The organism is Rhizobium sp. P28RR-XV (genome assembly GCF_012641385.1).
Lineage (GTDB): Bacteria > Pseudomonadota > Alphaproteobacteria > Rhizobiales > Rhizobiaceae > Rhizobium.
Genome location: NZ_JABAIG010000007.1, coordinates 115,343 through 171,244 on the forward strand (window position 1 = coordinate 115,343; position 55,902 = coordinate 171,244).

Below are 55,902 nucleotides of genomic sequence, written 5' to 3' on the forward strand. Positions count from 1 at the left end.
CATTGCATCAGAATCCGGCTTCAACATTCCGGTCGAGATGATCCACTACGGCGTCAGCAAGACGGCTGATATCGCAGTCGCCCGTGGTCTTGCGAAACGGATGGCGGGCACTGGCGTCACCGTGAACTCAGTACTGCCCGGTCCAACGCTCACCGAAGGCGTCGAAGCGATGCTGGCAGAAGAGCGCGCGAAGACCGGTAAACCCTTCGAGGAACTTGCTACCGCCTTCGTCAAGCAGCATCGCGGCAGCTCGATAATTCAGCGCGCGGCGAGCGTAGAGGAAATTGCCAACCTTGTTACCTATCTGGCGTCGCCACAGGCGTCTGCAACCACCGGCGCATCCGTTCGCGTCGACGGTGGCGTCCTCGACACGCTTTAACCGGCGAGCCAATCTGACAACATCTACGCAGGCGAGTTTTCGCGCCTGCGATTGAGGTGCTACCTAACAGGGCTTAGTGACCCAGCCACCGGTATTCGGCAATGGACGCCTTGCCGGATTTCTTGTCGTACAAGCAAATCAGATTGACCATCTTCTTCGACTTGCCGCTCTTCTCACGAAGAAGGATCGCAATCTTGCCCGTGGCGTCGTCGAAAACAACAGGGGCGCTCGCTTCCGGAGAAACCATCCGTGACTGACCGATGCAGGTACCGTTGGCCTTTGCGAAGAGCGCGTTCCAAGCGGCGTCGCTCGAAGCACTGGCGAGCTGGGTCAGGGATAGCAGACCCGCTGCGGCGGCAAAGGTGAATTTCAGCATCGATTTTCCTCGTGTACATTTCGAATCGCGCCGGACATCGGCCGCCCGTCATTTGCCGTAAACGATGGCGGTATCAGGGCTGGTGGGGACAAGAGCCGCTGCTCGCCTTCCAGTCCAAGGTGGCCCAGCGTAAATATCGCTGGGCGCTGTACCAGCTTGACCTCAATCCCCGCCACTATGACCCGCAGTTGGTTCAAAATAGCGAACCATTTCGCAGGTCTGTCTCCACCCGGCTGAGTGACCGCCGGGCGGAATGAAGGCCAAAACGGGGCGGAACTCAACAACCCACAGCCAGCGATGATAAGGCAACCATTGCTACAGACTAAGTCACTCGACCGGCTTGATCGAGGTGACGATTGCCTTGACTTCAGCGTCGTGCTTGTCTTCTTCGCCTTTGTCTCCCCAGTACGTCACGACGAGAGCGTTGTCAGCATTCACCTGTACGATTAGCAAGCCTATGCTAACGGGACCATCTTCGTCTTTACCATCCCACTCCAAAGTGGCCATCTGCAAACCATTGACGTCGGTGGTGGGCGTCTCCTTTTGAGTCGAAGTGTCGATCGTTATTTTGTTTTTTGCCAGAAAGTCGATCGCACTGCTGACAACTTTGTCGATGGATTTATCGCTGGCGACTTCGGCTGAAAGATAGACCGCAGAATCGTCCGAGGTACCCTGGACGCCGCCGCCCTCGGTTTCCTCCGGCTTCCAGCTATCCGGGATGGTGATACTTGCAACCGGCTTGTCACCAGGAAATGTCAAGGTCGCGGCGTGCGCCGCGATGGGAGACGTTAATGCAAGCAAGGCAAATGCGATAATTTTCTTCATGATAGAATCCTTAGAGCTTAAAACCGATATGCGGCATAAGCTTCTAAACACAACATATTAAAATCGTGACTACTCTGGCGACAACGCAGCAATCTTTAAGAAATAAGTCCAACCAACACATTCTGTTATTACTTGCGCATCCACTCAGACGTTAATCTGCAGTTGCAGATCACCTCTTCATCCTCGATCACGGCGCAAGGATAGTTTGGTCGCGGGTGTTAAACGCCACCGTGAATGGCCGATAGATATCTTAGTTGCATTTGCCGCGTCATAGGCCGCCGACGGCATCGCACGATTGCAGAGATACTTATGTGGCGAGACGTGACGTGCTCTTGAATGAAGCAGATCAGCAACCCTGTAGATAGACATTCATTCCGCAGAAAACGCGTCCCAGGATCTTGGCTCTCGGCCGATCCCAGGGCGACATCGCGCTAGGCACGGCCATCGGCGATATGATGTCGGAAGCCTCGGATAGCCTCACTATCCGGTGGTGGTGTGGATGGGAGACGAATGGAGGGGTAGCTGACTAAAATTTTTAATATAGTCTTTTCGGTTAGAACGTGCGGGGTCATGCCTGACCTCACTCCAGATTCAGTTGAGCGAAGCAACGTCGCACCATAAAGGCCGCCCTAGCGGCTGTCTGATCGACTGCCGATCCGCAACGTGTGAATATAACACGGGTATCAGCCGAGACCACGCTTAGGCATCTTGACCCAACACGAATTCATTCGAGATAGACCGTTAATGAGTAGGGATTCCTTTCGGATGGATCGGAATGACGCTGGAGGCAAGCCGCTTGGGCAAGCACCGGTTCTCGTCGGCTTGCCTTCTAACGCTGCCAACACGCCAATCTGCGTTTTTGCGTATGTCAAACCATAGCGCGTTAATCTCGGTGTTCGGGCATCGCCTTCAGCTGATCCTTGGTCCAAGACGTCACGCCGTGAATCTCGCCGCTTTCGTCGCGCATAAAATCGAGATCGGTCACGCGAACCGAGACCGGCTTTGCACCTATGCCAAGAAAGCCGCCGACGTCGATCACGATACTACTAGCACTACCAACTCCATGGACGTGATCGACTGTTCCGATCTTATCGTCATCAGCTCCGTAGATGGACGCGCCTTCCAGATTAGCTTGTGTTAGTTCATCCTCGGTCAGTCGAATGTGATTGCTATGGTCCATGATCATTCCTCCATTTGGTTGTGCATTGATGTCAATGGTCTATAATTATTTCCATTCGGCGAATGCAGGCTGTGACGGGTTTTCTTGTTCCGCGATGCCGCTGTCGAACATGGTCGGGCAGGACGTTCGATCGTGTCGTCGTTGATCATCGTCACAATTCTGGCTGAGTGAAGATGGGATCGCGGGTAAAAAACCCTCCAAGCGAACGTCTTCTGCTAGCGCGACGGCCAGATCGCGCCAAATTGATAACTATCCAAGTCATTTCGAGATCGGATCGCCTGGAGTGATACGTATCTCATCTTTCATGATCGATCGTCATTGTGATATACCCGACTTGATCCTCTGTTGTCGCTAGTCACACCGTCGCATGGTCTTTGTGACACGATCACCATTTTCATCGGTGCGAGTTATACTTTTCGTCATGCATCGGCCGCGATCGTTGTAGCGCTCGTAGCGATCCCGGTCACGGACGGATCCGACCGTAATCCCTTCTTCGCCAATAGTTACACTTGGGTGATGGCGATGATGACGATAGACTGACTCATCTGAAGGTCGACCGATAATTACCTCGTCGGCAAATACAGGCACAGCGGTCATCCCGATTGTAAGGGCAGCTGCACACGCAACAACTATCTTTCGCATTTGCATATCCTCCTTGATTCTCATCTAGGTCAACGGACAGATTAGAATAATGTTCCCACTTTCGAGAGTGTCGGTCGCTTCGACATAGGATTGCGTTTTGATCCGGTTTGCTCTTGATGGGATCCAGAGTGATGGCCCATTAAGCCAATGGACGCCAAAAGGCCTGACTGTATGTAATACTGTGTTTCATCACACTTGAGCTGGAGCGATGTATCGCCTTTGGCGCTGCTCCTAGGCCTAACGCGGCTTATCCGCAAATTGGGAGTGCGCTTGGATGTAGTCCCAAAGCCGGTTGGCGACCGGCCCATGCGGGCGATCACGGCGCCGCGCTGCCACAAGCTCGATATCCATGCCCGGGAAATGCCGTCCCGTGATGGGCAACAGGCGCCCGTCACGCAATTCTGCCTCGACCATGAAGTGTGGCAAATGTCCCCACGCCATGCCGCGAAGGACGACCTCCTTCTTCATCGCGTGATCGGCGACTGTACATTGCGGCGCACCCTCAACCACGTAGAAACTGGGTTTTGCAATATTCCGCGCCGTGTCTCGGATAACGCATTGGGTCAACCCACGCATTTGTTCGGGAGTGATTAGTCGCGAGGATGTGAATGGCAGGAAGCCCGGGGCAACTAACGGCACGAAGGAAATCGTGCCGAGATCGATCCATTCGAGGCGCGGATCGGATTTGTCGATCCAATGAAGGATCAGGTCGGCTTCGTTTTCGAAAAGCCGCTCGGACGGTCCCCCGATCGTCTCGAAATGTAGATCAAGCCGCGTATTCGGAAAGCCGGCGAAAAATCCGTCAAGCAATTGCAGGCCATTGTGCAATGGGCAGGTGTCGCCGAGGACCACGTGCAGATGTGTCTCCTCTCCCATTGTGAGCTGACGGGCATGCACCCGTAGCGCTTCCATTTCACCGAGCAGGGCCTGCGCCTTACGATGAAAGGATCGGCCGGCCTCGGTGAGGCCGACGCGATAGCCGCTGCGATCGAGCAGGGTGACGCCGAGGTTAGTCTCGAGCTTGGCGATGGCTGCAAACACGGCCGTATGCGACCTATTCAATGCGGACGCTGCGGCTTGAAAGCCGCCTTCGCGGACGACCGCGTCGAAACACTGGATTTCCTGGAGCGTGAACGGATGCATTGTATATTATTATTACAATGTTTTTTCGATCTTTTCAATTTTTTCTGAACGAGGCGAGAATTAGCGTCGAATTGTTCTAGGCAACGTCCGCTACGTCCCGAGCCATGTTTCGCAGTAGCGCGGAAGGCGCCAACATCAAAAGAAGGACCAAATCGATGACGATTAATTCCGCAGCGTCCGCCACGCTCAATCCCGAGGTGCCGGCAGCCTTGTCATTCTTCACCACCGGCGACGGCGTCCAGATCGCCTATAGGATCGATGGGCGGGACGACCGTCCGGCGCTTATCCTTGCCAACTCCATTGCGACCACCCTGCATATGTGGGATCTCCAGATTCCCAAATTTGCCGAGCATTTCCGGGTCATCCGCTATGATTATCGCGGCCATGGCGGCTCGGACGTGCCGGCTGGCGCGTACTCCGACGGGCGGCTCGGACGCGATGTGCTGGAGTTGATGGGTTGGCTCGGGATCAAGAGGGCGCATTTTCTCGGCCTGTCCCTCGGCGGCTGGGTCGGGCAATGGCTCGCCATCCATTCACCGGAACGTATCGAGCGTCTGGTCCTCAGCAATACATCTTCCTACCTCGGGCCGGCCGAAACCTTCGACAAATCGATAGCCGCAACGCTCGCAGCGCCCGACATGAAGGAAGCAGCCGAGACCTTCCTCGGCAATTGGTTTCCGAGCGCGATGATTGCGGCGAACGGACCCGTCGTTCGCCAGTTCCGGGAGATGTTGCTAAACACACCGCGCCAGGGCCTTGCCGGCCTGTTTGCCGCCGTGCGGGACGCCGACATGCGTCGCACCGCTGCCCTCATTCAGAGCCCGACGCTCGTGATCGCCGGCGAATTTGACACCGTGACGTCGCTTTCTATGGGCGAAGCAATCGCCAGTACGATCCCCGGCGCGAGGCTGAAAACCTTTCCTGCGGTACACTTCTCCAATATCGAGTACTCGCAAGTCTTCAGCGAAGAGGTTGTGGCTTTTCTCAACCAGACATCCGCCTGAGGTTCTTGCCCAGATCCTGCTCGAGCCCAGAAAGCGCCGCCTGCTATGCAGGCGGCGTATGTGGAGGTTCCAAACCGACGTATATCTCGCTTGAACCGGTTCGGAGAAGGCTTCGCGGTTGCCTGAACCGCGTCAGCCAATGCCGTCGTACGTGACGTAGGCCATCATCCCCGTCGCCATGTGATACAGGTGATGGCAATGAAGCGGCCAGTGGCCGGGATTGTCGGCGTCGAAGGCCAGGATGACGCTCGCCATTGCCGGCAGAAGGACCGTGTCCCTGACTGCGCCCGCGACCGGTATTCCGTTGATACCGATCACCTGGAAATGGTGCCCGTGCAGGTGCATCGGATGCGCCATCATCGACGTGTTGGTGATGGCGACCTCGACCCTTTCACCGCGCTTGACGACGAGACCGTCCGCGCCGTCAATCGCCCAGTTATAGGCGGCCATGTCGCCGGTCAGCGAAAGTTCGAAGCGGCGGTCCGCCGGGCGTGCCGCCAGCGGGCTGATTGGACGCAGCCGCTGTTCCAGATCGAGGCCGAGAACCGGTCCCTTCGCATCGCCTTCGACCGCAATCTTGCGGATGGCCGCGCCCGCGCTGGCAAGGATGATACCGGTACGCTCCACGGCTCCCTCGCGCAGGCCGAGGATGGGAAACGCACCGCCGTCCTTTGGAAGGCTAAGAAGGATGTCGAGGCGCTGGCCCATCGAGACCGGAAAGGACGTGCCGGCGACTGGCTGCACGCCCTGGCCGTCGACAGCGATCAGTTCCCCGGAGAGGCGACCGGTGTCGATGGTGAAGGCGGTCGCAGTAGCGCCGTTGATGATGCGGAGACGGACCCGACCGCCCTTCTCGACTCTTACGACCTCGGGATCGTCGAACGTCCGGTCATTGGCGAGGTAAGCGTCGTAGTCGATGTCATTGAGGTCCATGGCCGCCATTCCCGGCATCGCCATGCCTGACATGCCGTTGCCGGCGGACATCATGTGCTGCATGCCGGCCATGCCCTGCATCGAACCGTGGTTCATCGGCATGGCGCCCAGCACGGCGTTTCCCTTCAGCTTCGCTAGCAGCTCCTCCGCCGGTAAGAAGGAAAAATCGTGGAGCAGAACGACGACCTCCTGCTCGTCCCGCCTTTTATCGTCCGCAGTCCGTACGATCAGCGGAGCGGCGAGCAGGTTCTGCTCCTGCAGCGTATGCGCATGCATCCAGTGCGTGCCACCCGTGCCGACCGGAAAGGCGTAACGACGGGTTTCCGACGGCGTCAACAATGCGGCCGGATTGTCCGGCACGCCGTCGGTCGCCCAGGGCGGCGTCAGCCCGTGCCAGTGGATCAGGGTCGGTTCATCGATGGCGTTCACTAGCCCGACGTCGAATTCGGTTCCGGCGTCCAGTGTCAGTCCTGGCGTTCCGTCGGGCTGGAGAACACCGAAGACACGAGCGGACCTGCCTTTTACATCGATCGTCCTATATCCGATGGAGAGAATACTGGACGCTTCCTGTGCGGATGAGGTTTGGGCGTCCTGCGCAAAGGTGCGGATGGGACGGAGAGCGGCCGATGTGACGAGCGCTGCCGCGCCGACCATCAGGCCGTTGAGAAAATCACGGCGGTTCATTGTATTGATCCTTGGGTCGAGGTCGGGCAATGCCGACCATTGGTCTTGGGCGTCCGAAGGGAGGCCCATGGAATCGACCGGGCGCCGCTATGGTGCGGCCCGCGGCACCTTCAGACCGAAAGACGAGGAGGACCAAGCATGGGCGGAAGCGCCAGACCGCTGCCAGTCTGGTCAGCCCATGCAAAACGGAGGAAGGAACTCATGGCAGCGGGAGCATCCTCCCTATCGACGACCGCCAGGACGACGCAGAAGGCACACCGAACGGCACAGCAGCCTTTATGGTCGGGTGTATGGAAGCCGCTATCGGACGAAGCCTGCGTGTTCCTCAAGACGGGAGAATGCACGAAGCTGGACTGTTGTGCATGATCCAGACGGTCATGACATGCCATCGCCTGCACACTTGCCACCGGCGCGAAGAGAAGCGCAAGCGCGACCAGCAAGGTCAGCATCGCGTCCATCCATGCGAACCTGCGGCGGTCGGCGGCCATGTGTGCGGGTCCTTTTCCCTGATCAGCCGAAGTGTCGGCTGATTGAATCCCACCGCCACGTTGCGAAGATTAAATGAGGACAGACCGAGGCAGATTTGCGGCCATGGCCTGTGTAGATCCCATTCCGGAGCGACGAAGCCGAGCGGCATCCACAGCAGGAATAAGATGGCGCGAAAACGGCAAGCGTCGCGCCACGGGAGACATGCGGGGCGCAACCGAAGAACTCTCGGAATATGAATGTTCGCCGACCCGTCGCGTCGGCCGCCATTCCTACGCTTCGGAGCGTGTCTTGAGCTTCACACCGCGCCGACCTAGAAAAACGATTCCCAGCGCGGCCGCGAGCACGTAAACAGCCACCGCCAAGACCGTCACACTGCATAAGGCGTTCGACCAGTTCGCAGTGAGAGCTACGGCCGCACTCGCCGCGGCGACGCCCAAAAGGCTGCCGAGTTGACGCAAGGCGTTCAACAGGCCGGACGCAACACCGGATGCCGTTTCAGGAACCTGTTCCAGCACAACCGCGATCATCGGTGGCACGGAAGCGGAGGTGCCCATTCCGAACACGGCAAGCGTCGCGATGATCCCAAGCCAAGACGCGTGAACGACAAGCATCTCTGCGGCCAGAGGAGCTGAAAGGGCGGAGAGGATGAGACTGCCCGCCATGAGGCAGTGCTTCGGCATTCTCCCCTGAAGCCTGCCGGCGATCACATTACCGGCCGACAGGCTTGCCGCCACGGGCAGCATGGCGAACCCGGTTTGGCGCGCGTCCAGCCCGTATGCGCCATGCAGGTAGAGACTTAGGACAAACAGCATTCCGAAATAGCCGACATAGACGAGACACCCCACCAGATTAGCGGCAACGAAGACGGGATTGCGGAACCACATGAGCGGGACCATGGGATCGGGAACCCGGCTCTCGATCAGGGACCAACCGATTGCCGCGCTGGCAGCAATGATGCTGGCAAGCCAGACTACCGGCGACCCGATGCCCCATGTAGGATATTCGATCGCGGCGAAGCAGAGGGCACCTAACGTGACGATACTGAGGAACTGTCCGGCCCAATCAAACCGCCGCGCCCGCTGCGCGGATCGGTCCGGCACGATCCACGCCGTCAGGGCGAACACCAACATGCCGGTGGGCAGGTTGACGAGGAAAACGCTCCGCCAGCCGAAGCTGCCAACCAGCACTCCACCAGCGACCGGGCCGATCGCGGCCGCGACCGAGGCGATTCCGGCCCAAGTCGCGATCGCCTTTGCCCGCTGTTCCGGATCATTAAAAACGCCACGCACAATGGACAGCGAGGCGGGTAGGAACAGGGCTGCTCCCGCGCCCTGTGCAAAGCGTGCCGCGACGAGCCACGCGACTATGCTGGCTCCGCCGCATATCGCGGAGGCGGCTGCAAATAGCGCGAGGCCGAGAAGGTAGACGCGTTTTGCGCCCCAGCGATCGGCGAGGATGCCTCCGGCAAGGATCAGCGCCGCCATGCTGAGTGTATAAGCGTCGACAATCCAGGCGAGACCGCTGACCGTCGCATTGAGATCGGCGCGCATCGCCGGCAAGGCGACATTGACAATGGTGGCGTCGAGCACCGCCATGAACATGCCGCCGGCTACGAGCCAAAGAACCAGTCGGCGCCGCTCAAGTGAAATAACCTCGTTTTCGATACCAGAAGCATCGGCTTGATTGCTCTTCAATATGTTGCATTCCATCATCGGACACCTCCTGTCCGATTCAATTTTAAGGTTGATGATGATGCGATAAAGCAGAGTATATGCTTTGCTATGATGCACAAATGCATCGATCGTTTTGGAGGAGGTTGCCTATGCCGAACTGGGATCATGCCCGCTTCTTCTTGGCTCTGGTGCGCAGCGGCACGCTTCGCAGCGCCGCACGCCAGCTGAATGTTGATCAGGCGACGGTGGGACGACGATTGGTAGCGTTAGAAGATGAACTCGGCGCGCGGCTGTTTCTGCGAACGCCGTCGCTTTATGTGCTGACGCCCGCAGGCGAGGCATTGGTCGAGCCCGCGGAAGTAATCGAGCGATCCATCGTGCAGATGGAGCGGCGTGTTTTGGGGCTAGACGAGCGACTGACCGGATCTGTGCGGCTTGCGACCACCGACTCGCTCGCAAAGCGCTATGTCCTTCCGGCCATCGCCAGCATACGAAAACAGCATCCTGGTATAGAGGTCGATTGCCTGACCTCACAGGACATTGCCAACCTGACCCGGCGCGAGGCCGATATCGCCATTCGCACGTTGCGCCCAGAAGCGCCCGACCTGATCGTGCGCCGTCTTGCCACGCTGGAAACGGGTATATACGCCTCGCGAGCTTATCTAACGTCGCGCGGCACCCCGGTTTCCGGCAGTGATTTCACGGGCCATGATCTCGTCGTCTACCGGCAGAAGGCTGCTCCGACGGGTTGCTCCGCGCTTTGCGGGGAACCGGCCGCGAGTGGTAGGGTTGTATTGCGGGCTTCGTCGTCCGTCACACTCGTCGATGCGGCGGTTGCCGGTATCGGAGTGGCAGAACTACCCTGTTACCGCGCCGATGCCGAGGCTGAATTGGTAAGGATCTTCCCCGATCGTTCTGCTGATTTCGATGTCTGGCTCGTCGCCCATGCCGATCTTTACAAGACCGCGCGAATTCAGGTCGTGATTGATGCTCTTGTCCAGCAGTTCGATCCGAAGATCTCTTAGGTGCGGTAGCGGACGTACCAACGCGCTTCTCGCGTATTTTACCCTTAGCGTCGGCCGCGATGACCGACCGTGGGGTGGCGGCGCGTCACCTGGCCTCGCCTTCACCTATGCTCCCGGGTCACGGCGGGTAACATGCCGAACGGATATTGGGACTTGAAGCAGCGCCCTGCAGATCGCTGCGCGGGATACAACTGACTTATCGCACTGGCCGCTCAATCCTGACATCATGCTCGCTACGGCACCGGCGCAAAAATAGAACTCTGGTCGCGGCTCCGGTTTCAAATCAGGTAAGTTTCGAAAGTGCGACAGCCACGGCCGCGAAATCGGAAAGCTTGGAGAGTAGCGGCCGGTCGGAAAACCGGGGCGGCAGGTCCTCCACGGTGAAGCAGGTCAAGAAAAGAAACGGTATCTTGGAAGCAGCAAGTTTGTCCGCGATCGGATAACTCTGTTCCTCGTTGAGCTGTATGTCGAGGACTGCGGCAATCGGTCGGACAGATTCCATCAGTTCTAAAGCACGGTCAACGGAAGGGGCCGGCCCGACGATATCGTAACCCTCTTGCCGAAGGACATCGGCGAGATCAGCGGCGATGAAATATTCATCCTCGACAATCAAGACAGCATTGTTATCGGTCACCTTCACTCCTTACTTTCCAGTGGCAATTCAATGTGAACGTCCAAGCCCTCAGGGTGAAAGATGGTTTCCAACTTGCCCCTCAATCGAAATTCGATTTCTCCGTGAATAAGCTCGAAGCCGAATCCGTTGCTCCCCCGGTCCTTACACGGAGGACCGCCTACCTCGCGCCAATCCAAGGTGAACGTCTGTCCATTGCCCTCCCAGAACACGTCGACGCGACCGTCCTCTTTGGAAAAGGCACCATATTTCGACGCGTTCGTCGAAAGCTCGTGTGCCACCATTGCAAGTGACAGCCCAATTTGTGGCCGCAGCCGCAATTCCGGGCCTGTGAGGGTGAAGTTGCTTTCGCCAAAGGGTCTCAACTCTTCTTCGAAGATGGCCTTCACTGAGGCGTCTTTCCATTTGTCTTTGGACAAGGTGCCATAAGCGCGGCCCATCGCCTCCAACCTGCCAAGAAACGCAGTGCGGAAGGATTCGATAGAAGAGGAATTCGCCAGTGTTTTCTTCGCGATTGCGCCCACGACCGCCAACATGTTTTTTACGCGGTGGTTCAACTCACGGATGAGGACCTGCTGGTGTTGCTCTGCCTCGGCAAGGTCGGTAACGTCGACCAGCGTAACAACCACCCCGTCGATCCGATGTCCCTCTGTGCGGTAGGGAATCAACCGAACCTGATAGTGTTTTCCTTTCGCATCCTTCGCGAGATGATGATCCAGCATCTCGCCGCTATCGAAGACACCCTGGATATCGTTCTTCAGATTTGGATAGTCGAGCTGGCTGGCGAGGTCGGTGAGCGGTCGTCCGACATCGGAAGGCCGCAAATTGAAAAACGATGCGGCAGCAGGGGTGAAGGTCCGGATTACCAAGCCTCGGTCCAGGAAGATCGTGGCGATTTGCGTGCTCTCGAAAAGATTGCGTAAGTCACTATTAACGCGATCCAGTTCCTCGATCTTGGCGTTGAGTTCGGAATTGATGGTGTTCAGCTCCTCGTTCAGCGACTGGGTTTCTTCCTTGGAGGCTTCCAGCTCCTCGTTGCTTGATTGCGCCTCTTCATTGACGGAGACGAGCTCTTCGTTAGAGGACTTCAGTTCCTCAAGGGCTGTCTCATATTCTTCGATAGTGGATTGAAGCCGCTCCTTGGCGTCGCGCAATTCCGTTTCCAATTCGCCATTGCTGTCATCGGAACTGGTGCGATGCGTGCTCGGTTCCTTGTCCTCCGCCGAACCTTTTTCTTGGAAAACGATGAGATAGAGAGGCTCGACACCATCGCGTTCTTTCATCGGCTCGATAGTGAAGTCGACGAGCGAGCCCCGTGCGTCCTCAGTTTCGACGACCAAGTTGTGTCGGCTGGTCGGCTGCTGCCTGGCAACGCAGTCCCGAAGGGCCGCACGAAGATCGAGGCGCAGACCTTTCCGGGCAAGCGTCAGCAACTGACGGCTTGGAACGCCCTGGGGCGTCTCCAAAAAGCGAGCCGTGCCCGAAGAGTAATAGACTATGTCCGCTTCACCGTTGACAACGATATGAACCGGCGCGAAGCGCTCCAGAACTCGCTTCTCGACTTTGGCGCGCAGAGAAGCACCGTTCTCCCGCGACTGGAAGGAAGCGCCTTCGGGAAACATCAGGGACCGGTTCTGTCCCAACAGCGACGGAATGCGCGGCATCTTGGTGGAGTGCTCCCGCGCCTGGTAGATGCGATGCTTCTTGTCGATCACATTGAAAAGTTCTGTATGCTGACCAATGCTTTCCGAGCTTCCGAGAAATAGGTACCCGCCAGGCTTCAACGAATAGTGAAAGGTCGGGATGACCTGCCGCTGGATGTCTGGACCGAAATAGATCAGGAGGTTGCGGCACGACACCATGTCCATGCGAGAAAACGGCGGGTCCTTGATCACGCTGTGCGGCGAAAATATGCAAAATTCCCTGATCTCGTTCGTGATCACATAGCTTGCGCCGTCAAGCTTGAAGAAGCGGCGCAGCCGCTCCTGGGACATGCCCCCAAGGAGCGCCTCCGGGTAACGGGCGGTTCTGGCTACCGCAAGCGCTACCTCGTCGATATCGGTTGCGAAAATATGGATTTTAGGCGCGGCCGTTACCATGTCGAGATGTTCGCGAAAGAGAATGGCCAGGGAATACACCTCCTCGCCAGTCGCGCAGCCAGGCACCCATATGCGAATTGTGTCTCCGGCTCCCTTGCCCTTGAACAGATCGGGCATGACCCTCTGCTGCAGCACGCGGAAGGCGTCCTCGTCCCGGAAGAAGTCCGTCACGTTGATCAGAAGATCGCGAAAGAGGTGATTTACCTCCGATGGCTCAGTTCGAAGCAACTCGACGTAATCCGCCAGAGATTGCAATTGCGTGACCTGCATACGCCGTCGAACGCGTCTGAAGAACGTGTTTGTTTTATAGCCGGAAAAGTCGTGACCGGAATGTGTCGTCAAAATCGCGCAGATGTCCTGATGCGCGCCGCGGAGCGTCGCACCGCCCTGATCGTCGCTTACGTTGCTGACGTCCCCAAGGGTTGCAAAACTTTTTGCGAACGCTACCAAACGCGTTGCCATTTCCTCAACGGGGATCGCAAGATCGATGACACCGCTGGAGATCGCCGACTGCGGCATGCTGGGCTGGCGCGGCGCCGAGCCGTCTGGTGCCTGGGCAAGCGTAAGCCCACCTGCCTCGCGTATCGCCTTCGCGCCAAGCGTACCGTCGCCATCGCCTCCCGATAGAATGACGGCGGCAGAATGCTCGCCCTGATCCTGAGCAAGCGACGCAAGGAACACGTCGACGGGCTTGCGTTCGGGGCGAGCGCGGTCGACCGGGATCATCTTCAAACGGCCGTCCTTAATTGTCAGGACGGCATCATTTGGCATGACATACACATGATTTCGCTCGACCGGCATGTCATCGTCGGCGACGACAATGGGCATCGGCGTGAACCGAGCGACGACTTCGTGAAGAAGGCTGACCCGATCCGGATTGAGGTGCGTGACGACAACGAGAGAAAGGCCCGCATCGGCTGGCATGCTCTTGAAGAAGGCCTGTAGAGCCGGAACCCCACCCGCAGATGCGCCGATGCCTATAATCGGGAACTTGGCAGCAGACATCTGATCTCTCCTCTGGACACTTTCGCATAGCACCTCAGAGACCGGGCGGGGAGGTGGGGGAAGCTCTTCCCATCTTACCACTGTTTGTTTCTAATGCTTGTGCCTAGTGTATGCGCTGGGCTCGCGCCCCTGCCAAGTAGTTCAATCGCCTCTTGCACGACCTTGAGTGCCGCCTGCGATCTATCCTCGGCAATCTCGTGCTTGTGGGTTCTTAGCTTGTTCCGAAAGCTCAGCAAGTGGTTGCCAGAGGGGGTTACCCTCGTGCCTTGCCTTTCGCGATGACAAACGCAGCGACTTCGCCAGGAGATTAAGGGCGTCGAGACGTTCGGCAAACGTCATCGCTGATAACATCTTGGGATCGGGCATGGTGTCTCCATCGGGTGGAGCTGATCCGAAGGATGACCGGAAGAGTTGACTTGGAACCATTCGCCGAAACAGCCGGCGTCTGAGAAATAGGACACGAGAGCAGAATGCAATTGGTTGGCCCTGACGCAACTCGGTTTCGATGAAGGGCACCTTTTTATTCGTGCAGAAGCGTCAGCGCGGACGAGATCTTCGACTGAGCGCGGTAGTGTGATCCAACCGGTAATGCAGTCTGCCGGACTTTTTCCAGCGCATCCGAGCCAAACAACGGACCTGAACGATGGCACATTGCTGACCGGCCGCTCGTTCCCAGATCGGCCCGCTGATTACGATACCGCTTTCGGAGCGGCACAAATCGCCGTCCCAACGATATTCGCTCTTCGGCCAAACCAAAATTTGGCAAAGCGCAATGATCGCGACGCCGCTTCTTGAAGGGGTTCAACGTGGTCCTAATTTGGGCCAGAAACCGCCAATGGCGACTTGCCGATCTCGGAAAAGATCCAGTCGCGAAACGCCTTGACTTTTCGCTGCCGGATGGCTTCCGGAGGGTAGACGAGATAAAAGCTGGACCGTGCCTTGAGTGCGTGCTCAAAGGGCCGGATCAGGCGCCCGGCCACAAGATCGCCTTCGATTAGCGTAGTTCGACCGAGCGCGACACCTTCTCCCTGTACGGCAGCTTCGATTGCGAAGGTGTAGGAATCGAAAGCTAGGCCACCGTTTGAGCCGATGCCCATCACTCCGGCGCTATCGAGCCACGCCGCCCAATCGATCGGATAGTCGTCGCGAATGAGGGTGTGGTATTTGAGGTCTTCAGGCGACCGCAACGGGTGTTCTCCCTCCATAAGGCGCGGACTGCAAACCGGCGAAACATCTTCACCCGCCAGGAATTCGCTTGTTAGCCCTGGATAGTCCCCTCCACCATAGCGGATGGCGACATCGATGCCATCACCCGAAAAAGTGGTGAGCGTGCCCGTGGTCGAGACGCGAACGTCGATCTCGCTATGAGCCCGATGGAAGCGGTAGAGCCGCGGCACGAGCCATTTGCCGGCGAAGCCGCCAGAGGTGCTGACGGTCAGGGTCGTGTCGGAACGGCGCGTCGTCGCAACGGTCGTGGCCACGGCCAGTTGGTCGAGCGCTTCGCGAACCGCGCGGGCGTAGGGCTCCCCGACCGCAGTCAGGCGGACGGACCGCGTCCCGCGCTCGAACAGCGTAATCCCGAGCTGCTGTTCCAGATTCTTGATCGCCCGGCTGATGGCGCCATGCGTGACGAACAATTCCTCTGCCGCCTTGGTGAAATTCAAATGACGTGCTGCCGCCTCGAAAGCCGGCAGTGTCGTCAGGGGTGGGAGCTTACGTGACATGCTTTCCCTGTGAGCGTTGATCACAAATCGTGGACTATTACTCGTTTGTCATCCAGCCGGGAAAGAAGCAAATTTCTCTCCATCAGCAGGCAAGTGCATCAGCAATCAAGTTCGACTGCACTACGAACAGGGAGTTGGAACCATGAGCCTCACTCACATGTCAACCGATAATCTTGACGAACTGGCGATATGGGAACGTACGTATCGGCCGGTCGGCGCGACGATCGCCTTGGTCGGTGCAGGGCGCAAACGGATCAGCCGCCTCATTGCGGCTATCCGCTATCATGCGGACATGCGGCGCCTCGCCCGCGTTTCCGATCATATCCTGCAAGACATCGGCTTTGAACGAGACTGGAACGGTGCCGTCATCCCACGCTAGGAGTGGCCGCGCCGTCGGTATCGCGAGCCAACAGACAAAGGAGAATGATTATGCACATCTACCCCCACCTCTGGTTCAATGGCCAGGCGGAAGAGGCGATGGAATTCTATCGGTCGGTGTTTAAGACTTCGAAAGTCCTTCAGCGCACAGAGCTGCCAGACCCGGAATTGTCGGTCGTGCGGTTCGAACTCAGCGGCCTGCAAATCGCCGCGCTGAATGCCAATTCCAAGGTGCCATACAACGAGGCGTTCTCGTTGCTCGTCGAAACGGGCGATCAGGAAGAGACCGACTATTACTGGAATGCGCTGATTGCCGACGGCGGCAAGGAGCAACCCTGCGGCTGGCTGACCGACAAATTCGGCGTCTACTGGCAGGTTACGCCGACGATCCTGCTCAAGATGATCGCCGATCCGGACAAGGTAAAGGCGAGCCGCGTGATGCAGGCGATGTATAAGATGAAGAAGATCGTCATCGCTGACCTCGAGCACGCCTATCAGGGCTAGCGGCGAATTCGCCACTCACCCCAAGGCCCTCGCGGCAACACGATACGCAGGAACCTACGACAACGCTAATCAGGAAAAAGGTTCTCGTCATCAGCGGCAGCTCCGGTGTTGGTCTCGGTGTGCGACCGCCGCGCTCAAAAAGGCGGCGAGGTCGTCATCCTCGGACCATCAGAGGACAAACTGCAGGCAGCCGAACGGTTGGTTGAGCCGATCGGCACTGTCGCAGCAGCATTGACCAAAGAAACCGACATCGGTTCGCAGCGATCGGCGCCTAGCTGCGGCAGGCGACCTCTTCTCACCGTGTCGGGAAATCAGGACCGATTTTATTTTGGTACCGGCAGGATCCAGTTCGTTGCCCTGACTGAAGTGCGGATATGAGCCTCACCGCCGGCGTCAAAAAACCGCTCTTTGCCGATGACTGCACAATGCGCAAAATGTCGCCTTGGGCAGGCGTGCGTCGCCCCATTGCGGGTCACACGGTCATGTGCGAGATGCCAATGAAAATCAGGTAGATGCCTAATGTCGCTTCTAGCGGACGTCGCGCCAGCGAAAACAGCCTCTGGATCGGTCCAAGGCGAAACATCAGAGCTAGAAAGCCAAACCAGCTAAGGGCGATAGCAAATACGACCAGGGCCACCAGCGCCGGTTTCGTTTGAAGATCGGTCAAGCCCAGTCCGAGTGACGATGTTGCAAAGAAAACTGCGGTGAGCGGATTTGTAACAGCTGTCATAAGTGCCACCAGGAAACTTCGCGATGCACGGCCTGGCCTGGACGAACGTGGGACAGCGCCTTTGCGAACGGAGCGAAGCAGCGCTCTTGCGCCGATGACGCCCAGCGTCAAGGTGAAACTGGTTTGGGCAAGACTATGCCAGACCTCATTGCGGACAATCGATAGGAAACCAGAGCTCGCAATCAATGCAAGCATAGCTGCTCCACTAGCAATGCCAGCCGCAACCGACAAAGCTCCTCTTCGAGATTCGTGGAGGCTAGAGTCAACCACCATCGCGAAGTTGGGACCCGGCACGGCTATTATGGCCAGGTAGGAAGTTGCAAAATAGGTGAGCTCCCGAATGAACAAGGTTGAATTGTGCACGCTCAGGTCCGTTTTCCCGCACCAGCGGTCTTCCGCCAGCTTCAACGCCGCGAAACACTACATGTGCGAGAACATGGTCAAAACCGGCATATGCCGGTGGATCTTGCCTTTTCGATAACGGATCGCCGCACGCCCTGCATGTGCCGGCGCGGCCTGTCCGACGCATTCCGAGCACGATGATCTGGAGGAACCTTTTGCGCGGTCATACTCACCGCTCCTGTTCGCGGCAAGAAAACCGACAGCTTGTTTTTGGTCTCGTTTCGGATATCAAATGGCAACCTGTCCAACGGTCACTTTAACCTTGTCGGAGCCACGACCGTGGTTTTCAATTCGGAAGTACTTTCGTCGGTCATCGGATCAATCTATGAGGCGGCCTACAGCCCGGAGCACTGGCGGACTGTTGTCGAAGAAATGCGGGTTGCTTTCAACGGGTCTAAAGCCTGCCTCACCAAAATGGGACCGGCGGTAACGGCCAACGACGCCATCACGACCGGCCCGAACGCGGAATATCTGGAAAAATACCTCAGCGAGCATGCACCCTACGAGAACGCCTTGGAGCTGGCGGTCGCAGCGGCACCCGAAGGTCTGATCTATAATGACCACGCGCTTGTCGGAAAAGACAAGCTCCGTCGGAGCCGACTCTGGAACGAATGGATGGCTCCGCAGGACATGTATGAAGGTCTTGCCAGCAAGCTGCTCACGGAAGGCCGCTCGTTCTGGTTTTTTGATATCCAGCGCGGCAAAAGTCAGCGGTCCTTTGATGGTGAGGACATTAAATGGTTCAAGCAAGTCGCGCCGCACCTTCGGCGAGCCAACCAGATTTCGCGAAAATTTGGCGGGATGAAGCTGATGTCGCTTGCGTTCGAGCATTTGCCCTTTGGCGCTGTCATTGTTGACGGACAGCGGCGGGTCCTGGCGACCAACAGTCAGGCGGAAGCGATCCTCTCGTTGCCGTCGGGAGGGATCGCTGTCCGGGGAGGACTGCTCGACGCGCGGCATTCGCGCAACGCCGAAAAGTTGCTGCATCTGATTGCCGACGCCGGCTGCAGGCGGGACAGCACCGTGCCTGGTACAGGAGGCGACATGCTAATGTCCTCTGACGTCGAGCAAAATGAAATTCCCGACCTCGCGGTGTCGGTTGGGCCCCTGCTAGAGGGCATCCACTCGGACACCTTTGGGGGCCATGCGGTCGTGTTCATACGGAAATTGTCATTCGATTTGCCGGAGAGCTTTGTGGATTATATGAGAAGCGTGTTCGGCATGACGCCGAAGGAAGCCATGCTCTCTGCGTCTCTTGCCGAAGGTCTATCCTTGAAGGACGCCGCCCAGCGCCATGGCATTCGCTTCACGACGGCGCGATCTTATCTGGAAAGCATCTTCCAGAAGACCGGCGTACGTCAGCAAAGCCAGCTCGTCGCCGTGCTCAAGACGATCCAGCCGATCACTTGGCGCGGCGCTTAAACGCTTCGAGTGGAATAGAACCGACGCGAGACATCCGATCGCCGGCCCCGCCGCTACGGATCAATCCCACCAGCGATGGGAGACTTGCGATGGATACATTCAGCCGAGCAAATCAGGATATCGCGTTTTCGTCGGTCGACCCCTGCTAAAAGAGATCGCTACCGAACTGGTGCCCCGAACAGCCATAATCGGATCAAATGCGTATGCCACGGACGCCCCCGAAAAACGCGAGGCGGAGACCGAGCAGGATCATGACGATGCCGACGAACCGCTCCTGCCACAGTACAAGAAGCGGTCGCTGCGAAAGCCAACCGCCGAACGTCCCCGACCCGATAGCGACGACGCTCAAGATCATGAAATTGGAAAGCTTGGTTACTGATCCAAGGAGAACGAGCTGCGCGGCGGCCGACCAAAGGCTCGTCGGGTCGACGAATTGGGGGAGGAACGCGAAGAGGAATGCAAGCGCTTTCGGGTTGGTCAAATTGTTGATCGTGCCCTCGCGGAGCGCTTTTCCGCTCGAAATGGATGAAGGAGTCGCAGGACCATATTGGTTATGGCTGCGAGCCCGAAGGAGAAGCTTGGCACCCAGCCAAATCAGATAGGATGCTCCAAGCCAGCGCAGTATATCGAACGCGAGGGGCGAGGCCTGAAGGATCGATGCGACGCCGAGAACCAATAGGACGATCTGAATGCAGCCGGATATGAGGGTCATACCCACTACGCACAGAATGGCGGTCCGGCGACCCTGACCATTCCCTCTTCCAATCACGAGAACCATGTCCGGCCCTGGGGAAAGCTGTATCGCCAGAACGGCGGCGTAAAAGGTGAGACACGTCCCGAAGTTCAACATGCGTCGTCCTCTGATCGCATTGGCAAAATAGTAGGGCATGATTGACGAGATCCAACCCGGCGTGACGAGTCATCTGATGCTAATGTTGATGAATATCTCCTCGTAACGTACTCGGTTCGGGCCTTGCCTGTGAAAAGCTGACCACTAAGTATCAACGCGCTTTGCAGAGGAGGTCGTCTTCAATGAAGATCGGTAGACGCGTTTTTCTCGCAGGATCAGCAGTCTCTGTTGTCGCACCACGTGTTTGCGCCGCCGAGTCTGGACACGCGGTATTCTGGCGGGCGCTTTTTCCCAATCATGAATTCGTCCTGTTCGGTTATGTCAGAATCCGGGCCGACCTTGTTCCGGACATCTATAGCGAAGGGCAAACGCTTATCTCTCAATCTCGCGCTGTGTTGCTCGACATGAGCCCGAACGTGAAATTCTCCAGTGTCAGCTTTCCGAGAACCCAGACTGAACCGGTGGTCAACAGGCTGTCGCCACAGGCACAGGCAGAATTTCGAGAGGTGATGAAAAGACTGGTGCCCGCGGAAGAGATCGAGGGACTGCCGGGGTTCACCGCCAGCCTGATGCTGTCTGGCGAAGGTCAGCACTCTTTCAGTCCCACCGAACCCAGCATCGGCTTTGCGCTCGCAAAATACGCGGCAGAGGCGCAACGACCGCTCGCAACGCTCGTATCGGATCAGGAAGTGCTGTCCTCTGGCAAACAGATGACGATCGAAATATTCAACGCGGTCGGTCCATCGACTGTCGAGTATCTTCTTGATTTGCGGCGCCGTCTTGGCCCGATCGGAGCATATTTCGAGGAGCTTTATCGCTCCCGCGAAAGTGGCGAAATCGCGCGCCTGGCACGGGAGATGTCAGAGAACGGTGTCTTCACACCGACAGATTTCCTTGATGCGCAAGCGTTGCGGAGGATGTTCATAGAGCGTCTCGTCGCTCAACCCCCGGGGTCCAACGCTTTCGTGACGATGCCCATTGGTCTGCTTTCGGGGCCAATGAGCATCCTCGATGAACTTCGTGCTCATGGCGCGACGGTGACCGCCATGTCCTAAATTTTCTGGCGCACAAGAGCCTTTGAGGCCGAGGGCAAGGCGGCGACCAGACTGGAGCAGGTTGAGTTTGCCGCAGAATGCAGGAAGGATATCATATCTGTCCCCGGCCTCGATTTTCCCGTCGTTCGAAGTTGACGACTTCGGCTTTTCAAAAAAAGGCGAACACCGGGGGACGTCCCCTCAACTCGATTATTGAAATGCGGCGAAGAAAGAATTACTTTCGAGACGATTTGCATTTCCGTGCTCGGGAGATGGCGAAGGGTGGTCAACAGATACTCTCGCACCAGAGATATGTCCCTGGATTCCGAGGCACTCGGCACCTGTCAACGCGTATTTGACGCCATACTTGCCGAACTAAGCATCAATCGCGAATACGAGAAGGCTGAGGACATTGCCGCCTTTGTCATCAAGCTTTATCAGCAGGGCGTCCACAATGAGAAAAAGTTATTCGAGCTTGGCATGAGCGCCACCGTTCATCTCAAGGACTAAGCGACAGTACCGGCCGTTGCCTATGTTCCGCCTGATCTTGGAGATGAGGCGCTTTCAGCGTCGCTGCCCGAGTATTCCAAGTTGAGCAGCTTTGCCATGTCCTCGGCGATGCGTTCGCTAAGCCCGCCAAGAATAACGTTGCTGTAAGCCATAACTCGGCCCGTGTTCGCGTCGACGACAGACCAAGACCAAGCGGCGTCGCGCACGGTGCGGTATCTTGCAGGGATCATGTTCGAACCTCCGAAAATCATATTGCTTAAACCCTCCCGGTGGCCCGAGGTTCCGACGTTGAGACGCTGGCAATCGAACTGGTTGCGAATGGTCAATCGAATATGCGGCAGCCGGTTCGCAAAATCGAAACCAGACTCCGATGCTCTTCCCGCGCGATCGATACGCTTCGTGGTTGGAAGCGTACCAAGCCCCGGCCTTATGCTTTCCCTCATGAAGCCCGGAGTTTCTGACAATCTCACCAAGGGTTCTTGTTGGATCTGATCAGCAATCTCAGACGGCTTGCCGAAGGCAAAGTCGAGGCGTTGAAACGCGCAAGGATGGTGGCGAGGGAGCTCGATCAGGACGCCCTGCGACAGGCACGTGCCGGCGAAGAAGTCCTTCACAGGCGGTCATCGAGGTTCACTCTTTGCCGATATCGATCGAATGACCTCTGAGCGCAATGTAGAACAGCTGTCTCAGGCGCGGCCGAGCTTCATTGGCGGCGGATACAATCGAAAAAAGCGGACCAGCGTTAGGAATCCCGCGAAAGTGCGTTCAACCAACCAACGTTGATCAGACAGCATTGTATCAATACGAGAGCCGAGCATTTCGTGATAACAATATCCAGTCCCCGATTCCAGAAGAACGCGCAGCTTTCCTCGATAGAAGGATGGCTGATGGACTTTAGCGTTGCTTTAAAGAAACTGTGTAACGATGCAGGTCTGTCTCCTATACCGGCAACCTGATGAAGTTTCGAAGAAAACCAAAGTTATTGCGCGGCTTCGCGAGTTCTGCATTAAGCCTTACCGGCGCATTTGCTCCGGCAATATTTGCGGCAACTATTGCAGTGATCGTCGTCTATGTTGCAACGAACTGGCGACTGGAACGATTACTGGCCGACGAACGCTCAGTGGTCGCCGGCGAGCTTGCCACCATATCATCCCGGCTTCAGACGAACCTCAACAGCAATGTGAAGCTGCTGCAAGGCCTAGCGGCCGGTATCGCAGTCAATCCGACGATGGACCAAAGTGCTTTTTCGAAACTTGCCGCCGAGATTTTGCAGCCGGATTCACAGTTGCGTAGCTTCGCCGCGGCCCCCGGCATGGTGGTCAAATGGGTTTATCCAGAAAAAGGAAACGAAAAGGCGATCGGACTCGACTATCGAACGAACGAAAAGCAACGGGATAGCGCAATGCTCGCGCGCAATACCCACAATATCGTCCTGACGGGCCCTGTGGCCCTTGTCCAGGGCGGAGCGGCTTTCGTGGTCAGATGCCCGATTTATACCAATGATAGAACAAGCCAGATCTTCTGGGGTCTTGTTTCCGGAATCGTAGACATACCGCGGCTCTACCAAGATAGCGGCCTTGGATCGACCGACCTTGAGATTGCCATTAGTGACGTACCGGAACCGAGGTTCGCCAAACAAGTTTTTCTCGGCGACCTGGAAACTTTTTCGAAGAATCCGGTCGTGGCATCCGTTGATATGTCTTATGGCCAATGGACCCTTGTCGCAGTACCCCGGGGTGGATGGGGCCAAAACGGCGGCATGGCCACCTTTGAGTTCTGTGCTTGCCTATTGTCTTTGTGTGTCGTTGCACCGATTGTCTGGGTAGGCTTTCTGACCAAATCACGCCAAAGAACCATTGAAAAACTTCGCCTTCACAAGAAAAAGCTCGTTCGGGCACGGCAAAGGCTCGAATATCTGTCGTTTCATGACGCGCTAACGGGGCTTCCGAATCGACGATTTATTGATCGGATGATCTCGCAGCCGTCGAGGCCCAGTCCAGAAAATTGTCTGATACTGATTCATATCGACCTGGATCGATTTAAGGAAATCAACGACACGAAAGGGCATGCCGGAGGCGATACGGTCCTGCGGGCGGCGGCTTTACGCCTTGTCAATCTGGCCGGTCCAAACGACGTAGCGGCCCGGATCGGTGGAGACGAGTTCATCTTCGCTAGCTGGAGCGCCGATCCTGCGCCCAAGGCAACCGAATTGGCCCAACACATTGTCGATGCACTCAAGGAGCCCTTGTTCGTTGATGGTTCAGAGTGTGTGGTCGGAGCAAGCGTCGGCGTCGCCTGGGAGACTGAAAGTGCACACGGGCGGGATCTCAGTCAGCTGCGTCTCAACGCCGATTTGGCTCTATACGAAGCGAAGAAGACAGGCCGCGGCCGGGCGGGCATTTTCACCGAGGCGCTTCGCAGCGCTGCTATCCATACGAAGGAATTGGCGGACGAATTCAATCATGCGCTCGATCGGGATGAATTGGTTGCATTCTTCCAGCCGCAGTTTCATGCGGATACATTGGATATCGCGGGCGTCGAGACAGTTGCCCGTTGGGATCACCCGCAAAAAGGACTGCTTGCACCGGATAAATTTCTCGCTGTCGCGGAAAATTTGGGACGTTCCGGCGACATGGATAGGCTGATCCTGCAAAAGGCCCTGTTCGAGCTTACAAGATGGGACAGCCTGGGTATGCGCATCCCGCGCGTCTCGGTCAATATTTCCGCGCGTCGACTTGCGCAGGCAAATCTGCTCTCTGAACTGTCTGAGCTTAACGTCGCCAAGGGTCGCCTGTGTTTTGAGCTGCTTGAAACGATCTCCTTCGACGATCTTCAACCAGTTCTCAACGAGATAATTCCGGCTGTCAAAGAGCTCGGCATTGAAATCGAGATCGATGATTTCGGCACCGGACATGCCAGTATCGTAAGTTTGCTTAGATTTGAGCCACGCAGGCTGAAGATCGATCGAGAAATCATCAAGCCGATCGTCACATCTCCATCTCAGCGCCGCCTCGTGTCCTCGATTATCGAAATCGGCCGGTCACAGAACATCGACATCGTCGCCGAAGGCGTGGAAACGATGGAGCATGCGAGGATCTTGAAAGAGCTGGGTTGCCATTTGCTGCAAGGTTACGCTCTGGCACGGCCAATGTCCTCAAAGCAATTGATCGAGTTTTGCTACACGAGGGATAAGGAACTTAAGGAGGTGGGATAACGGCGAAGCGCGCTTCCCGGCTACCAAGAGTTGACTGTGGCCACGACGGCTCGGCGGAACAAATTATGAATTTTCGCGCCTCCCGCCCGATCCGAGCATTGGCCGGAAGGGACGCTTCTCTGCTTGCGAGATCGATGCCATTGTCCGCGAGGGTCTAATGTCGTGCGGAGTGAGGAAACATTACGACAGCGTAACAGTCCATACCCTTAATCTTTACACCCACACGCCACGTACCAGCGACTTCTCCCAACAGACGTAGTGACTGCGGAGGGCGGCAAGGGCTGACTGAGACCGCTTGCCAGTCTCTTACAGCCGGCGAGCCCTGAGGCGCCGGCAGCAGCTTCATCTCTCAGATTCAAGTGATAGACTGTCGGGCGCCTGCTCCCGACGCACCGGACGCCCGGTTCCGAGAAGCCGTGAGTTTTCGACGAGGTAGTCGACAAAGCATCTAACACGCGCCGGCGTGTGCGCGCCGCCGACAAACACTGCATGGATTTCCTCGACCTCTCCGGGATTGAACTCCTCCAGAAGTGGCACGAGATGCCCCGAACGGATCGCGTCTTCCACCGTCTGCGTTCCAACGCGCGTAATACCGACGCCCTCGGCGGCGAGTTGTCCCAGCGTTTCGCCGTTGTTCGCCTCGACGCTGCCTTTGATGGTCAACGGGTAATCGCGCCCATCTTTTCGAAACGGCCAAGTCGGGGCCGCTCGTTTGAAGTTGAAACCAAGGCAGTCATGACCATGAAGATCCTCCGGCACCTTCGGCGTGCCCCGACACGCAAGGTATTCTGGAGAGGCAACGATCACCTTGCGCGTTTCGCCGAGCTTTCGCGCGGTCAGAGGACCATCGGCAAGTGGCCCGAAACGGATGCCAACGTCTGCCTGTCCGGCGGCGATATCCACGACGGTGTCGGTGAGGTTGACGTCGAGCATGATGTCGGGATACCGGCGGATGAACTCGCCGAGAAGTGGAACCAGCGACAATCTCCCGTATTGTATGGACGTCGTCACCCGCAGCCGACCGCGCGGAGAACTCCGGTCCGAGATCATTTGCTCGGTTTCCCGGAGGTCGGCAAGGATTCTCCGGGCAGCGGACAGATATGCCGTACCCTCCGGAGTAATCGTCAGCATTCGGGTGGTCCTCAGCAACAGGCGAACGCCGAGCCTTGCTTCAATGCGATCGACGATCCTGGCGATCGACGAAGGAGCCAGACCAAGCCGGCGGCCCGCTGCGGAAAAGCTTCCCGCCTCGGCGACGAGCGTAAACACCTCAAGATCGCCGATTACTTCCATCCCAGCCATTTGTGCATCCAGCGCAAAAGCGTTTATCGAGAACAAGGGATACACATGGCGAAATAAAAGTCCATCTTTGCGTCTGACAGATCGGTCCAACTTCCCTGCCCGCCGAGGCTCTCCTCGGGCAATTTGATTGAAGGGAGAAACAGTATGATCTCGCCATTTACGATCCACATACACGATGAACGGTTGTCGGCCATCCGCACGAAGGTCGAGGCCTATGACTGGTCTCAGCTTACCGATGCCGGCGGCTGGTCGGCAGGCGTCGGAGTGAACGACCTCAAGCGCTTGGTGGCCTATTGGCTAGACACGTATAAATGGCGCGAGGTCGAGCAGCGTCTTAATCGGCTTCCTAATTTCAAAACCGATGTCGAAGGCGAAGGGATCCATTTCCTGCACGCCAAGGGCGACGGCTCCAGGCCGCCTGTCCTCCTCCTGCATGGTTGGCCGGGATCCTACCTCGAGTTCGAAGCCCTTATCGATCCGCTTGTGGCGGAGGGACATGACGTCGTCGTTCCATCCCTCCCTGGCTTCGCCTTCTCACAGCCGATCACTGGTGTCATCGGACCGCGGCGGGCAGCCGGGCTGATGCATGAGCTGATGACAAGGCTGTTTGCGGGTCGCAGATACGTCGTACAGGGAGGAGATTGGGGAGCAGGGATCGCGAGTTGGATCGCTTACACGCAGCCAGACGCATTGCTGGGGATCCACCTCAACATGGTAAGCGTTCTTGCCAAGGACGTTATTCCGACGACACAGGAAGAGAAGGACCTAGTCAAGAGACGGGCCGCGGTCCTGGACTGGGAGACGGGGTATAGCCGCGAGCAGGAGACCCGCCCGCAGACGCTGGGAGTGGCCCTCGCCGACAGCCCAGTCGGGTTGGCTGGGTGGATACTGGAAAAGTTCGGAAAATGGGCCGACCTGGGCGCGACGGCAGACGGTAGTCCGGATATCTGGGCCAGGTTCTCCGAAGACGAACTTCTGACCAATATCATGCTCTACCTGGCACCATCATCTGTCGTCACGTCGACCTGGATCTACCACGGCAAGCGCCTGGAAGGATCGCAATCCTTTCCGGAAGGTACGCGCGTCAAGGTCCCGACGGGGGTGGCGGCTTTTCCCGATCCAGTATTCCTCCCGCCACCTCGATCGTTGGCTGAAAAGACCTACAACATCGTTCACTGGAACACGATGCCGAAGGGTGGTCATTTCGCGGCGCTAGAGCAACCGGAACTGATGCTCGCCGACCTTCGGACGTTCATCACAAACATTGAAGGCGGCAGGCGATGATGGCGAAGATCATAAGAACAGAAAGCTTGTCCGTTGCCTATTTTGAATACGGCGCACCCGACGGATGGGCGGTGATCCTTTCGCTGGATTTCCCTACGACGTGCATGCGTTCGATGAAGTCGCTCCGATATTGGCTCAGGCCGGGGCACGGGTGGTCGTACCCTACACGCGCGGGTTCGGACCCACGCGATTCCTATCGGACGAGACGCCTCGCAACGGGCAGCAGGCGGCCCGCGGCCGCGACATCCTCATGCTGATCGATGCACTCAAGCTCGAACGGCCCATTCTTGGCGGTTTCGACTGGGGTGGGAACGCCTCTTGCGTGGTGGCAGCACTGTGGCCGGAGCGCATCGGCGGACTTGTCTCCTATGCCGGCTACGACATCATCGACGTCAACGGGCAAAGGAACCCGACGGCTCCCGCATTAGAAAAGGTCTTCTGGTATCAGCATCTGTTCCAGACGGAGCGTGGCCGCAAATGCCTGTCGCAACATCGCCGGGACCTCTGCAAGATCTTGTGGAACGAGTGGTCTCCCGACTGGCGCTTCGACGACACTACATTCGCAAGGTCGGCCGACGCCTTCGAAAATCCTGACTTCGTGGACGTCGTAATCAGTTGCTATCGGCACTCCTTCGGTCTTGAGGCTGGGGAAGCGGCGTTTCAGGATCTCGAGGCGAGTCTGGCCCAAAAGCCCCGGATAACAGTGCCCGCGATAACCATCGACGGGACTAATGATCCCCTAAAGCCCGAAGGGACGTCGGACCATTCAAAGATGTTCGCCGGCTTCCACGAACATCGGGTCGTCGACGCGGGTCACAACATGCCGCAGGAACAGCCCGTCCCTTTCGCCAGCGCTGTCATCAGGATTCGCGAACAAATAATTTGACTAGATGGAGAATACGAAATGACATAATCGCGCGGGCCGATTTGTACTGCGGACACATCGACTGCTAAACTCCTAGGACGGGGCAATAGGATTAGCGTCCCTGCCGGGTACAAGGACCTATCCGCTTGAAACTCATCGATCGCGAAACTGCGCAGACTTCACCATTTTGGTCGCGCCAGCGCGACCGTTGAAGGCCGTGGTAACAGCTTATCGCGGGACTGGCTCGCCATGGAAGCGACGGCTTGAACAAGGCGAAATCGGCCCAGCAGCCAGCATGGCGGCACGAGCTTCGCCGAACTATCGAAGGATATCTCCGGTCGGATGACCAACCATAAGCGCCAACGGTTGCTTCACCCTCGAAGACTCAAACATAGCTGCCTTCACGGTCAACGGAACCGCTGGATTGTTTCGAAAAGCCTGTCACAGGACCGAGCAAGATGCTTCGTCGGCGCTGTAGTGACCCCAAGCAGAAGCCCGAACTCAGCATGATCGGCCGATGCATACCAGGGTGAAAGCGGCGCCGGAAACATTCCGAACGTCAAGGCTTCACGCGCAATGACCACGTCCGGCGTCCTCTTCGGCAAGCTGATGAGCACGGACAGCCCAGGAGCCGTAACACGATTCAATCCGACAGCGGCTTGGAGGCAATCTAGAACCGCCTGCCGCTTGGCTGCATAGGCGCGCTTCGTTCGACGGAGATGACGCAAATAATGTCCCTGGTGGATGAACTCCGCCGCCGCCATCTGTATCGCGGGCCCAGGGGGCGGCATGAGACATGCGGCGACTTCGGCGAAGGCAGAGGTCAGCTCGACCGGCGCTACCACGAAGCCCAGTCGTAAGGTGGGGCTGATCGTCTTGCTGAATGATCCGATATGGATGACGCGCCCGTCGCGGTCGAGCGAGGCCAATGCAGGAGCTGCTCTTCCAACCAACTGCAGTTCGCTCAGATAGTCGTCCTCGATGATCCAGGCCCGGTTCGCCGCCGCCCACTCGAGCAGGCGAAGACGTCTTGCGAGTGACAATGTGGAGCCCAGCGGCGCCTGCTGCCCGGGAGTTACAACGACGAGCTTCGCGTCGGGATAATGATGCAGCCCGTAGTCAACGTCGATACCGTCCGCATCGACTGGGATCGATGCGACAGATAGATGTGCGAGCTCAAGCCCTCGCCTCGTCCATGGAAACCCCGGATTTTCGAACCATGCGCAATGTCCGGCGAGGCCCAGAACGGTGAGCGTCAGACCGAGCCCTGCCCCGAATCCTCCAGTGATAATTACCTGCGACGGTGATGCGTTGATCCCGCGCGCGACCACCAGATAGGCGGCGACTTCCCGCCGGAGCGCAAGCTCGCCGCGTGGATCGGGATAAAAAGGAGGTACGCTCGCCTCGGCCCGGGCGGCTTGGGCACGAATGCGCGCGAATAGGGTTGCGGGAAAGGTCTCCATCGCCGGCACGCCCATTTGAAAGAACGCCGGTCCCTGAGTCATTTCCAGATAGGTCTCCAGGAACGAGCCCGCATCTGGCAGACACTCTTTCTTTGGGGCGGCGCGGGGGCGCTGTGCGACCCGCGTTCCCAAGGCGCGCGAGGCCTCGATCAACTGGGCGGCGGCAAGCTTCTCATATGCGGCCCGCACGGTTCCGAGCGCGACCCCGAGTTGGACAGCAAGATCCTGCCACGATGGCAGCCGGACGCCAGGCAACAACACGCCATCTTCGATGGCTTTTGCAACACCTCGGCGGATCTGCTCCGACAAAGACACCTTAGTCGAACGGTCAACATGCAAGTCGAGTGGCTGGTTCATATCGCCATGGTACACGATTTCTTTGCGTTCTTGGTCCTTTTTTCTGGCTCAGAGAAGTCGCATTTTCAACGCGTCTCAGAAGGAGAAAACAAATGCGTAATCGCATTATTGCCGCTGCTGTCATCGCGGGGCTCGCCTCAACGTTCGCTGGTCCTGCCCCCGCTCATGACGGCCCGACCGAAAGCGTCAAAGCCAAATTTGATCGGTCCATTCCCAACATCCCTGGCAAGTCAATCCGCGTTGTCGAAGTCGATTACGCGCCAAATGGAGCTTCTCGGCCCCACACCCACGCGAAGTCCGCCTTCATCTACGCCTATGTGCTCTCCGGCGCGATAGAGTCGCGGGTGAACGGGGGTGAAACACGCCGCTACAAGACCGGCGAGAGCTGGTTTGAAGCGCCGGGCGCGATCCATTCCATCAGCCGTAACGCCAGCACATCCAAGCCTGCAAAGCTGCTTGCCGTTTTTATCGTCGACTCCGACGACAACAAGCTCACTACCCCTGTCAAGTGAATAGAAGGAACTCGAACCAATGACACATAGGCTCGATTACAATCAAGTCGCTCCCAACGGCGCAAGGCACTCGGCGGCGTCTATGGCTATGTCATGCAGAGCGGTCTGCCCGGAGAGCTGGTGGATCTCGTGTATCTGCGTGTCTCGCAGATCAACAACTGCGCCTATTGTCTCGACATGCACACCCGCGAACTGATCAAGCGGGGCGTGAAGATGGAGAAACTCGCGCTGGTACAGGTGTGGAGGGAAGGCGGGAGCCTGTTCAGTGACATCGAGCGCGCCGCACTTGCATGGGCCGAGAGCGTAACTCTCGTTGCTGAAACCGGCGTACCGGACAGTGCCTACGAAGAAGCGCGCAAGGTTTTCGATGAAAAACAACTTGTCGACCTCACGATCGCGATCAGCCTGATGAACAGCTACAATCGCATGGCCATCAGCTTCCGGAATACGCCGCAGGCACTCCTGGCGAACTGATCGAAACAGAATGCCGACCGCTCCGTGATGGTGGAGGACAGACTATGATTATCAGTGACATCGATGGAACAAAGGTCCCGGACAGCAAACTGGCAAGGGATGTGACCCACTTCATTCGCGACACCGAAAGCGATCTCCTCTTTCATCACTCGACCCGGGTCTATTTCTGGGGAGCCATTATGGGCAAACGCAGGCATATGAGCTTCGACCCAGAGCTCCTCTACACTGCGGCAATGTTCCATGACTTGGGCCTCACTGCACGCTATCTGGACAGCCAATTGCGCTTCGAGGTGGATGGCGCCAACGCCGCGCGGGATTTCCTGCGGGCGCATGGCGTCTCCGAGAGTGACATGGAGACGGTTTGGAACGCGGTTGCTCTTCACACAACGCCTGGCATACCGGAGTTCATGCGCCCGGAAATCGCGCTGATTCAGGCGGGCGCTGGTATGGACGTGGCTGGTCGTGGCTACGATCAGTTTACAGATGAGGAACGCGCCAGGGTTATCGCAGCCTTCCCTCGCGGGGCGGACTTCAAGCATAGGATCATCGATGCATTCTATGAGGGCATGAAGCACCGACCCCATACGACGTTCGGAACCTTTAACGATGACGTCCTGGCTTTTAAGGACCCTTCTTTTCAGCGGATCGACATGTGTAGTCTCATCCTTGGCTCGCGCTGGGAAAGCTTAACGTGAACACAAAAACTTGACGCGTCTGAATGAGCTGTTTTGGGGGCCGATCCTGCCGGCTTGGCGCTGGCATTTGATTCCAAAGAGCTGACCCCGCTCGTAAACCGCGAGTGGGGGCTAGTTATAAAATTTTGCTGAGCACGAGGGATAGTTCGTCTTGGGAATATGGCTTTGCCAATCTCGCCACGTCGAGTTCCAGGCCCGACGGAAAGTCGACATAGCCTGAGGCCAGCACGATAGGCAGGCTCGGGAAACGGTCTCGGACTGCTCTTGCAAGTTCCCCTCCCGTCATCCCCGGCATGGAGTAGTCAGTGATTAACAGGTCGAAGGTGGCCCCGCCATCAATCAAGGTGAGCGCCTCCTTTCCGGAATGGGCTTCCACGACCTCGTGGCCGAGGTCAGTCAGCATGTCAGCCGAACTCATAGCAATCAGGAAGTCGTCGTCCACAAGAAGAATCCGCTTCGGGCCGGCTTCATTCCGAGGACCTGTTGCTCCGGCATTCTGCTCTTTTTCCGGACCCTCTGATGTCGATACCGGAATCCATAGGTCCGCCGTCGTTCCCTCGCCCACTGTGCTCGCGAGCTTCAATTGGCCGTTCAGCTGCAAAGCAAGACCATGAACCATGGATAGTCCGAGACCCGTGCCCTTTCCGAGCTCCTTAGTGGAAAAGAACGGCTCGACCGCCTTCTGCAGCGTTGCTGCGTCCATGCCTTGACCTTGGTCGATTACCGACAGGACGACATAGCGTCCGGGCGCGAGGAGGTCGGAAACTGCCGACTGCTCCGTTTCCTTCAGCTCGATCCGGATCGTTCCACCATCCGGCATTGCGTCGCGGGCGTTAACGGCCAAGTTTAAGAGGGCGAGCTCCACCTGGTTAGCATCGGCCGATACGGGCGGGAGGCCCTCCGGAACGACCAACCCTATGGCAATCCTGGACCCCACGGACCGCTGCAGAAGGTCCTGCATATTGGTCACGAGACCGGCAAGGTCTACCGGGCCGACTTGAAGGTCTTGCCTTCGGGCGAAGGCAAGCAGCCGCTGAGTGAGCGCGGCGCCTCGCTGCGCGCCCTGCAGGGCTCCATCAATCAGTCGAGTTGCCTTCGCATCGCCTGCGAGATGCTTGCGGAGGAGTTCAAGGTTGCCAAGGACCGCCATCAGGAGATTGTTGAAATCGTGAGCAACCCCCCCGGTGAGCTGGCCGATCGCTTCCATCTTCTGGGCGTGGCGAAGCTGCTCCTCGGCCCATTCCCGTTGACTGACCTCCGCCAGCACCAGCCTGTGCGCCTCTTGCAGCTCGCGAGTCCGCTCCGCAACGCGTTCCTCAAGCATCTCGTTGAGATGGCGCTGCTGCTCTTCCGCCTGCAGCCGCTCGGTTATGTCGGCCAAAACCCCGACCAGCTTGATTGGCCGTCCGGTGCGGTCATGGTGGAGCAGTGCGCGGATTTCGACGCCATGGACGGAGCCGTCAGGCCAGACAGTCCGACAGGCGACGGCGTAATCCGCTCCCGTTGCAATCGTGTTGCGGACCGCTTCCTGTACGCTTGCCAAATCATCCGGGTGGATGGTCTGCAGCAAGTTCTCGTAGGTGAACCCGTCATTCGGCGAACGACCAAAGATCACCCTGCAGGTGGATGAGGTCGTGAGGAGGTTTGTCATGAGATCGAGTTCCCATGCTCCGAGGCGGCCAGCCTCCAGCGCCGTTTGAAGGCGACGTTCCCCTTTGTCCAGTGCCTCCATGCGGGCACTCGCCTCATATTGCCGGCGGCGCGCGCGCATTGCGGAACGCGCCACGCTAATGAATGTTGTCGGATGGAAGGGTCGCTCGACGAAACTGACATTGCCGAGAGCTTCCGAGAGTCGGGCGGCGGCCGGATTACGCTCAGGACCGCCGCCGCGCGCGGTCAGTATGATGATAGGAAGGTCGGACCAACTCGGCTGCGCCTCAATCCACGAGACAAGCGGACGCAGGTCGACCGACCGCAAAGCCTCTTCCGTCGTTACCGCCAAGGCGACGTTCTCGTTCAAATCTGTCACCAGGGCGTCCAAGGTCGAGACAATTTTTGCACATAGGCCCGCTTCGCGCAGCAACGCCGCCGCAATCTGCGCGTCGCGACCCATCGGAGTGAGGATCAGGCCAAATACATCGCGCTCAGGAATGGGAGCCATCCTCGTCCGGTGTTTGCAGAAGGGGCTGTCCGCCTCCCATAAACACAGGAACACCACGTAGAATCCCTTGGAACGCGGAGAGCGGTTCGCCGAGCGTTAACCCCTTTGCTCCGATCTTGTACTCCCGGATCGTATCCTCGTGTTGTCCAGTGCGCTTTTTGATCACTGAGATTGCCCGGCGAACCCGAGCCTCCGCCTCGAAGTAGCGCAGCAGAATGACTGTATCTGCAAGGTACGTCACGTCCACCGGGGACTTCATATCACCGACGAGGCCGTGCTGCGCGACGGTGATAAAGGTGTTGGCACCCTGCCTGTTCAAATATTGCAGCAGCTCATGCATATGAAGGATAACTGCGTTTTCCTCAGGCATCGCAGCCTGATACCCGTTGACGCTATCTAGCACGACTGTCTTGGCGTCGAAGCTAGCGACCTTGTCTCTTACGCGCTGGGAAAACTCGCCGGGTGACAGTTCGGCCGCGTCTAACTGCTCGATGTGGATCAGGCCCTTGCCGCGCATGGCTTCTAGATCAAGCCCCATCTTCTTTGTGCGGGCAAACAGCAGCCCCAGTTCCTCATCGAAGACGAAGATAGCCGCTCGCTCTCCGCGCCTGATCGCGGCCTCGACAAACTGCAGCGCGAACAGGCTCTTGCCAGTGCCGGCAGGACCGATCAGAAGCGTGCTGGAGCCACGCGCGATGCCGCCTCCAAGGAGATCGTCGAATTCACTTATGCCGCTCGTCACCACAGTCCGTTCAAAGGCCATCCGGTTTTCCAGCGCGCGCAGTCGCGGGAAGACTGCTACGCCGCCGGTCTTGATCGTGAAGTCATGGTAACCACCACGGAACGCTTGCCCCCGATATTTGAGAATCCTGAGCCTGCGCCGCTCGGAGCCGTAGTCCGGAGCAAGCTGCTCTAGGTGGATGACACCGTGCACCACGCTGTGGACCGTCTTGTCCGTCGCGTCCGAGGTCATGTCGTCGAGAAGTAGAACTGTTGCATCCGAGCGCGAGAAGAAGTGCTTCAGTGCTAGAATCTGACGGCGATAGCGTAGCGAACTCTGAGCTAACAACCGGATCTCCGAGAGGCTGTCGATCACCACCCGATGGGGCTTCACCCGCTCAAAGGCTTCGAAGATCAGCCTTGTTGTTTCTCCGAGCTCCAGGTCGGAGGAGTACAGGAGACTTTGTTGCTGGTCGGCGTCAAGAAGACTTTCGGGCGGAACGAGCTCAAAAATCTCGACCTGATCGCCGATATCCTTCCCGTGCGAGAAGGCACTGTCGCGCAGTTCCTCCTCTGTTTCCGAAAGCGTGATATAGAGACAACGCTCGCCGATACTGGCTCCCTCCATAAGAAACTGCAACGCAATTGTCGTCTTGCCAGAGCCGGGAGCCCCTTCAAGCAGAAAGACATGACGGCGTGAGAGCCCGCCGGACAGAACGTCATCGAGTCCCTCCACCCCGGTCTTTGCTTTTGCACCTGAACTATCTGTCATGTACCCTCCATGGCGACCTATCAATTACGGCAAATGCCCTGGTTTCCTGCACGAGAAGACGCTGGAACTAGGAGATTCGTTCCATTATCGCCGGCAAATCCTGTCGGGGCGGAGTGATTGTGAGCGACGTCCGTTGAGTGCGGAGGTAGAGCGATCAGTTCGGAGTGGCATATGAGATCAATCGGGAACGCTAGCAAAGGATGAACGTCCTCCACCGCTGGCATGACCTTCGAATAGAATGCACCAGCCTTTGGTCGACCTATCTATTCGGCGCCACCTCAACTCCTTCCCGGCGGAATGACTTTGCGCGGGCCGTCGCCGCGATCGAGTTTGCGATTTGCGAGGCCTCGATCCCAATCTGGCGAAGCAGGCCCGTCGTGGCAGGGTTAAAGCCGCAGAAGTACAGACCGTCATTTCCCGGTTGAAGCTCGTCCCGTGCCGGCCTCCCCGCATTCGAAAACCGGTCGGTTAAATCCGGCAGAAGTGTCTCGAGAGCCGGCTTATAGCCTGTTGCCAGCACAATCGCATCGAATTCCGCAGACCGACCATCGGCGAAGAACACGCTCGCACCATCCGACATTTCGATGCCGGGGAACACCCTGATCCGACCATCTCCGATCTTCGCGATGGTGCCAATGTCGATCAAGGGAGTCCGGCCTTGCTCTATCATCCTGGTCAGAGGGCCTTGCCGGGAGCGCTTGAGACCCAGTTCCTCGATTTCGCGATAGCGTAAATTCAGAAACGGCGCGTTAAATGCATCGACCATTCTATACGGAAAACGCTGTTGAACGATGGCGATCGTCGCGCTTGCCACACCGAATATCTCCCTCGGAACGATATTGACGGGACTGCGGACCGACATGGCAACATCAAGATCTGCTTCGGCACATTCCAGTGCAATCTCTCCCGCCGAATTTCCAAAGCCGACTACCAGGATTCGACCTGCGTCGAGGGCGGAGGCGTTGCGGTATTCGGAAGAGTGAATAATCGTTCCTGGAAAGTGATTCTGACCGGTCCAATGCGGTCTGGAGGGAGTCCTTGAAAGACCGGTTGCGATTACGACAGCTCTCGCCTCGAAGACATCACCATCGGTGGTCTTGACAATCCAGTCCGTCTTCTTGGCTACGCACGCGACGGTCTTGTCGGTGACAATTCGAAGGTTGTTTGCCCGCGCGTAGCATTCGAGGTACTCGATGACCTGCAGTCGCGACGGATATCTCGGAAAAGCAGCGGGCATCGGCGATCCCGGAAGCGCGGAGTGGCTTTTGTCGGTATGGAGGTGAAGACGATCGTAGTGCCTCCGCCAAGAGGCGCCGAGACTGTTTGTCGCTTCAAGGATAATGGAACGGCACCCTATTACACGGAGCGCCGCGGCGCATGCCAATCCGGCAGGGCCTGCGCCGACGATGACTGTATCCTCATCAGCCATGTGCGATTCCTCTGTTAAGCTGCTGCCTTCAAAGCTTGAGGCTACACCATCAGAAGGCTCCACGCATTCATGTCATGGCTCCACGCCTGGCTTAGCGTGAGCTTGTATTTTGACTCGTACCGGACAGAGACCTGGACCAGGTTGCTTACATGCCGACAGGCCAGAGAACTCGCGCAGCGTCAGAGAAGTACACCCCACGGGCCTCTCTGTACCGGATGACTTATAGCTTCCATCCCGTCAGAGTTTCGCTTCCGTAGCCTTCAGGGTTTGTCGAGGTCACGACGCTTTAACGATATTACACGGTGGGTTACAGATGCAGCAAGGCGATGCGGATATCGATATCAGGTGCGTGAAGGGCCTGCGCTCCGCAAGCAGCCGCGCCTGCGGAACGCGAAAGATCTCATTCGCTATGCGTGCCATCGCGCGCCGCTCGGCAATCGCATCCGGCTTCTTGTTGCTCTCGATAAGCTTGGTTCGCTGATGGTTGCGGAATGCCTGGCCTGTTCGGTCATGGGTTCCACGTTCCTTCATCAAATCGCACGTGTCAGCTGTCATCGACGGATTTCGAATTTCACTCATGACGGAGGTCTTGCCTATTGGCACAGTCCTTGCGGTGCAGTGGTGGTGCATCCATTTGGCCAGCATCGAACTTGATGACGCCAGCGCGATCTTCGAATTGTATAGCGCGGCGATCAGGATGAGAATCTCACTTAGACTGCCGCTACGCATCGAATTGGGCCGGCGAGCCGAACCTGCACTCCGAACTCTGGATGGGGCCCGATAGGCGACGGGGAGGATTCGCCGTTTGAGTATCGGAGGCGCTATCATTGAAGGCAGGTAGACATTCGTCGTGCAGTGTGGCCGCTTCGAGGTAAATGTCGACGGAGACGGCTACCTGGGACGTTCCGGTCGGGCCAGCGGGTTCATGGCGTCAGACGTCACCCCGTCGGCCTCCAAGCGACGAGCGGCGTGGCCTTGCCTGATCGGTCGCGAATCGTTCTTGGCGGTCCGGCGCGCACCAAAACTTCCGCGCTGGGATCGTTGCTAGGGTTGAGCTCCCACGCCTCGCGCCGTTCATTGTCGAAGACGAAGCCGCCGCTAAGGTCATCCAGCCGGAAGGTGATATAATCGGTCCAATGCTGGCCGCAGGCAACACCGTTCTCGACGGTAAAGTATCGACCCTTGACCGCAATCGTCGCACCGCCATCGAGGAAGGGATCGCACTGCCCTCCTTCATCAGCCTTCATGACGACATGGTCGTTGCGGCCTGCGGAGACGAATTGGCCATCCCTGTTCTCGAACACGATAAGGGGACGCGCTGGAGCGCCATTCGAACCCGAAGCCAGCCCATCCTCGTCGTCGCGACTAAGTACGATAATCTCGAAGCTTCGCAGCGGTTTTCCCGCCGCCAGGCGCGCATTGGCGATGGCGTGATATCCAGCCGGGAGCTGCCTGACGATGTCGGGAGACACATTTCCCTCGGCCGCCGATGGCAACGATACTCCAACTACGATGACTCCAACTATGATGGCGAGGATCGTTTTCATCTTGGTGCCTCTGGCCCTCCTGCTTCATCCTCAGGCACTTCATCCGACAGGAAAACAATATCAGCCCCCAGCCCGGTTTTTAGCAAGGCAGCGAGATCGGGTGCTACGAACGGCGCATCGTCGTCGAGAAACAGCGATCCGGCATCAACCAGATAGGTCGCAAGCCCCTCCGCTCCAGCGCCGTGCACCAACAGCTGACCGCCGCCATTGTCTGCATAGGGCATCGCACCTGGAATCCTGGTCGACACGCCGTATGCCTGATCCATTGCGATAACATGATCGGGATCCCACACGCGCAGTTCTCCCCTTCGGTTCCAGAGAAGCACGACATCGGTCATCTGTGTGACCATATCGAGGTAGCCGGCTGGTATGTCCGCATAGACCTCCCGAAGGCGTTCGATATCGACGCCGCGGGCGGGCGGGCCATATGAATAAATCTGAAACGAGGCGCTCAACTCCATTGGCGGCGGGGATCCTCAACGTTGGGACGTGGGTTGGAGTGGAGGTCAGTCATCGGCTCGGTAGATCATCGAAAGTTTCCAGCCGTTCGTTTGGCGCCGAAAAACGAGGCTGCCAACATTCTGGTCGCCGCTACCGTCCACGTCGATGCGCGGGAACACCGGATTGGCACGCAGAAAATCCAGGGTATTGCCGCTGAAGCCGCGCATATTGGCGTCCTCCTTCAGACGGGAGCGCAACAACGGTGCGAACGCCCGCTTCCCGATCGCCTTAACCGGATCGTCATCCAGCTGGCCTTTTGTTTTGAGCGGGAAGACCGTCAGCGCTTCGATGGCCGCGATATCATCGTTCATGACCGCTTGGCGAAAATGCGCCCAGAAGGATTGGAACTCGGTAAGGTTCGCGGCCTCGGATCCTTGGTGAAGTGAGACTTGTGCGGATGCCGCGCCCACCCGGAAAGGGGAAAGGACAGCCGCCATCGCGAGCAAGCACATCGAAACATTCTGCTTCCCATGCGAAAACCCTCGGGACGTACGAACGCAACGTACGCTATCAGATTTTGGTGCGACACAGCTACACCGTCGCGCACCTATGACGGGAAAAAAATGACGGGTAAAAATTCCCGGCACCGAGCCCGTGAAGTCGAGACATGGCTCGAGGAACGCCGTGCCGCATATTTCGCTGGGACGCCAAAATCGGTCAGATCACATCGGCTCATGCCGAGCCCGAATCATCTCGCCGGCAAGAAGAAAGGGCTTTAAGGGCGGTTCGCCCTACTTTGCGCTAAAAGGCCGGGCCAGTGTGACGGAATTGGTAGACGTATCACCGCAGTGATCCTATGGCTCAGCTGTGGGTTCGACCCCTGCCGCTGGCATCTCATTTACGAGATCGCGGCCTAGACTGAACGCGCGCAATCTTAGACTGCCGGGTATCGCGAGCCGCGGGCTGCCGAACCTTCTTAAAGGCAATCGAATGGAAGGGAACTGCCACGCCTGTGATTCCCGGTACTCCCAGGAATAGACAGGCCGGCGATATGCTGGCAGACATCGTGAGTATCAACAGTCAGCGGTCGCAATAAAGGAGGAAATGAAGCTTGATCACGGTGGAATTGCAAGTCCGGGAGATCGTGGCGGCATTCAATTCCGGAAAGCATGCCGACGCGCTTAGACTGTGCCGTAATGCCCTGGACGACAACCCGAATGACGCCGTACTGAACCACCTCCTCGCTGCGGGGAGCTTCGCCGTCCAGGATTTCGTCACGGCGCTGGATTGTGCCGAGGAGAGCCTCAAAGTCAGGCCGGGAAATCCGGCAACATTGTTCCTCGCCGGACGCGCTGCTCGCGCTCTTGGCCGGCTTGACCTTGCCGAAAGTTATTTCGCTCACCTTCCAGTCGCCATCCCGGACGCGCTCGCCGAGCTCGCCAGGACATTTGAACAGAATAGCAAACGCCAGCAGGCAGCTGAGGCGTGGCAGCGGGCACTCGAGATCGATCCATCCTCACGGGAGGCCGCCGCAAGACTTGGCCGTCTGCTTTGGGAAGCCGGGGATTTCGAAAATGCCCGCGAACGGCTGGAGTTTGCGGTGAAGGAAGATGCACCTCCCAGCGCTTGGTTCGACCTCGGCCTCGCGCGTCAAGATTGTGACGATCTTGCCGGCGCCGTGGATGCCTTTAAAACGGCGCTCGCGCGTAAGCCGGATGATCCGCAAGCTAAATTCAACCTCGGTAGCGCTCTACAGCAGCTTGGTGATATGGAAGGTGCAATTGGCGCGTACCGGGGTGCCTATGCGCTCTCGTCTGCAACGCTGGGCATGATAGCAAATGTGCTGAGTTCTGGACGCAATGGACTGCTATTCCTCGACAAGGCGGACCTGCGCTCTTTTCTCTCCAGGTGAGCGGGAACGCTTATCCCTGAATTTCTTGCGATAAACGCCAGGCTCGACCAGAATTTGGCCGACTGTCCGGTCATAACCGGCGATCTGTTCGCCGTCAAAGCTTTCGCAGACAAGCTCAAGGTCTTCCCGCCGGACGGGAAAGCAGTGTGCGACCGGCAACCCCTTGGACAATACGCCCTCGAAATCCGGTCTTGTCCAGATTGCCGGGAAATTGATGCCTGCGTCGTGGAATTTGTCGCAATCTACTATTCCGGTTACGGTTCGAAACGGGAGGTCTTCCCGATTGGCAGGATGCGTCGCAAAAAGCGACCACTTTTCTTCAAGCTCAATCGTCCAAAAACTGTTGAATTTGATCGCTGCCAGTTGGGATGATCCCTCTTTGGCCAGCGCTGATCCAAGGATTTGTTCCGGCACATGGAAACTCAGGGGCGCACGGGGGTGGTTTTTCGCAGCCGGTATTGGCACATCCCAGTCCCAGGAGAATCTTCCAGCTTTTACCACCACATCGCATGGCAGCAGGATCATGAAGCCATGGGTCATGGCGTCGACAAAAGGCGGGCATTGCTTGACGGTTCGTATGTCACGTCCATGAAATTCCGAAAACGAGGTAGTCGGCATCTGGCGAAGCCAGTCGGGCAAACAGGACCGCGCCGCCGCTGGTTTCGGCAAATAATCATGCAAATTCGGATCGCAACGGAAAATGATCTTCATGCGGCTCACAGAACAGCTCAGCGCTTAATATCAATGTCTAACTTTGTCGCCGGACAGTGTTCCCTCAAGCGATTTGGAAATTAGTATGCCTTCTCAAAGCGGGCGGAACAAGAGGAGTGCGAAATCGTCCGAGGCGTTATCAACCAAACACCAACAACGGCAGATTTGATGATGATGGCACCGTTATGATTGCGGCGCATTTGGCGGCCCGTAGCAGCTCGCAAGACCTGCTGCAATTGCAGTGCGGGAGGCACGCGTGACAGGAAGGTTTTCATGCTTCCTTCCCACTTCGGCTCTGCCGCATTGCTCGCCTGGCTACAACGCGCCGGGACCATGAAAGTCGACTTCATGGAAATGCAGGTCGGCAAGTTCGGGGTTGATCCACGCAGCGACACGCTCGGAAACAGGATGAATTCGGCCAGCTGCGACTGGTAATCGGGCTGTTAATGCACGAGTGGGAGAGCGGCACCCTGGCCCAATTGCAGGATCACGGGTAGCTATTCACTCTCAAACCCCTGACCTTGGCCAAAATTCGCAAGTCCACCATGGGTCGTCGTCCACGACAAAAACTACGCTGGCATTGGCTGCATCTGCCGCCATCGCGTTTGTAGACCTTGCTCTTGCTCGTCGCGAGCGTCCTCTTGCTATTGGGCATTTATATTCTTCAGCCCAATCACGGCGCGGTTCTCCCTCCGTCATGGCAATACCGTTGAGCTTCATCGGGCCTAAGTCCTGCATCGTCGGGACTTAGGTCCATCTTCAGAAGCAGCGCTCGTGACGTATAATATTCGTGGGACGCAACCGTACTAAGGTGTGCGCAAATCGGATTGGAAGAAAACATGAAAAATATTGCGATCGCCGCATTGGTGCTTGTAGCGACGTTATCAGCGTCGCCGGCATTTTCCCAGGTCTACTTTGAGTACGGGATCGGGCCTCGCTACGACTACGATCGGCCACCGCCGCGGTACTATCGTCACCCGCCAGCCTACGCATATGACGGCTACTACGACGGCCCGAGATATAGTGATGACCAGCGGTGCTGGACAGAAAGACGTTACGGGTTCCGCCATCACCACCGAGTAGTGATACGTCAGACGGTGTGCAACTAATTCGAAGGGAACATTCCGGCCAACTGGTCGTTGTGTCGAGAGGGTATCATTCCCTGCACCTTTTAATCGTTCCCACAGACTGGCCCGATTTCGTAATCGGGCCTTTTTTAGGGGCGAATGGAACATCGCTCTGTCTCGATAAATTCATTCTGCTGACAAAGTCAGCCTTGCAGCCGTAGCGTCGTTGACATCACTCGCTTGAGATTCATGGCCGGCAGCTTTTGGCTAACGGTCGAAATTTCTCAAATACTTTGCTGGCGATGCGCCGAGCGCTTTTTTAAACATGGTGATAAATGCCGACACGGATTCATACCCCAGGTCGGCCGAAACCTTTTGCACCGTCGCCCCCGACGCGAGGCTGCGGATGGCGATGATCAGCTGCAACTGCTGTCGCCAGCGACCGAACGTCAAACCGGTTTCTTGCTGAACGAGACGCGCGAGGGAGTTCTCGCTCATTGCCACCCGCTTTGCCCATTGCCTCATCGTGCTTCGGTCGGAAGGATCCTCCACCAGCGCGGACGCGATACGGTCCAGTCTCGGCTCGGCTGTCAGCGGTAGGTGCAGATCCTCTACCGGCATCTTTGGCAAAGCCGTCAGAAGCAATGTCGTCATTGTCTCCGCATAAGCCCCCGCGACCACGGATTGCTCAGCCATCTCGATAATGAGCTCTCTGACAAGCGGGGAAAGCGAAAGCGTGCAGCATCTATCGGGCAGATCGGCGGTACCCGGCTCAATAAATAAAAAAAACAAACGCGCATTGGCGGTCGCAACGTTGCTGTGCAGTATCCCGCCGGGAACCCATACGCCGCACTGGGGCGGGACCATCCACATCCCGCTCGGTACGCGACACGTCACTCCACCTCGCGAAGCCATGACGAGCTGTCCTTTTCGATGCCGGTGCTCAGGCGCCTCGCGCTCATTTTGCGAGACGTCGATCTTCACCGCATGCGCTCGAGCGGTCGACTGTTCAAGATCCTCCTCAACGAGAGCGTCAGAAAGGGATGCGCGTGGCTGGCTTAATTTAGTGATCATTTGAGAGAATATCTAAATTCACCGCCAAGCTTTGTCGATAGGGTTACCGCATCATATTCGGAGAACGGCGATGTCAGTTGAAAATCATAGGCCCCAATGGTGGTCTGATATCATCTCGACGGCAATTAGACTGCCGCAGAACCGCTATCGCAAATCCCGCATGTTGCCCCCTGGAACGTACGCCCGTCAGTGGCAGTGGCACAACCCGCGCAAAAGAGGGATGAAAGCCTTCCTCGTGAAGGTCCGCAGGGTTTTTGGCGACAAGGCGCCGGTTCCTCCAGCCGTTCCAGGCGAAGATCCGCTGCAAGCCTACATATACGCCTGCCTAGCAGCTCCGTTCTTTTGTTATGTCCCGCCCGCGATCTACGGACTGACCGTTGCCGACGAGAAGCGAGGCGCCCCGGCGGCCCCGCATCAGACAGGTGCCATGTGAGCGTCCGAGCGGTTATCACCGCGGACAACGTCGTCTTCTCACTGAAGACATTCTTCGCAGCTATGCTGGCCTATTACATCGCAGTAAGGTTCGATCTGTCGCGGCCCTTCTGGGCAGTGGCAACCGTCTACATCGTTGCTCATCCCCTTTCGGGCGCGATCTCATCGAAATCGGTCTATCGGCTGCTGGGGACGCTGATCGGTGGCGCCGCGACCGTCGTTCTGGTTCCGAACCTTGTGAACGATCCTATCCTGCTTTCCGCAGCGATCATTGCATGGGTTTCGGGATGCACTTTCCTTAGCCTTCTCGATCGTACGCCGCGCAGCTATGTTTCCCTTCTTGCCGGCTACACCGTCCTTCTTGCGGGATTGCCACTGGTCACGGCGCCAGCAAACACGTTCGACACTGTTGTCTCCCGCGTCGAGGAGATCGGGCTTGCGATCCTGTGCGGCTCGATCATCAGCCACGTTGTTCTTCCAGTCCATGTGGGGACAGTACTTCTCGGGCGGATCGATGCCTGGATTGCAAGGGCGCAGAAGCTCCTCGCGGCAACGGCAACTGCGGAGGCGAACGAAACCCGAAGCAGAGCAGAACGACACGGTTTAGCGGCGGAGGTGGCCGATCTACGGTCGTTTACGGTCCATCTTCGATATGATGGATCGAGGTATCGACATGCCGTTTCGCTGGTGAGGTCACTGCAGCACCGGATGGTCTCCTTCCTTCCGTTGCTGAGCGAACTCGAGGATCTGCGACGAGCACTGACCAAGCTCAACACCTCCGGCTCGGAGCAGGCTATATCAATGATTGCAGGGGTGGGATCGTGTTCAACGAGCTCGTTCGAAACCTTCAAGATCAAAACTGATGCGCTCGCCTCTTGCGAAGCACCTCAATCATGGGAAGAGCTTCTTCTTGCGAATGCTGAGCGGAACCTGCGGGATATCCTTCGGGTTTCTGGCGAGTGTCGTTCTCTGCGGGAAGCCTTGAAGGAAGAGAACACAGCGAGAGCGGCTCGTCGCTTCGCGGCTCCGGAGAATATGCCAACCTCGCACCGCGATATCGGCATGGCATTGCTATCGGCGCTGGCGGTTGCGATCTGCCTCGCAACGACAACCTTTTTCTGGATTGCAAGCGGCTGGGCCGACGGAATGACATTTGCTCAGATTTCGGGCGTGCTTTGTTGCCTTCTTGCGACAATGGACGATCCGGTGCCAGCCATGCGCAAATTTGTCCACGTCACAATCGGTTCTGCCGTCGCAGCGTTCGTCTACGGCTTCGCGATCCTTCCGACGATCGACGGCTTTGTGCCGCTCGCCGCTACCCTCGGGCTGTTCCTGATCCCCGCCGGGATATGCCTCGCTGTGCCTTCGCTCGCGATCATCGGCATGGGGCTGTGCATAAACTTTCCCCTTCTTCTCAGCCTCCAGACACGCCAGAGCAGCGACTTCCTAACGTTTGCAAACACAGGGATCGCGACCATTCTTGCGATGGTTTGGACGATCGCGGTCTGCGGCATCTTTCGATCTGTCAAAGTGGAGACAAATGCCAGGAGGCTTTTTTCCGTGGCCCAGAAGCATGTCGCCCGGATTGCGGCCGGGCGACATGCCGACGCGCATATGACGCACCATCACGTCATCGATGTGGCCGGCCTGTTTGCCGCCAGGGCGTTGAGACTTCCTGCGACCTCCGACGCCTCCGATGCCGACCTCATAAGGGATTTGCGCGCGGGGCTTTATATAACTGCGATGCGAGCGCGCGCTGCGGAAACGTCGATGCCTGTTCGCTATAAGGCTGAAGTAGTCTTCTCAGGGCTGGAGGTCTTGTATCTGCTTGCGCCCGCTCGGCGTGACGACGCCTTGAGAACTGCCCTCGGAATGCTGGACGACCTTATCCATTCGACTGCGGACGTGACCGCAACGGACGCCGACATGGAACTTGTGGTGCACGCTGCCGCTCTTCGTCTCTGCCTCGCTCCGGAGGCCGATCCGCCGATTTCGATAACACCTCCTGCAAGGAAAAACGCCGCGTGATTGGACAATTCGACCTTTACGGTGTCTTCCTGCCATGGTTCTCGGTACTTGCCCTGAGTGCATACGGTTTGTTCCGCTTACTCACATCAGGTCTCGCCAGGCTCGGTTTTTATCAAGCGGTGTGGCATCGCTCCCTGTTCAACCTCGCACTCTACATCACCCTCCTTGGCGGGCTTTCTGCCGCTACCAACTGGTTGCAAAAATGAAAAACCTCACGATCACCTCGGGGCAGGCTCTGTTGACCTTATCTATGGTTGGATGCGCGGCAATTCTAAGCTGGCACCTATGGTCCTTTTACATGGAAGCGCCATGGACACGCGACGCTCATGTCCGCGCGGATATCATCCGGCTGGCATCAGACGTCTCCGGCCCGGTCACGGAGGTTCTGGTGTCGGACAATGCAAGGGTGGAGAAGGGTATGCCCCTATTCCGGATAGAGGCAGACCGTTTCGAGCTGGCGGTGCGCGAAGCAGAAGCGCAAGTGCAAAGCACCGAGGCTGTAGCGGAGCTGGCAAGAACTGACTTCGAAAGATCCCAACTGCTCGCCTCCAAAGAAGCAGTCAGCCTCAAAGAGCGCCAGCATGCGGAGAGCCAGATGCACCAGGCAGACGCCGCCCATCAATCGGCGCTCGTTGCCCGGGATCTGGCGAAGCTGAACCTTGACCGGACAATCGTAAAAGCACCGGCCTCGGGTAAAATCACGAACTTCTCTCTACGTCGCGGCAACTATGTTTCCGCCGGAAATGCGATCGGAGTGCTGGTAGAAAGCGACGCCATCTACATCGCGGGGTACTTTGAAGAAACAAAACTCCCACGGATCCACATCGGCGATCAAGTGAAGATCGATATCATGGGCGAGCCGCAATCGGTTACCGGGCGCGTCGCGGGTATTGCCGCCGGAATTGAAGACCGGGAGAGAAGTGATACTGTAGGCTCGCTGGCAAGCGTGGCGCCGACATTCTCATGGGTTCGTCTGGCTCAAAGAATTCCAGTTCGCATCGAAATCGAAGATGTCCCGGATACGGTGAAGTTGATTGCTGGGAGAACTGCAACCGTTTGGCTGGAGCCGAGACGCAATTGATATGCAACGGTGCTTCCCTGAATAAATTCAGTGGGATGGCTTCGCATTGGCTCATCGGTCCCGTGGAAGGTATTTGCGCTGTGACTATGTCTAATAAGGCGCTCGAAGGCTGTCTGGGATCCTATCCGCGAGATATCGCTCGGGGGATATATAGAATCCTATTTGCAAGGTAATGTGTTTCCATCACAATCACTGCATCTCCACTCCACCACGGCTCATTTCGAGATAGGTAGCCGTTCTCCGGCTCTCACAGCGCCTTTCAGTCGATTGCCCGATGGCGCTAATGGACAGACATAGCGGGAAGAATAGGCGCACGAAGGAAAATAGGAGAAGTTGAAATCGAGCACCAGTGTGCCGTCTGGACGGACAACTCCGAGATCCGCTCCCTTGATGGTGTCGAGGAGATATCGGCCACCACCGTACGTCTCGGTCCCCGAGGTCGCGTCGGCAAACGGCAGGAACACCCCACCGCCGTACCCCTCAATCCAGTAAAGGGTCAATTCGCCGCTCAATCTAGCCTCCAGCCCCGCTGTACGGGCGAACGCGTGCATCGACAGGTCACCATCCGCTCCTGTTGCGACGATTATCCGTTCCGGCGTTACCGGAATGAGCTGCACCGTCAGACGCAGTGAGGGATCGTAAGGAAATATAGTCGGCCCTTCGAACGTCTTGCGGTCCGCCGATTCAATCGGCGACTGAGGATGGTCGCGAAACAGGGTCGAACGGGTGTCGCACCAAAGCCCCCAGGCAGCAACCGCGTCCGGGTTAGAACGTACCTCGTAGTAGAGATTTGCGATCTTCTCGCGCCATTCCCACAGCTGTTGAGCCTCGTTCAAATCATTTCCTCCCATGTCGGAAATTACGCCGCGTTCATCGAAACGCGCGGTTTCTTCAGGACAACCAGGACAATATCCTTTTGCGATAAATCGTCCGGCTGGTCAGTTCGTCAAGCCAAATTTGGAGATACCAGTCATCGCTGAGAAGCCGGATCGGTAGGTGGAAATCCCGGAAGGAGCTTTTTTAACCACGCCCTTTAATCGCGCCTACATGATCAACTGATACACATGTGGTGCAGCGCCTTGCGGACATGATGTCTTCTGCAGTCCCCGCCGACATGGTCTTTCCCAATTCATATCCCGGACTTCTCATGTCGCTCAAATTCGCGGCTGGGCATGTGCGCGCCCAGATCTCTTCCGTATTTGTCGTAACCGGCTGCTTCCTTGCTGTTGCCCTTTTGCTAACAAGCTTGGTGGCGCATGTTGTCGCCACCATGACGCGCTCGATGAACGAAATCGATGATGCTCGCGCCGCCCGTGCTGCTGAAGCCGGAATTGCAGCATTTGCATCACGGCTGAGTGCTACCATCAGAGACAACGCCGTGTGGGACGATGCCTACAAGGCCATCGGCGCCGAGACTGCCGTTGACTGGGCCTATACGAACTGGGGTAAGGTCAGCGCGAATTATCCACTGTATGATGGCGCGATCGTCATCGGCCCGGACGGTGCTACGCTTTCTGCCTATGCCAAGGGCAAACCGATCCAGCCGAGAGATCTTTTCGGCCATGCCTTCGACCGGCAGATCGAAGCGGCCGCCGGCCCGAGCCAGGATCCGATCGTGAATTTTATGAAGACGGAAAACGGCATTACTCTCGTGGCGTCACAGGCCATACAGCCATATACACCCGGCACCGCACTTCCAAAGCTGAGCGTGTTGAGCTTCACCAAGGATCTAACGCCTGACGTCCTTGACATACTATCGAATGAACACGAGCTCGAAGGATTACATCTGACACTCGCGGCCGAACCAGGCTCCCTCAGTTGGCCAATCAAAGATATTAATGGGACGCCGATCGCATTTCTCGTTTGGCCCAGCAAGGCGCCAGGGACTACCGTCCTGTCCAATGTGTCCCCTTATATCGCAACGGCAGGCGTCATTCTTGCTCTTTTCCTCGGCGGCGTTCTCTTGGCCGGCACGTCCGAGGCGCGACGGCTGCGTCACCTCGCTGAAACCGCCCACTTTGAGGCCGGCCATGATAGTCTGAGCGGCTTCCTTAACAGACATGGGCTTCTTAACGCGCTCGATGATATGAATGCATCGGTTGAGGCGCCCCTGTCGCTTTATCTGATTGATCTTGATGGCTTCAAAGCGGTCAACGATGCCTGGGGGCATGCCGTCGGAGACGATTTGATCCGCATTATCGCCCAGGCATTGCCGAGCTGCCATCCGGAAATTTTCGCCGCCGCGAGGCTTGGTGGCGATGAATTCGCGTTGTTGCAGATTGGGCATGCCACGTTCGGCGAGCTCGAAAAATCCATTCTCGCGCTGTTTGCGCAACCCTTCAAGATCGATGGGCGGACCATCGAGGCGGGCGCCAGTATCGGAGCGGCAATCGGTGCAGGAGATGTACCATCCCTTGAACTTCTGCGCAGAGCCGACATGGCGCTTTATCGCGCCAAAGAAAACGGCAAGGGACGTGCGGTCGGATACAGTTCCGGGCTCGATCAGGATCGTCAGCGCATCGCCGAAATGGAGGGCATGTTGAGACATGCCATCAACAGCGGCGCAATCGAACCCGCCTTCCAGCCCCTGGTGTCCGCGTCGACGGGAGCGATCGTCGGCCTCGAAGCTTTGGCCCGCTGGCGCAGTCCGGCGGGAAGCATTAGCCCCGAAATATTCATCCCGCTTGCAGAAAAATCCGGCCTGATCGACGCCCTTGGCATCCATATGCTGCGAACCTCTATCGCTTGCGCGAAAAACTGGATTGGCCTGACGCTATCGGTCAACGTGTCGCCAATTCAACTGTGCAATCCGGATTTCGCCGCCCAAGTGATCACTGTCCTGCAGGACTTCGCGTTCGATCCGGCCCGTCTCACATTGGAAATTACCGAAGGCGTTCTCATTACCAATCCAGATCAAGCTCGGCGGTCGATCAATCAACTCAAGAGCATCGGAATCAGGTTTGCGCTTGACGATTTCGGCTGTGGTTATGCAAGCATTGGCGCATTGCGGCAGTTTGGGTTCGACCGGATGAAGATTGACCGCTCGCTGATATCCAGTGTGGACGATGGGGGAAATGGGGTAGATGTTCTTCGTGCAACAATCTCCCTGGCCACAGCCCTTGGAATTCCAGTGACTGCGGAAGGGATCGAAACCGACGCTCAAGCAGCGATATTGCGCGCCGCCGGATGCGATCAGCTTCAAGGATATATGGTCGGCAAGCCAGCCTCAGCGGATGAAATTTCACGAAGATTGTTTCAAAAAGATCAGCTGATCGAATATGTGAGCGTCCAATCCAGCCAATAAATCGGAGCCTTTACCGCGACCATCAAGGAAGCCGACGAGGCCAGCCATTTGGTGGTCAAGGCGCTTGTTGGCGCAGAAAGATACGGCAGGTCATTGGGTTACCAAGATCATCGCCAGGCTTCGGTGAGGTAGTTCACGGCTTATCGAAAGCGCAAAAAAGTCCGCCTATCAGATTGAAGCACCAGTCCCTAGATGCGCCTCACTCCAAACCGCCAACCCAAATGCTTGATCTCCTCCGAGAAAACCTGCACTCGTTCGATCGCCCAAACTCCACTGAGCTTGGTCCAGGCATATGCAGCACGTCGATTGAGCTTCCAGGTACGATGAATAAGTCCAAAGGCGCTCGCCTCCAACGTGACGACCTGATTGAGGGTTTCGGTGATCTCGTCCAGGTCTATGTTTAGATCTTCGCGGCTGAACTGCCATTGCGCTTTGTAGCGGCGGCGAAACTGTAGAGCGACATCTTGCATAAGTTGGCGCCGGTCGATCACGACACCGTCAACCTGCTGGTAGGCCAAGGTGGGCGAAAACAAGACTTGGTAAGCAGCGATATCTCTGTTCAAGAACGCCGCGCGAGCTGCCGCGTGCCGTTCATCCAATTCCTCTTCGACGCTCTTTGGTTGGGCCATTTATATCCTATGCTGTATACTGACGGGAGCATGGGTCCTTCGTTTGCAATTTTGACGATCCGGGATAACGACCGCAAGTGCGACATCCACATAATTCGAAAAATACCAGCGGTTATGGAGTCTGGCGGGGCTTCGACTTGTCGCACTGCCGATGTTGATTGAGTTGCTGACGGACGAGGCTTCGGCGAAAACGATGTTCTTCGAAAGAATAGGTCGAGGCTACTTGTCAGGATTGGCATTGGCCCCTGTCAATATTCGCTCGGCAGAGCACTTGTTGCGGGACTCGGATGATATTCCAAAGATTCGGCGCCTACGTCGGGCAATCTTGCCGTGTCTGCCACCTTGGCCATATAAGACCCGATGACATCTGATTCGAAGATTTTCGTCGGCCTGAGATCGACGCGAAACAAACCGGCCGAACATCGCGACACAAGTGGCCCTAGATGCCAATGGGATGGATGCGACAAACAAGGCATCCATCGCGCGCCGGTGGGAGCGGATGCTGAAGGTCTATACCTGCTGTTCTGTCGTAACCATGCGAAAGAATATAGCGAAGGCTACAACTACGTGACGAAACTTTCGAACCCTGTCACGGCCCGCTATCAGAGGGAAGCGGCGAGTGGCAGCCGCCCCAGCTGGGGCGTTAGAGTCAGTCACGCCTCTGGAACTCCCCTTCCTTCCTCAATTCGCTCCGGGACCGCAAAGACGATCAATGCGCGAAAAAGCGCCGCACAAAGCAAAGCAGCCAAAGCGGCCTTTCCATCCCGCAAACTTAAAGTGCTGGAAGCAAAAGCATTCGAGACGCTCGGTCTCCCGTCGAACGCGACGCCGGAAGAAATCAGAAGCCGTTACAAGCAGAGACTCAAGATGTACCATCCCGACGCAAACGATGGAGATCGCACCGCCGAGGAAGCTCTTCTGGCGGCAATTGATGCCCATAAAATCCTAAAGCTAAATGGCTTCTGTTAGGTGTGATACGTACTGGATGCCTTGAAGGGTGTCCTCTCGATGGAGGTGCTTCTTCACGCATTGGTCCCCATCACAGCCATGTTCTACATCATATCCTATACAAGCAAAACTTATGTACCAGTCAAAATACTCAGGGATCCCATCGCAAGCGCGGCAAATGGCGATTGAGATTTTAGAAGCCGTATCTGGGCGTGATCGTCCCGAATCAACTCGCTCCTGTCCTTGAAAAGGACGGGCGGGTCGCCGTCCATACGCATTCGTCGGGCAGTCCGATCAGAAAACAAGGTGACTGGATAAATAGAACCTGTTTAATGCCGGGTCGCGGTATGCGAAATGTCATCGAGCGTCGCCAGAAGCTTTTCGAACTCACTTAGAACACGATTGAACTCGGCAACTTGCATGTTAGCGATTTCGGGCATCATCGAGGACGCGCGCGCGATGAGCCTATCCATCAAAACGAGACGATCGGCCGGCACATTTCTGAGTAGTGCCCGTTGCGTCTTCAGCTCAATGAGGATGCGAACAATAAGTGCTCCTCGGTCCGCCCTGCTCAAGAACAAGCCCTTTAACTGAGCTTGCTGGATTTCTGTTATCAACACGGCCGTCATCTCTATCTCCACTTTTCAAGTCAACCAGCTATCGCAACCAGGGCATTTCCAACGCCAACCAATCAAGTCCATGTGGTCCGCTATGCCCACTTCGTCGACGGCACAGATGATCACTTGCCGGTCGCAACACGGTCAGCGCCGGGAAGGGTGTCTGGAGGGCTGCAGGTGCGCCGCAGCCCTTCCCACGGTTGATAAGAATTGTCTTCGCGTCGATACGATTGGTAGCGCGCGGCGCACCAGGCTGCTGCCCCGTCATTTTCCTGCATGCCGATATGTTGATCTGCCTCAGCGATAATCTGTTGGAACGGCGAAGAGCATTGTCGGATCTCGCCGCTATAAGATCGATAAGTATTGGTTGTCGGATTGAAGGAGCGGTAGCGTTGCGCGCACCAAGCAAGATGCTCGTCCGAAAGCTCTGGCCGAGATGCAGGGCGTTGAGGTGCTGGTGAATCCTCAGCCGCCTTTGATGTGGTCGACGACATGTCGATGACATAGCTGGAATAACGCGGCGGAATGCGTTCGTAGTGCTGCTGGATGGGATCGACTTTCATCGGCTTCGTCGTCCACAGGTCGTGTGCTGCAAGCTCCTTAAAGACATGAGGTTCGGAATCCGCCACAACATGGGACGCAACAGAGGCAACGGCGACACAGGGTCCGATCGAGCTGACGACACCGAAGGCAACGGATGCGAGCGCGTGCATTTTTTCGACCCCTGTTATACGACCTGTGGAACTAAGACGGGGGCGGCGGTACCGGTATGCCGGCTGCCGGCGGCGAGAAGTGCGACCAAAATGCCGGGGATCGCGAGAATGCCCACCAGGAACATGGCCAGGCTAACGGATATTTCTGCTGAATAGACCATGTTCTTTGTCCCCGTTCTGATGGGGTTGTGCAGAAGCGCTTCCCCTGCCTTCTCTCGGAGGCAGGCTTCGCGATTGTTGGCGAACCAACGAACAGGGCGGCAGGTCGTTCCACGACAGGGACTTCAGTCTGAGGTCCACAGCCTTTGGTCTGAGACCCGTTTCAATCTGCAATGGCAGCGCTATCTGCGAATGGAACCTCATACTCACGACCATGGTCTGGAGATTGACGTAGATGGCGCGATCCAACCGGCGGGAGGCCGGACGTAGACGCCTCGCGATGCGATTGCCACAAATAAGAAAGCTTATTATGGAAGCACGCGATCGCTGGCAGCTCGAACTTTTCGAGGCTTACCAGGTAGCAGTCGAAACGCGCGATGCGCTCCGGGGACAGCCGTTCAATTCAGATTTGGTGCAGGAGTGCGAGGAGACCTGTTCCGAGATCGAACGGCACATCGTCTGCGCGATGCTCAAAGATTCGTGGCCTCAGTAGCGCAGGTGTGGAGGACCATCAGGTCCTGTAACGCAGGTTCGGCACGATCGCTGTCGAGTTTTGCGCGTCTTCGATGAAGCGGGATTTTGCTCTGTCCCAATGGGTTCGACATAAGATATTGGATCCGTATATCATCACCTGAAAACGAAAGACCGGCCGCAGGAGCGAGCGGCAGGCCTTCGCAGAGTTTGAACGGTGACGGGGGAAAGGACGCCGCCCCGGCGCCAGATGTCCTTAGCAGAAGTGATGGGCCGCGTAAAACAAGGCACTTTCGGGAAATCGCCGCCGGATGCCGCGACAGCCATTTTTACTTCAGCCGGACCAACAGCTCCTGGGCTACGAGGGAAGCTGATGCGGGATTCTGTCCTGTAATCAGTTCGCGATCTGTCACAACGTGTACAGAGAAAGCTGCGTCTGCCTGACTGTACTGGCCGCCCGCCTGGGTGAGTGCATCCTGGGGATAGAACTTCATCTCACCGCCACCCAATAGGCCTTTGGCCATTTCTTCCTCCTGGTTGCTGAAGACTGTGAACCTGTAGCCAGCATAGATCCAGTTCGTTTGCGGATGTGCGGTTCCTTTCGTCTTGAACTGCGTCACGAACGCTTGTGCGTCCGGCAGCGTCGAAAGTAGCGCGATGGGACCATGGCAGGCCAGGGCCGTCGGTTTGCCGTTTTCATGGAAGTGGGTGAGCAATTTGCCGAGTTCGGCACTCACCAGAAGATCCTGCATCGGAGCATGACCGCCAGGCACATAGACCGCATCGAAATGGTCGTAGCCGATCTGCTCGACCCGTGCGAGGCTGATGACCGGCGATGTGTCGCTCGACGTGAGTTGCAGTTCTGTCAGTTGCGCTTCGCTGGCCTTCATCGCCGCTTCGTCACCGCCGAAATACATCTTGTCGATGGAGGTCACGTCAACGGAAGGCGCGGTTCCATTCGGCGTGGCGAAGGTTACCTCATGGCCGGCATCGCGCAGCGCCTGCACCGGCTGCATCAGTTCATTGAGGTAAAACCCGGTTTCGAACACCTTGCCGTCCTTCAAGTCGAGGTGGTCGGAATCGGACAGGACGATCAGCACGTTTCCGGCATGGGCGGTTAAGGTGCTCGCACCGAATGCAAGAGTGACGGCGAGACTGCGCAGTAGTTTCATCGTTTTAGCTCATGATATGAGAAAATCTGGTGGGAATGAAAAAGCGGACGCTTCTCAGCCAGCGACCTTGATCAGCCGGTGCAGGGAGAAGTCGGCGAAATACTCCCCGACGCCGCTCGCCTGAAAGCGCTGCATGGCCGCGCCCTGCATATGGGCACGCCATTGGGCCTCGCTGGCCCATCTTTCGACAAAGATGCGAATGCGCCCATCATCGAGCGACTGATGCAGTTCGTAACGAAGGCAGCCGTCTTCGACCAAGGTCTCGGCGACGAGCTTTTCCTGGGCGGCGCCAAGGGCTGCCTCCTTGCCGGGCTTTGCTGTGGTGATGGCGATGATGGTCAATGGTGTGTTTGACATTGCAGAAGCTTTCTCAGGCAATGGTGTTGACGAGGCCGCCTTCGGCACGAAGGGCTGCGCCGTTGGTGGCGGATGAACGGGGGCTGGCGAGATAGGCGACGAGGTTTGCCACCTCCTCCGCCTCCACCATGCGCTGGAGGATCGATGCCGAGCGGGCCGTGGCGAAGAACTCGGCCTCGATCTGGTTGATTGGTGCGGACGGATCGGTTGCCTGACTGCGCAGGAAAGCCTCGATTCCTTCCGAGCGGGTCGGTCCAGGCAGCACGGAATTGACTGTGACATTGGTGCCGCGGGTCATTTGCGCCAGCCCGCGCGAAACCGAGAGCTGCGCCGTTTTCGTCGTCGCGTA

Annotated in this window: 54 protein-coding genes, 1 tRNA gene and 3 pseudogenes (2 of these 58 only partly in view); 25 read left to right on the forward strand and 33 right to left on the reverse strand. The window is 57.3% G+C overall.

Annotated elements, in window-relative coordinates; all coding sequences use genetic code 11:
- Positions 1-379 (forward strand): annotated as a pseudogene (locus HGP12_RS16195) (SDR family NAD(P)-dependent oxidoreductase) (it extends 412 nt beyond the left edge of the window).
- A 73-nt stretch (positions 380-452) separates the two neighbouring features.
- Here the strand turns inward: HGP12_RS16195 and HGP12_RS16200 are convergent.
- The 3 genes from HGP12_RS16200 to HGP12_RS16210 all read right to left on the reverse strand — a co-directional run bounded on the left by HGP12_RS16200 (position 453) and on the right by HGP12_RS16210 (position 2,760).
- On the reverse strand, positions 453-755 hold the full coding sequence (locus HGP12_RS16200) for a hypothetical protein (RefSeq protein WP_168879251.1): 303 nt from the start codon (positions 753-755) through the stop codon (positions 453-455).
- 327 nt (positions 756-1,082) lie between these two features.
- Positions 1,083-1,580, reverse strand: a complete 498-nt coding sequence (locus HGP12_RS16205; protein ID WP_168841482.1) for a histidine kinase — start codon at positions 1,578-1,580, stop codon at positions 1,083-1,085.
- Positions 1,581-2,463: 883 nt separating this feature from the next.
- Positions 2,464-2,760: a PRC-barrel domain-containing protein gene (locus tag HGP12_RS16210; protein ID WP_168879252.1), complete on the reverse strand. Its 297-nt coding sequence runs from the start codon at positions 2,758-2,760 to the stop codon at positions 2,464-2,466.
- Positions 2,761-3,105: 345 nt separating this feature from the next.
- Here HGP12_RS16210 and HGP12_RS16215 point away from each other — a divergent pair, with 345 nt between their 5' ends.
- Positions 3,106-3,300, forward strand: coding sequence for a hypothetical protein (locus HGP12_RS16215; protein ID WP_168879253.1), 195 nt, complete (start codon positions 3,106-3,108; stop codon positions 3,298-3,300).
- 339 nt (positions 3,301-3,639) lie between these two features.
- Here HGP12_RS16215 and HGP12_RS16220 read toward each other — a convergent pair whose 3' ends face one another.
- Positions 3,640-4,545, reverse strand: a complete 906-nt coding sequence (locus tag HGP12_RS16220; RefSeq protein ID WP_168879254.1) for a LysR family transcriptional regulator — start codon at positions 4,543-4,545, stop codon at positions 3,640-3,642.
- Between the two features lie 155 nt (positions 4,546-4,700).
- Here HGP12_RS16220 and HGP12_RS16225 point away from each other — a divergent pair, with 155 nt between their 5' ends.
- The gene (locus HGP12_RS16225; RefSeq protein ID WP_168879255.1) at positions 4,701-5,549 is read left to right on the forward strand and encodes an alpha/beta fold hydrolase; all 849 of its coding nucleotides are present in this window, start codon (positions 4,701-4,703) and stop codon (positions 5,547-5,549) included.
- A 132-nt stretch (positions 5,550-5,681) separates the two neighbouring features.
- Here HGP12_RS16225 and HGP12_RS16230 read toward each other — a convergent pair whose 3' ends face one another.
- The 3 genes from HGP12_RS16230 to HGP12_RS16240 all read right to left on the reverse strand — a co-directional run bounded on the left by HGP12_RS16230 (position 5,682) and on the right by HGP12_RS16240 (position 9,367).
- On the reverse strand, positions 5,682-7,166 hold the full coding sequence (locus HGP12_RS16230; protein WP_168879256.1) for a multicopper oxidase family protein: 1,485 nt from the start codon (positions 7,164-7,166) through the stop codon (positions 5,682-5,684).
- Positions 7,167-7,276: 110 nt separating this feature from the next.
- Positions 7,277-7,654 (reverse strand): hypothetical protein, encoded by a 378-nt coding sequence (locus HGP12_RS16235; protein WP_168879257.1) that lies wholly within the window; start codon positions 7,652-7,654, stop codon positions 7,277-7,279.
- A 270-nt stretch (positions 7,655-7,924) separates the two neighbouring features.
- Positions 7,925-9,367: an MFS transporter gene (locus HGP12_RS16240; protein WP_168879258.1), complete on the reverse strand. Its 1,443-nt coding sequence runs from the start codon at positions 9,365-9,367 to the stop codon at positions 7,925-7,927.
- 110 nt (positions 9,368-9,477) lie between these two features.
- Here HGP12_RS16240 and HGP12_RS16245 point away from each other — a divergent pair, with 110 nt between their 5' ends.
- Positions 9,478-10,353 carry a LysR family transcriptional regulator gene (locus HGP12_RS16245; RefSeq protein WP_168879259.1) on the forward strand — a complete coding sequence of 292 codons (876 nt, stop codon included), beginning with the start codon at positions 9,478-9,480 and terminating at the stop codon, positions 10,351-10,353.
- A 283-nt stretch (positions 10,354-10,636) separates the two neighbouring features.
- On the opposite strand, the gene HGP12_RS16250 is transcribed toward HGP12_RS16245, so the two are convergent.
- The 3 genes from HGP12_RS16250 to HGP12_RS16260 form a co-directional block, all read right to left on the reverse strand.
- Positions 10,637-10,987: a response regulator gene (locus HGP12_RS16250; RefSeq protein WP_168879260.1), complete on the reverse strand. Its 351-nt coding sequence runs from the start codon at positions 10,985-10,987 to the stop codon at positions 10,637-10,639.
- A gap of 2 nt (positions 10,988-10,989) precedes the next feature.
- Positions 10,990-14,088 (reverse strand): CheR family methyltransferase, encoded by a 3,099-nt coding sequence (locus tag HGP12_RS16255; RefSeq protein ID WP_168879261.1) that lies wholly within the window; start codon positions 14,086-14,088, stop codon positions 10,990-10,992.
- A gap of 812 nt (positions 14,089-14,900) precedes the next feature.
- On the reverse strand, positions 14,901-15,812 hold the full coding sequence (locus HGP12_RS16260; RefSeq protein WP_168879262.1) for a transcriptional regulator GcvA: 912 nt from the start codon (positions 15,810-15,812) through the stop codon (positions 14,901-14,903).
- A 142-nt stretch (positions 15,813-15,954) separates the two neighbouring features.
- On the opposite strand from HGP12_RS16260, the gene HGP12_RS16265 reads away from it, so the two are divergent.
- From HGP12_RS16265 to HGP12_RS34800, 3 genes are read left to right on the forward strand one after another with little or no spacing between them, the layout of a single operon-like run.
- Positions 15,955-16,191 (forward strand): hypothetical protein, encoded by a 237-nt coding sequence (locus HGP12_RS16265; protein ID WP_168879263.1) that lies wholly within the window; start codon positions 15,955-15,957, stop codon positions 16,189-16,191.
- Positions 16,192-16,241: 50 nt separating this feature from the next.
- Positions 16,242-16,694, forward strand: a complete 453-nt coding sequence (locus HGP12_RS16270) for a VOC family protein (protein ID WP_205926489.1) — start codon at positions 16,242-16,244, stop codon at positions 16,692-16,694.
- Positions 16,684-16,929 carry a hypothetical protein gene (locus tag HGP12_RS34800; protein WP_409527221.1) on the forward strand — a complete coding sequence of 82 codons (246 nt, stop codon included), beginning with the start codon at positions 16,684-16,686 and terminating at the stop codon, positions 16,927-16,929. The genes HGP12_RS16270 and HGP12_RS34800 overlap by 11 nt, the downstream gene beginning before the upstream one ends.
- Before the next feature lie 237 nt (positions 16,930-17,166).
- Here the strand turns inward: HGP12_RS34800 and HGP12_RS16280 are convergent, their stop codons facing one another.
- Entirely contained in the window at positions 17,167-17,787 is a 621-nt protein-coding gene (locus tag HGP12_RS16280; RefSeq protein ID WP_168879265.1) for a LysE family translocator, read from the reverse strand.
- A gap of 318 nt (positions 17,788-18,105) precedes the next feature.
- On the opposite strand from HGP12_RS16280, the gene HGP12_RS16285 reads away from it, so the two are divergent.
- Positions 18,106-19,248: a helix-turn-helix transcriptional regulator gene (locus HGP12_RS16285; protein ID WP_168879266.1), complete on the forward strand. Its 1,143-nt coding sequence runs from the start codon at positions 18,106-18,108 to the stop codon at positions 19,246-19,248.
- Positions 19,249-19,441: 193 nt separating this feature from the next.
- Here the strand turns inward: HGP12_RS16285 and HGP12_RS16290 are convergent, their stop codons facing one another.
- Complete coding sequence (locus tag HGP12_RS16290; protein WP_246703431.1) at positions 19,442-20,137, reverse strand: LysE family translocator; 696 nt, start codon at positions 20,135-20,137, stop codon at positions 19,442-19,444.
- 143 nt (positions 20,138-20,280) lie between these two features.
- On the opposite strand from HGP12_RS16290, the gene HGP12_RS16295 reads away from it, so the two are divergent.
- Both HGP12_RS16295 and HGP12_RS16300 read left to right on the forward strand, forming a co-directional pair.
- Positions 20,281-21,153, forward strand: coding sequence for a TraB/GumN family protein (locus HGP12_RS16295; RefSeq protein WP_168879267.1), 873 nt, complete (start codon positions 20,281-20,283; stop codon positions 21,151-21,153).
- A 291-nt stretch (positions 21,154-21,444) separates the two neighbouring features.
- Positions 21,445-21,642 carry a hypothetical protein gene (locus HGP12_RS16300; protein ID WP_168879268.1) on the forward strand — a complete coding sequence of 66 codons (198 nt, stop codon included), beginning with the start codon at positions 21,445-21,447 and terminating at the stop codon, positions 21,640-21,642.
- Between the two features lie 20 nt (positions 21,643-21,662).
- On the opposite strand, the gene HGP12_RS16305 is transcribed toward HGP12_RS16300, so the two are convergent.
- Positions 21,663-22,256 carry a hypothetical protein gene (locus HGP12_RS16305; RefSeq protein WP_168879269.1) on the reverse strand — a complete coding sequence of 198 codons (594 nt, stop codon included), beginning with the start codon at positions 22,254-22,256 and terminating at the stop codon, positions 21,663-21,665.
- A gap of 341 nt (positions 22,257-22,597) precedes the next feature.
- On the opposite strand from HGP12_RS16305, the gene HGP12_RS16310 reads away from it, so the two are divergent.
- Positions 22,598-24,856: an EAL domain-containing protein gene (locus HGP12_RS16310; RefSeq protein ID WP_168879270.1), complete on the forward strand. Its 2,259-nt coding sequence runs from the start codon at positions 22,598-22,600 to the stop codon at positions 24,854-24,856.
- 342 nt (positions 24,857-25,198) lie between these two features.
- Here the strand turns inward: HGP12_RS16310 and HGP12_RS16315 are convergent, their stop codons facing one another.
- A complete protein-coding gene (locus HGP12_RS16315; RefSeq protein ID WP_205926490.1) occupies positions 25,199-26,158 on the reverse strand; it encodes a LysR substrate-binding domain-containing protein in 960 nt (319 codons plus the stop codon).
- Positions 26,159-26,302: 144 nt separating this feature from the next.
- Here HGP12_RS16315 and HGP12_RS16320 point away from each other — a divergent pair, with 144 nt between their 5' ends.
- The gene (locus tag HGP12_RS16320; protein WP_168879271.1) at positions 26,303-27,442 is read left to right on the forward strand and encodes an epoxide hydrolase family protein; all 1,140 of its coding nucleotides are present in this window, start codon (positions 26,303-26,305) and stop codon (positions 27,440-27,442) included.
- Positions 27,443-27,506: 64 nt separating this feature from the next.
- Positions 27,507-28,328, forward strand: coding sequence for an alpha/beta hydrolase (locus HGP12_RS16325; protein WP_312862906.1), 822 nt, complete (start codon positions 27,507-27,509; stop codon positions 28,326-28,328).
- Between the two features lie 386 nt (positions 28,329-28,714).
- Here the strand turns inward: HGP12_RS16325 and HGP12_RS16330 are convergent, their stop codons facing one another.
- Positions 28,715-30,127, reverse strand: coding sequence for a PLP-dependent aminotransferase family protein (locus tag HGP12_RS16330; protein WP_168879272.1), 1,413 nt, complete (start codon positions 30,125-30,127; stop codon positions 28,715-28,717).
- A gap of 92 nt (positions 30,128-30,219) precedes the next feature.
- Between HGP12_RS16330 and HGP12_RS16335 the strand changes: the two genes are divergently transcribed.
- The 3 genes and pseudogenes from HGP12_RS16335 to HGP12_RS16345 all read left to right on the forward strand — a co-directional run bounded on the left by HGP12_RS16335 (position 30,220) and on the right by HGP12_RS16345 (position 31,808).
- Positions 30,220-30,639, forward strand: coding sequence for a cupin domain-containing protein (locus HGP12_RS16335; RefSeq protein WP_168879273.1), 420 nt, complete (start codon positions 30,220-30,222; stop codon positions 30,637-30,639).
- Positions 30,640-30,658: 19 nt separating this feature from the next.
- Positions 30,659-31,113: pseudogene (locus HGP12_RS16340) on the forward strand (carboxymuconolactone decarboxylase family protein).
- A 44-nt stretch (positions 31,114-31,157) separates the two neighbouring features.
- A complete protein-coding gene (locus HGP12_RS16345; RefSeq protein WP_168879274.1) occupies positions 31,158-31,808 on the forward strand; it encodes an HD domain-containing protein in 651 nt (216 codons plus the stop codon).
- A gap of 115 nt (positions 31,809-31,923) precedes the next feature.
- On the opposite strand, the gene HGP12_RS16350 is transcribed toward HGP12_RS16345, so the two are convergent.
- From HGP12_RS16350 to HGP12_RS16380, 7 genes are all read right to left on the reverse strand, one after another.
- The gene (locus tag HGP12_RS16350; protein WP_168879275.1) at positions 31,924-33,969 is read right to left on the reverse strand and encodes a hybrid sensor histidine kinase/response regulator; all 2,046 of its coding nucleotides are present in this window, start codon (positions 33,967-33,969) and stop codon (positions 31,924-31,926) included.
- Positions 33,953-35,461 carry an ATPase domain-containing protein gene (locus tag HGP12_RS16355; protein ID WP_168879276.1) on the reverse strand — a complete coding sequence of 503 codons (1,509 nt, stop codon included), beginning with the start codon at positions 35,459-35,461 and terminating at the stop codon, positions 33,953-33,955. The genes HGP12_RS16350 and HGP12_RS16355 overlap by 17 nt, the downstream gene beginning before the upstream one ends.
- Positions 35,462-35,720: 259 nt before the next feature.
- Positions 35,721-36,890 (reverse strand): flavin-containing monooxygenase, encoded by a 1,170-nt coding sequence (locus tag HGP12_RS16360; RefSeq protein WP_168879277.1) that lies wholly within the window; start codon positions 36,888-36,890, stop codon positions 35,721-35,723.
- A 276-nt stretch (positions 36,891-37,166) separates the two neighbouring features.
- On the reverse strand, positions 37,167-37,619 hold the full coding sequence (locus tag HGP12_RS16365) for a hypothetical protein (protein WP_168879278.1): 453 nt from the start codon (positions 37,617-37,619) through the stop codon (positions 37,167-37,169).
- A 209-nt stretch (positions 37,620-37,828) separates the two neighbouring features.
- A complete protein-coding gene (locus HGP12_RS33785; protein WP_205926491.1) occupies positions 37,829-38,362 on the reverse strand; it encodes a hypothetical protein in 534 nt (177 codons plus the stop codon).
- A gap of 71 nt (positions 38,363-38,433) precedes the next feature.
- A complete protein-coding gene (locus HGP12_RS16375) occupies positions 38,434-38,898 on the reverse strand; it encodes a hypothetical protein (protein WP_168879279.1) in 465 nt (154 codons plus the stop codon).
- 45 nt (positions 38,899-38,943) lie between these two features.
- Complete coding sequence (locus HGP12_RS16380) at positions 38,944-39,390, reverse strand: hypothetical protein (RefSeq protein WP_168879280.1); 447 nt, start codon at positions 39,388-39,390, stop codon at positions 38,944-38,946.
- A 301-nt stretch (positions 39,391-39,691) separates the two neighbouring features.
- Here HGP12_RS16380 and HGP12_RS16385 point away from each other — a divergent pair.
- Together HGP12_RS16385 and HGP12_RS16390 are read left to right on the forward strand one after the other, a co-directional pair.
- Positions 39,692-39,770: transfer RNA gene (locus HGP12_RS16385), tRNA-His, on the forward strand.
- Positions 39,771-39,998: 228 nt separating this feature from the next.
- Entirely contained in the window at positions 39,999-40,790 is a 792-nt protein-coding gene (locus HGP12_RS16390; protein WP_312862912.1) for a tetratricopeptide repeat protein, read from the forward strand.
- Here HGP12_RS16390 and HGP12_RS16395 read toward each other — a convergent pair.
- From HGP12_RS16395 to HGP12_RS16410, 3 genes and pseudogenes are all read right to left on the reverse strand, one after another.
- Complete coding sequence (locus HGP12_RS16395; RefSeq protein ID WP_168879282.1) at positions 40,746-41,501, reverse strand: hypothetical protein; 756 nt, start codon at positions 41,499-41,501, stop codon at positions 40,746-40,748. The genes HGP12_RS16390 and HGP12_RS16395 overlap by 45 nt on opposite strands.
- 155 nt (positions 41,502-41,656) lie before the next feature.
- Positions 41,657-41,882: pseudogene (locus tag HGP12_RS34105) on the reverse strand (IS1595 family transposase); the annotation flags it as partial.
- A gap of 953 nt (positions 41,883-42,835) precedes the next feature.
- Positions 42,836-43,642: a helix-turn-helix domain-containing protein gene (locus HGP12_RS16410; RefSeq protein WP_168879285.1), complete on the reverse strand. Its 807-nt coding sequence runs from the start codon at positions 43,640-43,642 to the stop codon at positions 42,836-42,838.
- Positions 43,643-43,712: 70 nt separating this feature from the next.
- Here HGP12_RS16410 and HGP12_RS16415 point away from each other — a divergent pair, with 70 nt between their 5' ends.
- Genes HGP12_RS16415 through HGP12_RS16430 form a run of 4 tightly spaced genes read left to right on the forward strand, consistent with a single transcriptional unit; the run spans position 43,713 to position 47,183 of the window.
- Positions 43,713-44,075 carry a hypothetical protein gene (locus HGP12_RS16415; RefSeq protein ID WP_168879286.1) on the forward strand — a complete coding sequence of 121 codons (363 nt, stop codon included), beginning with the start codon at positions 43,713-43,715 and terminating at the stop codon, positions 44,073-44,075.
- A complete protein-coding gene (locus tag HGP12_RS16420; protein ID WP_168879287.1) occupies positions 44,072-46,102 on the forward strand; it encodes an FUSC family protein in 2,031 nt (676 codons plus the stop codon). Before HGP12_RS16415 ends, HGP12_RS16420 begins: the two co-directional genes overlap by 4 nt.
- Positions 46,099-46,308 carry a DUF1656 domain-containing protein gene (locus HGP12_RS34110; RefSeq protein ID WP_168879288.1) on the forward strand — a complete coding sequence of 70 codons (210 nt, stop codon included), beginning with the start codon at positions 46,099-46,101 and terminating at the stop codon, positions 46,306-46,308. The genes HGP12_RS16420 and HGP12_RS34110 overlap by 4 nt, the downstream gene beginning before the upstream one ends.
- Positions 46,305-47,183, forward strand: a complete 879-nt coding sequence (locus HGP12_RS16430; RefSeq protein WP_168879289.1) for an HlyD family secretion protein — start codon at positions 46,305-46,307, stop codon at positions 47,181-47,183. Before HGP12_RS34110 ends, HGP12_RS16430 begins: the two co-directional genes overlap by 4 nt.
- 215 nt (positions 47,184-47,398) lie before the next feature.
- Here HGP12_RS16430 and HGP12_RS16435 read toward each other — a convergent pair whose 3' ends face one another.
- Positions 47,399-48,034: a DUF1684 domain-containing protein gene (locus HGP12_RS16435; protein WP_168879290.1), complete on the reverse strand. Its 636-nt coding sequence runs from the start codon at positions 48,032-48,034 to the stop codon at positions 47,399-47,401.
- 296 nt (positions 48,035-48,330) lie between these two features.
- On the opposite strand from HGP12_RS16435, the gene HGP12_RS16440 reads away from it, so the two are divergent.
- Positions 48,331-50,487: a bifunctional diguanylate cyclase/phosphodiesterase gene (locus tag HGP12_RS16440; protein WP_168879291.1), complete on the forward strand. Its 2,157-nt coding sequence runs from the start codon at positions 48,331-48,333 to the stop codon at positions 50,485-50,487.
- Positions 50,488-50,675: 188 nt separating this feature from the next.
- Here HGP12_RS16440 and HGP12_RS16445 read toward each other — a convergent pair whose 3' ends face one another.
- Positions 50,676-51,116, reverse strand: a complete 441-nt coding sequence (locus tag HGP12_RS16445; protein ID WP_168879292.1) for a hypothetical protein — start codon at positions 51,114-51,116, stop codon at positions 50,676-50,678.
- Positions 51,117-51,476: 360 nt separating this feature from the next.
- Here HGP12_RS16445 and HGP12_RS16450 point away from each other — a divergent pair, with 360 nt between their 5' ends.
- Complete coding sequence (locus tag HGP12_RS16450) at positions 51,477-52,085, forward strand: J domain-containing protein (RefSeq protein WP_168879293.1); 609 nt, start codon at positions 51,477-51,479, stop codon at positions 52,083-52,085.
- 308 nt (positions 52,086-52,393) lie between these two features.
- On the opposite strand, the gene HGP12_RS16455 is transcribed toward HGP12_RS16450, so the two are convergent.
- The 3 genes from HGP12_RS16455 to HGP12_RS16465 all read right to left on the reverse strand — a co-directional run bounded on the left by HGP12_RS16455 (position 52,394) and on the right by HGP12_RS16465 (position 53,555).
- Entirely contained in the window at positions 52,394-52,693 is a 300-nt protein-coding gene (locus tag HGP12_RS16455; protein WP_168879294.1) for a hypothetical protein, read from the reverse strand.
- Between the two features lie 110 nt (positions 52,694-52,803).
- A complete protein-coding gene (locus HGP12_RS16460) occupies positions 52,804-53,394 on the reverse strand; it encodes a BA14K family protein (protein ID WP_168879295.1) in 591 nt (196 codons plus the stop codon).
- Positions 53,395-53,408: 14 nt separating this feature from the next.
- Positions 53,409-53,555, reverse strand: a complete 147-nt coding sequence (locus tag HGP12_RS16465) for a hypothetical protein (RefSeq protein WP_168879296.1) — start codon at positions 53,553-53,555, stop codon at positions 53,409-53,411.
- A gap of 233 nt (positions 53,556-53,788) precedes the next feature.
- Here HGP12_RS16465 and HGP12_RS16470 point away from each other — a divergent pair, with 233 nt between their 5' ends.
- Positions 53,789-54,046 (forward strand): hypothetical protein, encoded by a 258-nt coding sequence (locus HGP12_RS16470; RefSeq protein WP_168879297.1) that lies wholly within the window; start codon positions 53,789-53,791, stop codon positions 54,044-54,046.
- Between the two features lie 307 nt (positions 54,047-54,353).
- Here the strand turns inward: HGP12_RS16470 and HGP12_RS16475 are convergent, their stop codons facing one another.
- The 3 genes in view from HGP12_RS16475 to HGP12_RS16485 are tightly spaced (at most 54 nt apart) and all read right to left on the reverse strand, a layout consistent with a single transcriptional unit that may run on beyond the window.
- On the reverse strand, positions 54,354-55,196 hold the full coding sequence (locus HGP12_RS16475; RefSeq protein ID WP_168879298.1) for a type 1 glutamine amidotransferase domain-containing protein: 843 nt from the start codon (positions 55,194-55,196) through the stop codon (positions 54,354-54,356).
- A 54-nt stretch (positions 55,197-55,250) separates the two neighbouring features.
- The gene (locus tag HGP12_RS16480) at positions 55,251-55,553 is read right to left on the reverse strand and encodes a putative quinol monooxygenase (RefSeq protein ID WP_168879299.1); all 303 of its coding nucleotides are present in this window, start codon (positions 55,551-55,553) and stop codon (positions 55,251-55,253) included.
- Between the two features lie 13 nt (positions 55,554-55,566).
- On the reverse strand, positions 55,567-55,902 hold the 3' end of the coding sequence (locus HGP12_RS16485; protein ID WP_168879300.1) for an SDR family NAD(P)-dependent oxidoreductase. 456 nt of this gene lie beyond the right edge of the window; the window shows 336 of its 792 coding nt (coding positions 457-792); the start codon falls outside the window, past its right edge — the gene reads right to left on this strand; its stop codon occupies positions 55,567-55,569.

What these genes read in the sequence shown, in the direction of transcription:
- HGP12_RS16240 (WP_168879258.1), bottom strand. Translation starts at nt 9,367, where the DNA reads ATGATGGAATGCAACATATTGAAGAGCAATCAAGCCGATGCTTCTGGT.
- HGP12_RS16330 (WP_168879272.1), bottom strand. Translation starts at nt 30,127, where the DNA reads ATGAACCAGCCACTCGACTTGCATGTTGACCGTTCGACTAAGGTGTCT.
- HGP12_RS16360 (WP_168879277.1), bottom strand. Translation starts at nt 36,890, where the DNA reads ATGGCTGATGAGGATACAGTCATCGTCGGCGCAGGCCCTGCCGGATTG.
- HGP12_RS16395 (WP_168879282.1), bottom strand. Translation starts at nt 41,501, where the DNA reads ATGAAGATCATTTTCCGTTGCGATCCGAATTTGCATGATTATTTGCCG.
- HGP12_RS16410 (WP_168879285.1), bottom strand. Translation starts at nt 43,642, where the DNA reads ATGATCACTAAATTAAGCCAGCCACGCGCATCCCTTTCTGACGCTCTC.
- HGP12_RS16455 (WP_168879294.1), bottom strand. Translation starts at nt 52,693, where the DNA reads ATGACGGCCGTGTTGATAACAGAAATCCAGCAAGCTCAGTTAAAGGGC.
- HGP12_RS16210 (WP_168879252.1), bottom strand. Translation starts at nt 2,760, where the DNA reads ATGGACCATAGCAATCACATTCGACTGACCGAGGATGAACTAACACAA.
- HGP12_RS16265 (WP_168879263.1), top strand. Translation starts at nt 15,955, where the DNA reads ATGAGCCTCACTCACATGTCAACCGATAATCTTGACGAACTGGCGATA.
- HGP12_RS16430 (WP_168879289.1), top strand. Translation starts at nt 46,305, where the DNA reads ATGAAAAACCTCACGATCACCTCGGGGCAGGCTCTGTTGACCTTATCT.
- HGP12_RS16205 (WP_168841482.1), bottom strand. Translation starts at nt 1,580, where the DNA reads ATGAAGAAAATTATCGCATTTGCCTTGCTTGCATTAACGTCTCCCATC.
- HGP12_RS16225 (WP_168879255.1), top strand. Translation starts at nt 4,701, where the DNA reads ATGACGATTAATTCCGCAGCGTCCGCCACGCTCAATCCCGAGGTGCCG.
- HGP12_RS16350 (WP_168879275.1), bottom strand. Translation starts at nt 33,969, where the DNA reads ATGGCTCCCATTCCTGAGCGCGATGTATTTGGCCTGATCCTCACTCCG.
- HGP12_RS16435 (WP_168879290.1), bottom strand. Translation starts at nt 48,034, where the DNA reads ATGGGAGGAAATGATTTGAACGAGGCTCAACAGCTGTGGGAATGGCGC.
- HGP12_RS16315 (WP_205926490.1), bottom strand. Translation starts at nt 26,158, where the DNA reads ATGGCTGGGATGGAAGTAATCGGCGATCTTGAGGTGTTTACGCTCGTC.
- HGP12_RS16295 (WP_168879267.1), top strand. Translation starts at nt 20,281, where the DNA reads ATGAAGATCGGTAGACGCGTTTTTCTCGCAGGATCAGCAGTCTCTGTT.
- HGP12_RS16445 (WP_168879292.1), bottom strand. Translation starts at nt 51,116, where the DNA reads ATGGCCCAACCAAAGAGCGTCGAAGAGGAATTGGATGAACGGCACGCG.
- HGP12_RS16380 (WP_168879280.1), bottom strand. Translation starts at nt 39,390, where the DNA reads ATGTGCTTGCTCGCGATGGCGGCTGTCCTTTCCCCTTTCCGGGTGGGC.
- HGP12_RS16415 (WP_168879286.1), top strand. Translation starts at nt 43,713, where the DNA reads ATGTCAGTTGAAAATCATAGGCCCCAATGGTGGTCTGATATCATCTCG.
- HGP12_RS16270 (WP_205926489.1), top strand. Translation starts at nt 16,242, where the DNA reads ATGCACATCTACCCCCACCTCTGGTTCAATGGCCAGGCGGAAGAGGCG.
- HGP12_RS16235 (WP_168879257.1), bottom strand. Translation starts at nt 7,654, where the DNA reads ATGGCCGCCGACCGCCGCAGGTTCGCATGGATGGACGCGATGCTGACC.
- HGP12_RS16475 (WP_168879298.1), bottom strand. Translation starts at nt 55,196, where the DNA reads ATGAAACTACTGCGCAGTCTCGCCGTCACTCTTGCATTCGGTGCGAGC.
- HGP12_RS16450 (WP_168879293.1), top strand. Translation starts at nt 51,477, where the DNA reads ATGACATCTGATTCGAAGATTTTCGTCGGCCTGAGATCGACGCGAAAC.
- HGP12_RS16335 (WP_168879273.1), top strand. Translation starts at nt 30,220, where the DNA reads ATGCGTAATCGCATTATTGCCGCTGCTGTCATCGCGGGGCTCGCCTCA.
- HGP12_RS16290 (WP_246703431.1), bottom strand. Translation starts at nt 20,137, where the DNA reads ATGCCCTACTATTTTGCCAATGCGATCAGAGGACGACGCATGTTGAAC.
- HGP12_RS16460 (WP_168879295.1), bottom strand. Translation starts at nt 53,394, where the DNA reads ATGCACGCGCTCGCATCCGTTGCCTTCGGTGTCGTCAGCTCGATCGGA.
- HGP12_RS16325 (WP_312862906.1), top strand. Translation starts at nt 27,507, where the DNA reads ATGGGCGGTGATCCTTTCGCTGGATTTCCCTACGACGTGCATGCGTTC.
- HGP12_RS16375 (WP_168879279.1), bottom strand. Translation starts at nt 38,898, where the DNA reads ATGGAGTTGAGCGCCTCGTTTCAGATTTATTCATATGGCCCGCCCGCC.
- HGP12_RS16255 (WP_168879261.1), bottom strand. Translation starts at nt 14,088, where the DNA reads ATGTCTGCTGCCAAGTTCCCGATTATAGGCATCGGCGCATCTGCGGGT.
- HGP12_RS16365 (WP_168879278.1), bottom strand. Translation starts at nt 37,619, where the DNA reads ATGCGTAGCGGCAGTCTAAGTGAGATTCTCATCCTGATCGCCGCGCTA.
- HGP12_RS16320 (WP_168879271.1), top strand. Translation starts at nt 26,303, where the DNA reads ATGATCTCGCCATTTACGATCCACATACACGATGAACGGTTGTCGGCC.
- HGP12_RS16465 (WP_168879296.1), bottom strand. Translation starts at nt 53,555, where the DNA reads ATGGTCTATTCAGCAGAAATATCCGTTAGCCTGGCCATGTTCCTGGTG.
- HGP12_RS16310 (WP_168879270.1), top strand. Translation starts at nt 22,598, where the DNA reads ATGAAGTTTCGAAGAAAACCAAAGTTATTGCGCGGCTTCGCGAGTTCT.
- HGP12_RS16470 (WP_168879297.1), top strand. Translation starts at nt 53,789, where the DNA reads ATGGCGCGATCCAACCGGCGGGAGGCCGGACGTAGACGCCTCGCGATG.
- HGP12_RS16345 (WP_168879274.1), top strand. Translation starts at nt 31,158, where the DNA reads ATGATTATCAGTGACATCGATGGAACAAAGGTCCCGGACAGCAAACTG.
- HGP12_RS16300 (WP_168879268.1), top strand. Translation starts at nt 21,445, where the DNA reads ATGTCCCTGGATTCCGAGGCACTCGGCACCTGTCAACGCGTATTTGAC.
- HGP12_RS16200 (WP_168879251.1), bottom strand. Translation starts at nt 755, where the DNA reads ATGCTGAAATTCACCTTTGCCGCCGCAGCGGGTCTGCTATCCCTGACC.
- HGP12_RS16260 (WP_168879262.1), bottom strand. Translation starts at nt 15,812, where the DNA reads ATGTCACGTAAGCTCCCACCCCTGACGACACTGCCGGCTTTCGAGGCG.
- HGP12_RS16355 (WP_168879276.1), bottom strand. Translation starts at nt 35,461, where the DNA reads ATGACAGATAGTTCAGGTGCAAAAGCAAAGACCGGGGTGGAGGGACTC.
- HGP12_RS16230 (WP_168879256.1), bottom strand. Translation starts at nt 7,166, where the DNA reads ATGAACCGCCGTGATTTTCTCAACGGCCTGATGGTCGGCGCGGCAGCG.
- HGP12_RS16440 (WP_168879291.1), top strand. Translation starts at nt 48,331, where the DNA reads ATGTCGCTCAAATTCGCGGCTGGGCATGTGCGCGCCCAGATCTCTTCC.
- HGP12_RS16480 (WP_168879299.1), bottom strand. Translation starts at nt 55,553, where the DNA reads ATGTCAAACACACCATTGACCATCATCGCCATCACCACAGCAAAGCCC.
- HGP12_RS16220 (WP_168879254.1), bottom strand. Translation starts at nt 4,545, where the DNA reads ATGCATCCGTTCACGCTCCAGGAAATCCAGTGTTTCGACGCGGTCGTC.
- HGP12_RS16245 (WP_168879259.1), top strand. Translation starts at nt 9,478, where the DNA reads ATGCCGAACTGGGATCATGCCCGCTTCTTCTTGGCTCTGGTGCGCAGC.